Below are 57,671 nucleotides of genomic sequence, written 5' to 3'. Positions count from 1 at the left end.
ATAAATACTGGAAATGTGTATTTGACAATCAATGAAGCTACGGGAATGATTAATGGAAAAAGTGGTTGCAATAATTTTGGCGCAAAATTCACTAAACTTTCTTCAAAAAATCAAATAAAAATTGGTTCTCCTTATGGAACTTTAATGGCTTGTGATGAAAAAAATATGAAATTAGAGCAGGATTTTACTAATGCAATAAAAGACAAAAAGTTTAAAATTGTAAAGAAAAATAATAAGGTGCAGTTTAAGAATTCGAAAAATAAAATCATCATGGAATTTTCTATTCCTACCCAGAATGATGTTTGGAGTTTTATTGCTAAAAACAATTGGAAACTAATCATGCTAGAAAACGTAGGACAAGATTATGGACGTGCTTCTATTAAATTTGATCCAACTGAAAAGAAAGTGAGTGGAAATACTGGATGCAATAACTTTTTTGGAACATACACTCTTAAAGGGAATGATCATATTGTATTTAGTGGTTTAGGATCAACTAGAATGGCATGTATTGATGAAGAAGTTGCTAAAACAGAACGAAAAATGCTTTCTCTTTTAAGTGATAAAGAACTACGTTTTGATGTAGCAGAACAAACATTGAATTTCTATCTTGGTGATAGATTGATAATGATGTTCGGAACTGTAAAGTAAGTTTTTAGTTTAGATAACAACAAAGCCTGAACATTGTCAGGCTTTGTTGTTTCTAATAGATATTGAGAAGACTTTTAATAGTGTTCGGTATTAATGTAAAGATTTTCGAATAGTAGATATATAAATTTTGCTAGATTGTTTTTGAACATGTTTTATTACTAATGCTGTTTTTTTTGTGTTTTAACGTAATTGGGTAGTTTACTTACTTTTAAGAATTTTAAGAGTGTTTGAGGTGTTTTTGTAGTTGTCTGATAGTATATTTTCATTATTTAATTTTTTTTAATTTAGAATAATCAATATTCACATTGAAGCGGTAGTTCTGCGATGCATTACTCATAGGACCTCCATCATCATATGATGGTAATGCATGATAAGCTGTTAAAGTTAAAGGCGTTTTATTTGTAATACTCACTTCTAAATATCCCTCTGTACTATTTTCATAAGGTCTAAAATAGATATCGACATTATAGCTTCCTAACATATTGCTCTATTGGATCCAATCCTGCTTTAAAAAATTTGCTTATACCAAAACCTGCACCAAATCCTTCAACTTTAGAGTATTTTCTACTCCGAATGCATTCCTGAATGATTCTGCAATTTCATTGTTTGTAAATGAATTGATTATCGTTGTGGGTGCGAAGTCAGGAGACGTTCGCACAGAGAGAGCTTCGTTAGAACTCTTCGCAGAGTGGCTACTAGATTACAAATCAACACTATCGTTGTGCATATCCGTGCGGTCGGGTTTCGCTATGTTTCTTGTATATCCGAGCTATCCTGGGTTAGTTCAATTTTTATTAATCTCCAATTTAAGTAAATTGAAGCCAAGATAAGCACCTAAACTAAACCAAAAAAAATATTCAATTATTTTTGATGGAATATAATCATTAAATAAAAATGTATTTATGATATCAGAAATAAGCCCAAAAATAAAGACAGTTGTTATAATAGTATTATAAAATTCAATTTTTTTATGGTTCATTTTTTTAAGTTTTTTTTGATAAAAAATTTAAGGATTTCTGATAGTACATATAAAAACACAGCTAAGCAACCTATTATAAAGAAAGGTGTGAAATTTTTAATGTAAATATCGAAAAACCTAGTTACAATTAATATAATAATTGATACAAAAGCAGATATATTAGAGACCCAGACCCAAAAAGATAATTTTTTCATTTATTTACGTTCTTTAAATTGAGGTTTTACTTTTTTTTAGACTTCTCTAAATTGTCACCACTTGTTTCTTCCCATTTTTTATGAAGTTGATAAGCAATTCCTCCAGCACCAATAGCTTTTACTAGCTTGACCTTATCATTCCAATTTGTTTTTTTTGGATCCCATTTTTCAGGACTATTATTTATATGATTTTGATATGTATATGTCCAAGGACCGGGAAAACTAGTATTTTGGCTATTATACCAAAGAGATACAATACTCCCAACAGCAATAGATGAAACGGCAACAATAGCAACGGCTGGTTCAAGCACAATACCTTGTGGATCAATATCAGTAATTGATATTGCGGTAGCACCTGTTAATCCTGCAGCAACAATTGCAGCTCCTAGGTCAATTTCTTTAGTTGAGGCTGAATTTTCACTTAGTTCTTCCAGTGCATCTGCACTAACAGTATATTTTTTACTTTCACGTGTATATTCTGTTGTTTCCATAGGCATCTCAGGATTACTAAACATACTAGCTTCTTTGTAATTTTCATTTGCAAAAGTGCCTTGGTTTCTATCCGACCATGTTTGATGCCTGTCGTTTATATTCTGGCTATTATGAATATACGAATTTTTAACTTCCATTCCATCAGGAGCTATCGGGTTAACTATTTTGATCTATAATATCTTCATTCTTATCTGTCGCATATGATTCTTGAATAAATAAATAAATATAATTTACATTTTCATTAACATCAGAAAACTTTGTATGATTCTTAGAGCATATTATACTTTCATTGTGATTTTTATTTTTGTAATAATCTATAATGTTAAATTTAGAATTATTTACATTATATATAGTATAATCTTTTTCATATCTAACAAAAATATAATCTGACATTTTATCTACAAAATATATTGTTGCATCATTTAGATTAGTTGTTAGTATATAATTATCTCGTGGTTTTATAATTCCATAATATTTGCCAGGAATAATGTAGCGAGTATTATTATTATTATTATTATTATTATTATTATTCCGAACAGTAATACATTTATCTCCATTTAAATAATAGAAATTTCGTTTTGGCCATACCAGAAAAATACTAGATGAGAATTAAGTACCAGCGTTTTTTATCTTCATTTTTTTATTTCATCTCGAGGCACGAAGTTAGAGAAACTTGTGCAGTCTTCTAGTAGATTTTTCGATGAGAAGCATGAAATATAAAAAACAACAACTCAGTTACGAGTTGCTTTAATCTTATCCTTACTGCATATTTGTTGTGGGCACGGAAAGAATTTCCGCACTATCGTTGTGCATATTCGAGCGGTCGGGAATGAATATACTAACATTCCGCACCTCATTTATAATTGATGAATAAAATCTGTTACATTTTCAAAATTATGAGGATAACCTTCTGTTTCACCCAAATTTCCGATTTTATAAAAAATTGATTCAAAATTGCCTCCTTCTATAGCTTCTTCAACAAATTTTTTAATAGTTTCTTTTCTCAAATCTTTAACTATTACCATATTATCTGCCCAAAAAAACACACTATTATCTTGCTCTAAGAGCATTTTTATATTGTCAATAGTGAAGATAGTTGAGAAGAAAATCATTTTATTTTCTAAGATTACATTGATATCTAAATTATCATTATAATAATTTTTAATCTGATATTTTATTGGTGTAATAATTTTAAACTTCATGTTTAGTGTATTTTTATTATTCTGTCAATTACTGCCTGTTGGTTAGATTTACTTGATTAACCTAAAATTTCTACCTTTTATCCAATTTTTCTAAAATAAACTCTAGCTCCTCCTGAAGATCTTGCCTCAAGTACTCTTTTCTTTTTTGGCGGATCTCCATCTTCCACTTCTTCTTCTATTTCATCAGCAGTAGCAATTGATTTCTGGCTAGTTTTAGGTTCAGGAAGCTCAGGATTTCCAAACATACTAGCTTCTTTGTAATTTTCATTTGCAAAAGAGCCTTGGTGTCTATCCGACCATGTTTGATGCTTGCCGTTTATATTCTGGCTATTATGAATATACGAATTTTTAACTTCCATTCCATCGGGATTTTATTTTATGTTATTATCTCACAGGTGTAAATTTTCTTATTATTAATATCTAAAACACAAATATCTATGGCATAAACATTTCCATCACTTTCTTTGAAATAATATGATACATAATTACTATTTGAATTTAGTACATTTTTTAGCTTTATTAATTCTTCTTTAATCGACTTATCATTAATGTTATAATTAAATAAAAGTTCTAGCACGTTTTTATTTACTAAAGGCGTTTTTTGCCATTTAGAGATTTTCCAATCAGTACGTAAATCATAGGATATAGGATAGCTATCTTTGTTTATAAATAAACTATCATTATCTTTTTTATCATAATTTATTACTTCCATACTAAAACCTTCTCCCTGAGGATTAATTGAATCCTCAGAATTAAATATTTTCTTTTTTATTTCAACATTTAATCCCATAGTTTTATTGAAGTAATCTTGGTTTGTTGTATTCGAACATCCAACTAAAACAAAACAAACTAAACAAAACAAAATATTATTTTTTTGTTTTTTCAACTTTTCCTTTTCCATAATTATATATTTTATATACAGTTCCATCTCCCGCAAGTATTGCACCTGCTTTTGTTCCGATGTTTCTTAATTCTCTTTTTAAAGTTCCGTCTGATTTTTTCTGCTCAAAATCATATGTATCTAAATAACCTCCTTTTCCTCCGACTGTAACAGTTCCATTGTTATCTTCTAAAGTAAGCTTAATAGTTCCATAAACAACTCCTGTTTCCTGATTTGTAGTTAAAAAGAAATTCTTATATTGAGAAGAACCAACAGATTCAAAATTTCCAGTTTCTACAGGTGCTAAGTTAATCTTGGAGGCATCTACAAAAGAGGTTCACCCCCACCTTTACGAAACCATTCATTCGCTTCTTTTAATGTCAATTTCCCATCGTAATCTGGTCTGTCTTTTAATTTAGAAAAGTGATTAAAAGCTTTATTAGTTGCTTTATCATCTTCAAATCCTTCTTGTCCCAAATTTTTACTTTCGGCATCTTCTTTTGACATTCCTTGTTTGAAGTCTTTCTTTTTCATAACTACAGCTTCTCCTTTTAGTCCATCTTCATCAGTTCCTAAAAAATTACCGCTAGGGTCATATATAGGAGATATTGCTTCCATTCCATCAGGGTCAATAAAGTAGACAGGATTGTCAAGAGCATAAGTATAAGGGTTAAATCTACGAGATTTCTCTGCCAAGGGGTCAATATTCATCCAACGCCCAAGTGCAGGGTCATAGTTACGAGCTCCATAGTCATATAGATTTAATTGATTCCCTCCAATAGTCTCGTCTTGAAGCTCCTTTCCATTGTATTTATACTTATTATCTATTCCAACTATTACTCCATTATATCCTTTGTGAGAAAGACTAAAAGGGTAGTAATTTTCTTCTTGAATAATTTCAGAGCTATTTACAGTGGCATTATTGTCTTTGTCTTGATAGCTTAAACGAATGTTACCTAAATGATCTTTGTATTGGTAAATGTAGTTAAAAACATATACACACAAATTAAAGATAATGGACTGTGTTTTATGGAGCATAATAATTATATCTATTATAATTTTACCTTGTGAGATTTATCTTTGTTTCCAAGGGGTATTTGATAATTATTGTTTTCTATAAATAAGAAAAACAAATTTTTATTTAAAAAAGAATAGAAGATATTTGCGCTCTTTAGATTCAAAATCTAATATCCCAAATCTCAAAACAAATTTAAATTAACCTACAATGATTACAAACATCAAGAGGTGGCTCTATGCCAGCTTACTACTTACTGGTTTTCTTATATCTACAAGTTGTGATAAGGATGACCAATCTACGGCTTATGAAGCCAACTATTTGCCAAGCATTGATGCAACAAATTTACAACCAGGTAATCGTGCTATGACTATGTTTGAAGATGATGAAAGTTCATCGAAAATGTATGATAAACAAGATCGTTGGTTTCGTGTAAATCAGCCATTACAAGTGATTCAAAAAGGGAAAGATTCGGTACAAATTTCTCTTTATTCTCCTGTTGGACTTACAGATGTGAGAATCTACGCTAAATTGGCTAATTATGATAAAAGATTTTTAATTTACAATTTTACAAAAATCCCAGCTTTTCATCGTTCCTTTCACCAAATTCCATTGGTAGCAGGAAAAAATGATTATTTATTAGAAACAGGAAATGCAGTTACGATTGATAAAATCGACGGTTTCTCTTCTGGTGCAATTGAATTTTCGGTTGAATCAAGTGACCCTTTATTTGCAAAATTTAAAAAAATAAAGTCTTCGCATTTGGTTCAATTCCATGATGGATACCATAATAGCGAATTGGGTAAATATTTGCCAATGAATCCTGTTTTGGCTAAAGAGGCTATAACAATGATTATTAATTATTCGTATGCCTTAAGTCATCCAATGTATTATGACACTTTTATTAATTTTGACAGATATAAAAAAGAACAAGCAGCTCAAGCTGGTACTGCTGTAAACGGCGCAACGTATTGGCATGGGAATACAGCTGATGCTAATGGTGTCTATGATTATCTTACTAAAGTTGCTGTTGAAAAAATATATTTGGATTACCTTGATAGTAGATCCCTTTATATGGCAATGGTAGGAGGAGATTCAGCATGGGGAGGTGGGCCTCTAGCTTCTCAGTGGGAGTCAAGTTATGTAACTGGTCATTGGGTTGGTGAAATGTCAGTTTGGTCGCATGAATATTCACATCATATAGGGTTTAGCCATAGTAGTAATCTAGCTAATAGTGGAGAAGGTGGAGGACAACAGGAAATGTTGACTCATTTTTACAAATACTTAATCCACTTGAAAGATCTTCCTTTTACTGATCCAGAGGTGTTAAAAGGGTGGACTAAAAAAGATTACTTGGCAGGGAATTATAAAAAACCTGTTTTTACGATTAATCCAAAAAATCCATTCTTAATAAAATATAAAGGAGAAGGAAAATGGAATTAAATAATAAAATTAAAATGAATAAAATAGCTTTTTTTATATTGTTACTTTGTGTCTTTACAAATTGTAGCAAGGATTCTTACGATGGAACTTCTCCAAATCATACTTATTATTATCCTACTGATGAAGCATCTATTTCAGCTACTCAGATTGGAGATGGAAAAGGTACGCTAGACCCTAAAGGTATCGCTATAGCAAATAATAAATTATACGTTTGTAATGGAGATGTACTAGAAGTTTTTAATGCTAACACCTTGGTTCACTTAAAAACAATTTCAAATTATACTAAAGGAGCTTCTACAGTAGCATTTGCTAAACTTACTTCAGTGTCTATTGATAATGGTAGAATTTACATTGGAAGTGCCGAATCAAGACTTTTTGTTATTGATGAAGTGACAAATGCAGGAATTAGCATGTTAGGAAACGGTCAATGGTGGAATACTTTTGTTCACGTTTTTGGAGTTGTAGCAAAAGACGGATTGGTATTCGTTAAAGAAAAAGAAACTAGTATTAAAGTTTTTTTAGCATCTCAAATTACAGATAAAAGTGAATGGAATTTAGCTCCTTTTGCCAAATTAAATACCTTAAAAGGATTTGATGAAGTTTATTCGATGGATGTTGCCGACGGTAATTTAGTTGTAGCAGGAAGAAATGCAAAGGGATATTTGTATTACAATATTGCAGGTATTCGTGCTAATGCCACCGCATCATTAAAGGCTCCAATTCAGCCTGTAGTAGTGGCTTTTAATGAAGCAAAACCATTATCAGTGGCAATTAATGCTGATTGGGCTGTAACGTCAGAGAACGAAGGTAATTCAAATTTTCTACGCCTTTATCCTAAAAAAGAGTTTATGGATAAAATTTATAAACCAAGAGTTAATTCTTTTGATATTATGGGACAAAATAATTTTGGAAGTATAGTAAGCGTAGCACAACTTAACGACCATCTTTTTTTATCGGATAATACGAATAAAAAAATAAGAGTCATTAAACTTAATAAATCTGAAATTACAGAACAGAGATAGTGTTGTAATTTTATTGGATAAATTTTCTTTTAAGCCCACTCTGTAGAGTGGGCTTTTTGTTTATTAAGGGATGATTTATGATTGATATAACTATTTATAGCGTAATTTTATTCTAAATAACACCTTTCACCTTTAAAGGAGGTAAGTTTTAGAGTTGTTTTGTACAGAGATAATATAATTAATTAGAATGAAGGAGTTAAAAAATATGTCAGAAGGAGGTATAAATGTGAAAAATCAATGGCTTGTACTTGCTATTATTATTACCTCACTTATTCCCGTAACAATAGATGCTACAATACTACATGTTGCTATTCCTACGCTTACATTATCATTGGGAGCATCGGGTAATGAAGTATTATGGATTATAGATATTTATCCGCTTATTATGGCAGGTCTGTTATTGCCTATGGGGATTTTAGGAGATAAAATTGGACATAAAAAAGTGCTGTTATTTGGTTTAACTATATTTGGAATAGCCTCATTTTTGGCTGGATTTTCTTCTGCGCCTATTTATTTAATACTTTCTCGAGCACTTTTGGCTTTAGGAGGTTCAATGATTATGCCAGTTACTCTTGCTATAATAAGTCAAACTTTTACCAATGAAGCGCAACGTGGTACAGCATTAGGTATCTGGGCGGCTATAGGAACAGCTGGAGCAGCAGTTGGGCCTGTAATTGGTGGAGTTATCGTAGAGCATTATTGGTGGGGAGCTGTTTTTTTAATAAATCTGCCATTAATTTTGATCGTTATTCCCTTAATATGGATTGGTGTTCCCAAAGGAATTTCGAGTCCCGAAAAACCTTGGGTGCTAAAAGACGCTGCTTTAGTGTTGGTTGGTGTGATTCTATTTATTTATGGTATTAAGACTATTTTTAAAGAAGATCATCCTTTGTGGATTAGTATTGCTGTTGGAATAATTGGATTCATTTTTTTGAGATTGTTTTTTATAAAGCAGAAGATTTCACCTTTTCCAATGATAGATATGCAATTATTGCAAAACAAAAGAATTTTGTTAGGAATGTTACTTTGCTTTGTACCTATGGCAGTTATAGTAGGTTTTGAGTTCTTATTAGCACAAGAACTACAATTTGTACATAAGCTGAGTCCAATAGATGCAGGATTATTCATGTTACCGTTTGTAACTTCTTCTGCAGTAGCAGGGCCACTAACTGGTTCAATACTGGGTAGGATTGGTTTTAAGAATCTTATAATTACAGTATTGTCATTATCGTCATTATCGTTCTTTATGTTGAGTCAATTAGATTTTAGTTCGTTTACAGCTAGTTTGTTGTTTTGGTCGATAGTTTTAGGATTTAGCTTAGGAGTTGTACTAATAGCTGGAACAACTGCTATAATGTCTGCGGCACCACTTGATAAAGCGGGAATGGCTGGTTCAATGGAATCTATTTCTTATGAATTAGGTACTGGATTAGGAATTACTTTTTTTGGAATTATACTCTCTCAGATTTTTATTAAAAAGTTTATTATTAATGAAGAATTGTTAAAAGAGCTTCCAAAGCAGGTAAATAATTCAATTGGAGACGCAATGATTGTTGCCAATGAGCTGGGAGGAGAAAAAGGTGAGATAATTAAGAAAGCGGCAATGACAGCTTTTAAAGATGCACATGATGTAGTTTTAATTCTGGCAGGAACTGTTTTGGCTATTTTAGCCTTGATTTTAGTATTTATTTTACCAAAAGAAAAGAAGGTAAAATAAAAGAAGAGTGATTTGTGTTGCATTTACTAGGTTTTATCTCTGAGATAAAAGACTGTCTTATTTAACCCTGTAAAAGTCTTTTTTGCACCCTGTTAGTTGTAAATGAGATCGTTAAATTTGTTTTGTTCTAATGAGTTTTTAATTTATAAACAGTCAAAATTATGGATAATCAAGATTTTACCACAAGTATTTTGGTAGGCCAAAGCGCTAAAGAAGCATTTGATGCTATAACAAATGTTAGGGGATGGTGGTCAGAAGAAATAGAAGGAGGTACAGCAAAACAAGGTGATGTATTTAAGTATCATTATAAAGACATCCATATCTGTAAAATGAAATTAGTAGAAGTTATTCCCAATAAAAAAGTAGTTTGGCATGTTTTAGAAAATGATTTTAATTTTACTAAAGATAAAAGCGAATGGATAGATACAAAAGTTATTTTTGAAATTAATGAAAAAGGAAATAAAACAGAAGTTCGCTTAACACATCAGGGATTAGTTCCTGATTATGAATGTTACAAAATATGTTTTAATTCATGGACTAATTATGTACAAAATAGCTTATACAATTTAATTGTTACAGGTAAAGGAGAACCAAACCTGAAAGAAGAAGTAGATCATGAATAGTTCAAAAGAATTATTCTAACCTGTATAAGTGATGTAAGAAAATATAAAAGTGGCTAATCAATATAAGACTTACATGAACTTTCATCACTTATATGGTTAATTTTTTAGTTAGCTAACCCTACAGTCGTTAGTATTTTTTTAATGTAATAATATTAGTTTATAGTTCTAGTTTGCATATATCTAAGTGTTTTTAAAATGTTTGGAATGTCTTTTGTACGTGATTCTGTCCAAAAATACTTATCCTTATAATTTGTATTTTTTACTGTAATAGTAAAAGTTTGAGTCGTATTGTAAACGTCAAACTTAAATTGAATCTCTTTAGTGTTGTAGATGTATTTGACTGTCTTTTTTGTACCAGCAGGATTAGATAAATTTGCAATTACATAACTTTCAAGCCATTCAATTAAACCAGGAATTTCATCAACGCCTATCCATGCGGTTTCTTTGGTGAATTGGTCTTGTTTATTCTGATATTGCTTTGTGATAAAAGTACTTTCAACCTCCATTCCGTTTATTTTTTTTTGATTTTGATTCAAATCAATAATCTCAGCTGGATAAAACGATACTGTTTCACCAAGTCCAGATTTAAAAATAGTCTTTTGACTTTCGACCAAATTAATTTGAACAGCACCTGCTTTTTCGATAAATTGAGAAGGTTCAGAATAGCTTATTTCTTGAGCGATTCCTAAAAAAGGGAGGATAAATAATAACAAAGTAATTTTTTTCATAATGCACTTTTTTTGATTTATGATTTATACGTTGGACTCAAATGCGGTTTAGATATAAATTTTATCAAATGAAGACTAAAGCTTCAATTTCTAGTTTCGATTTATTTATTACCTATATTTACTTTTGAGAAAAATGTAAAATCTAAAATGCCAATTTCATGCCAAAATTCAACAGAACTTTATTTCTTTTACTCTATATCTTAGGAATGATTTCTACAAATGCTCAGAGCAAGACATATGCAAATAATATCGATCAGGTAATTGCAGATACAACCTTTGTTAATTTAAAGGATTATAGTAGTGATTTTGTGTATGATATGAAATATGCTACAGAAGATAATTTTCTTAAAGCAAAAGTGTATGATTGTGCCGAATGTTTTTTGCGTTTAAAAACAGTAAAAGCATTAGTAGAGGCTAATAAAAGTTTTATGAAGAAAGGGTATAAAATCAAATTATTTGATTGTTACAGGCCTTTATTTATTCAAAAAAGAATGTGGGAAATAGTTTCTAATCCTAAATATGTTGCTGATCCAAAAAAAGGCTCCATCCATAATAGAGGAGGAGCCGTAGATATTACGCTTGTTGATAGTAATGGTAAGGAATTGGATATGGGAACTTCTTTTGATTTTTTTGGAAAAGAAGCCAGTCACAACTATTTAAATTTATCAGATACCATTAAAGCCAATCGACAATTATTGAAAAAAATAATGATAAAACATCATTTCAATTCCTTTGATTCGGAGTGGTGGCATTATAATTTAAAAGCTGGGCTAAATGATAAAGTCTCAAATACAAAATGGAATTGTAATTAAGTTTACTCTACACATTTTATATTATTAATAAAGTAACTTTCTGGATGATATACTTTATTATCTAGCTCAGATGTGAATTCTTTTTTTAGGACATAATCTTCCACATCAGTTAAGTATTTAATACGAATCATTGAGATTGGAGAATTTTTTAAATCTTCAAAATTATCTTTCATAAACATAAAAATTCCAGTGTTTACACGATTGTCAAATCCTTTTTCATCACGAATTAATGTTCCACAACTTTCTTGATCGAGATGAATCAAAGTAACAATTTTCCCATTGCTTAATTGTAAATATAATCTTGAGTTTTTGTCAAAGCAGTTAGCCTTTGTAAAGTCTTTGCTTTTTTTTATCATTTGCATATTTAGTGTTGGTAAACCATCCGTTAATGCCAAAGAGAAAAAGATATAACTTGATGTTCCTGCAAAGTTTTTTTCAGAAATCATCTTTTCTTTTGTTGATTTGTATGTTCCTAAAGAATCAGTAACGTTTACAGAGTATTCACAATCTTTTTGTGCAAATAAATTAAATGTTAGTAAGAAAAAAGTTAAAGTAATTAGTTGTTTCATTGTTATTGTGTTTTTTTACAAATTAAAACTATTTTATTGTCATTTCTATCAGTTGTAAAAAAACAATACAAATTTCCTCCATCTTTTATTTTCCATTTTTTTCGGATGGTTTCTACGCTATCAGGAAAATTACGGGTAGTGATATTAGCCTGTTGATTGGAAAGGTGGAGTTTCATTTCATTTTTGGTGTACGAAATAGCTTCTTGAATTTCAAAAGTTCTTCCAGGAAATGCAATTAACTCGTCTGAAGTGTATAAATGAGAGTGTTTATGTAGTTTGTCTATTTTATAAAATGAGCTGACTTCGTCAAATCCACCTGATTTCATGATAGCACTATTTGGTTCGTATAAGTATTTTTGAGGTAAAGCATAGCTAACAAATTCCAGATCTGTGTTTAATGTGAAATCAAAAGACTCCGTTTTGTCTTTTAAGATGTTAGCAGTACAAAGGGTTATATTTCCTAAATAGTCTTTGTGAATTTCCCAAAGTAATTCTTTAACTTCATTTTCTACAGCTATTATATGAATGTTTTTTACATTTTTTAGTTCAGAAAGTCCCGCAGTTATATCTAATAAAGGGGCCGTTTTTATTAAAATACAATTTGAGCTTTCAAAATAAAAATCTAATAAATCAGGAACATTCGGTAAGCAGTCCTTTAGCATGAATACTTTACCTTTAGCATCGTTTCGTCTAGAGGGATCAATATAAATCCAGTCCCATTTTTTATTTAGTTTTCTCAACACCTCAAAACTATCTTCAGGATAACACGTACAATTGTCAATCTTCAACTGTTTGAAATTATGTTGCACGATTGCTGATAAAGCTGGGTTTATCTCGCAATGAACTATGTTTTTTATTTTTTTGGAAAAATAATAATCATCAACACCAAAACCTCCTGTTAAGTCGATTAAACTATCACCAGATACTAAATTGGCCTTATATTGTGCTGTTTTCTCAGAAGAAGTTTGCTCTACAGAAATTTTACTTGGATAAAGTATATTTTCGGTAGCAAACCAAGTTGGTAATTTATCTTTCGCTTTAGTTTTAGCCTCAATCTGATTTAAAATAGCAAGCCATTCAATCTCTGGAAAAGGATTTTTTTGAAGTGCTAATTTAGAAATAGATTCATTTACTTTTTTATTTATAAAATCCTGAACAGAAGGATGTAAAAGTGCTAAATTCAAGGTTATATTTTTTCAGTTAGTACAATAACAATTTTATTGTTAGGAAAAAATTCTTTGGCTATCACTTTAAGACAAGTATAAAAAGGGATCGCAATAATCATTCCTACGATTCCAAAAGTTATTCCGCTAATTAAGGTGATCAAAAATATTTCCAGCGGGTGCGAATTTACGCTTTTTGATGAAATAATTGGTTGACTAATGTTATTGTCTATTGCTTGAACCAATAAGAACCCAATTACAATATATATTGTTTTTGGTAAAATCTCTGTTTGAAAATCTCCACCAATTAAACTCAACATAGTTAATATTGCTGCTAAAATAGTTCCTATTATCGGGCCCACATAAGGAATGATATTTAGCACTGCACATAAAAAAGCAATTACAAATGCATTTTCACTTCCAAAAATTACAAGTACAATAAAATATAGAATAAATACGACTGTTAATTGTAGTAACAAGCCTATGAAATAACGTGTTAGTAAATGGTTTATCTTGGTAATTGAATTAATGATTTTATCTTCATTATTATCAGGAAGTATTCTTTTTGCGTTTTCTTTAAAAATGTTTTGGTCTTTAATAAAGAAGAATGTAATAAAGAATACAGATACTAATCCCATACCAAAACCAGCAAGCATATTTAGGATAGAATTTATGAAGGACGTAAAATAACTAAAGTCTAGTTTAGAAGTTAGTTCTGGGTTTTTTAATAGAGATTGAAAATCAAGATGTTGTAAGTTGAAATAATTTTCAAAATCACGTTCAATTAATATAAGTTGTTCTTGTAGGCTTTTAGTGTCAAGAAGAGATAAATTATTAGCCTGTGATATAATTAAGGGAACAAACAATAGTATGAATCCAATCATTAATAAGATAAAGAAAACAACAGTTGTTATAGCAGCAAATGAACTACTGAATTTTAATTTCTCTTTTAAGAATTTTACAAACGGGTTTGCAATTAAACACAATATTAATGAAACACATAAGTACACAATGACAGTTTGTATTTGATATAAAAAATACAAAATAAGCGATACTCCCAAAATAGTTGCAATAGCTCTTAAAATCCCGTTTGAAATTACTTTAGATGTAATCATAGTTTATCTTTCTTTAGAGCATAAATATAGAAAAAATGAGGGAAAGATTACATTTATAAACTAAAAAAAGCGAGATAATTAAATCTCGCTTTTAATAATTATTAACATGTTAAGTTATAGGGTTTTATTTTTAGATGCCGAAAGAAGCTCTAGGTCCACCAGTTAAGAATATGGTAGCCATTTTAGTTTTTTGATCTACAGTAAACATATACATTCCAGCATCGTCAGTATAATCCATGTAGTTCATAGTCATTTCTACAGGAGTTCCTGTACATGTGCTATAGTGAGGATATGCAGGTACTCCATAATTAGCTGCGTTATGCACTGGTGTATCCATTACTCCATCAGTTCCACAATTAGCATCTCCCCAAATGTGACGTAAGCTCATCCAGTGACCCACTTCGTGAGTTCCAGTTCTTCCTAAATTATAAGGAGCGGCAGCAGATCCTGATAATCCGAAATATTTAGAATCGATTACAACTCCATCTGTAGCAGTAGATCCGCCAGGAAATTGAGCATAACCTAATATTCCACCACCAATTTTACAAGCCCATAAGTTAAGCTTTGTAGTTGGAGATGTTGGGTTAAGACCGCCGGAAGCAGATTTTTTCATGGCATCATTAGTTCCCCATGAAGTTTTTGTTGTTGATTTTCTGATGATTTGATCTAAAACAAAACTAATACCAACATTAGCTTTTACATTAGCAAATAATGCAGGAACGCTCCCATAATCAGAGTTAGCGGCATTGAAATCATTATTTAAGACATCAATTTGTGTTTGGATTTGTGCATCAGAAATATTTTCTGCAGCAGTTCTGTATAGCACATTTACTACAACAGGAATTTGAATTTTTCCATTTACCAATTTACCACTTAGCATTTTACTTTGCGTAAATGCTTCAATTTCATTCATTCGAATAGCCAAAGTAGGGTCGGCTTTTAATTGAGCTTCTAGTACATTTTGAGTTGCACAAGTACGTAAAGTAACTGCTGAAGCTTCTGGAGTTGTAGATTCAGCTTGGTCGTTGTTTTGACACGAGAATAGCAGTAGTACTGCAAATGTGGATAAAGCAATTTTTTTCATAATAGTTTGGGGTTTTGTTATAAAATTTTAGCTTAGTTAATAATTAACACAATTTTATAACAAATATTTTAACAGGCAAAATTTTATTATTATTTTGTTTGTCAGAATTTTGCAATCCCTTGTATGGCGTAGTTCTTACAAAAAAATAACATTGTAAATTATAAGGAAAATTCTTGCTTTGTTGTCTTTAGTGAGAGTTATAATGTTAATTTTTGTGTTATTTGTGAAGTTTTTTTTAGAAAATCAGTTTAGAGAATTTATAAAGCATTTTAATGTCTAATTGGAGGAAATTTTTTTTAGGTGAAAACAACCATGAAATTCCATCTCCTTCCTGTTTAACATGCCATATTATCATCCCTAATGCTTCTTCATTTAGAGTAAATCCAGACGAAAGCATAAAAGGAGGTACCCAAATGAGTTGTATTTCACCATCTCCATTCCAACCAGCATTTTTGAATAATTTTTTTGCTACTTGTATGTATGAACCTGAATCTGGCAAAAAGTCTTGAGGTTTGAATGTGAAGTTTAAATTATCAATCCATTCATGAGTATATAAATTGAAAGATCTCAATTCATCAGGTTAATATTTAATTACGTCTTCTTTTTTTATCGAAAATGCCATTGCTCTTAAGAAGTTTAACTTTACAAAGAAGTTAATTCATATAAAGCTATACTGGCAGCTTGAACAACATTCATGCTACTGTTTTTTCCAAACATATTAATATGAACAATTTGGTTTGAAATTTTTAAAAGATCAGTCGAAATTCCATCAATTTCACTTCCAATTAAAAGAGCTATTTTTTGATTTTGAGGTATTTTTACTTCGTTTAAGGGTTTGCTATTGCTTGCAATTTCTAAAGCAATAATTTCAAAATTATTTTGAAGTAAATGATCGATAAGCTCATTAGTATCTTCAATTACAATGTGAGGAACATGAAGATGAGTGCTTCTTGAAGTTTTATTGATTTTTCTTGGATTTAGAGGAATATCTTTTCCTAAAAAAATAATGTTTTCAACTCCAAAAGCTTCACTTATTCTAAAAGAGAGCCAATGTTTTGCTGAAAATAAATATGATCGCAAACTAAAGTTATTGGAAAATTTTTTCTTTCGAATTGTATTTCTTCGTGTGTTAATTGCACTTGATTTATTTTAATTGGTAAAGATATAATTGATAATGTTTGCACCCATTTTTAATGCTTTTTGGCGTACTTCGAGTGGGTCGTTATGTACTTCTGCATCTTCCCAGCCATCACCAAGATCACATTGGAAGGTATAAAGCAATACAAGTTTGTTTTCGATGAAAACACCAAATGCCTGAGGTCTTTTTCCGTCGTGCTCATGAATTTTTGGTAAGCCCGCAGGGAAAAGAAATGGCTTCTGAAACATAGCATGATTGGCTGGAAGTTCAATCAAATCATTATTTGGAAATATTTTTTTAATTTCTTTTCGAATGTACTGATCCATTCCATAGTTGTCATCAATATGAAGAAATCCTCCGCCATATAAATAATTGCGAAGATTTGTGACATCGGCATCGCTAAAAACAACATTTCCGTGACCAGTCATATGAACAAAAGGGTAGGATAGTAAATCTGGATTACTCGGCTCTACAGTTCCTGGTTTTGCTTTAATTCGGGTATTAATATTTGCATTACAAAACTTTATCAAATTAGGTAATGAAGTAGGATTTGCATACCAATCACCACCACCACTATATTTTAGTAATGCAATTTCTTGTGAAAAAGAAGAGATGGAGATAAATAAAAAAAGCAAAAAAAGTTTCTTCATAATGACAAAGTCAAAAATTAGTATTTTTTATATTTAAATGGTTTCATTAAAAAAAGCAACACTATGGCAAGCAACTAGTGCTGCAGTTTCAGTGCGTAATCTTGTATTACCTAATGAAACAGGCTGAAAGTTGTTTTCGAGTGCTAAAGCGATTTCTTTTTCTGAAAAATCTCCTTCAGGACCAATAAGTAATGTGATATTCTCATTTGGTTTTAAAATTGATTTTAGTGATTTTTTATCGGTTTCTTCACAATGTGCAATTAACTGCAGTCCTTCATTTTTACGTTTTATAAATTCTTTAAACGAAATAGCTTCATTAAGTTTAGGAAGATACAATTCATTGGATTGTTTCATTGCAGATAAAATAATTTTTTCAAAACGGTCGATATTAATTACTTTACGCTCAGATCTATCGCAAATTATTGGAGTGATTTCATGAATTCCTATTTCAGTAGCTTTTTCCAGAAACCATTCGTATCGATCATTCATTTTGGTTGGAGCAACCGCAAGATGCAGACGATATTTAGGTTCAGAAGCTTTTTCAAACGAAATTATTTTTACAGTACATTTATTATCAGAAGCCAAAGTAATTTCGGTTTCAAATAAATAGCCCAATCCATTTGTTACATGTAATATATCAGAATCTTTTTTTCGTAATACTTTTATAATGTGTTTACTTTCTTCTTTGTCAAAAGAAAATTCTTGAGTTGTTTCGTTAATATTTGGATTGTAGAATAATTGCATAGTTTAAAATTGTATTCGTGCTTTAGAAACAACAGCGGCTGTTTCAAATTGTTTTGATAAATATTTTTGATAACCTACAATTCCAATCATTGCAGCATTATCGGTAGTGTATTCAAATTTAGGGATGTAAGTTTTCCAACCGTATTTTTTTTCGCTTTCTTTCAGTCTGTTTCTTATGCCAGAATTAGCCGAGACACCACCACCAATTGCTATTTGAGTAATCCCAGTTTCTTTAACAGCCAATTTTAATTTGTCCATTAAAATTTCGATAATCGTATATTGAATAGAAGCGCAAATATCGTTTAGGTTTTCCTCTATGAAATTTGGGTTTTCTAATTTTTTCTTTTGGATAAAATATAAAATAGCTGTTTTTAAACCAGAGAAGCTAAAGTCAAGTCCAGGGACTTTTGGTTTAGTAAACGGAAATGCTTTTGGATTGCCTAATTGAGCGTATTTATCAATAAGTGGTCCTCCAGGATAGGGAAGACCTAATATTTTAGCACTTTTATCAAATGCTTCACCAACGGCATCATCAGTTGTTTCCCCGATAATTTGCATGTCAAAAAGCCATCTACTTTAATAACCTGAGTATGGCCACCACTTATTGTCAATGCTAAGAAAGGAAAAGTTGGTTTGTCGTAACCTTCTTCATCAATAAAATGAGCCAAAATATGGGCATGCATATGGTTAACAGCCACTAAGGGAATGTTTAAAGCGAGTGCTAATGATTTACTAAATGAACTTCCAACTAGGAGTGAACCCATGAGTCCAGGACCCTGTGTAAATGCTATGGCAGATAATTGATCTTTTTTTATATTTGCTTTACGAAGTGCAGCATCAATAACAGGTACAATGTTTTGTTGGTGTGCTCTGGACGCAAGTTCAGGAACTACACCTCCATATTGTGTATGAATCAGCTGGTTGGCAACAACATTTGATAGTACTTTGTCGTTAAGTAAGACAGCTGCTGCTGTATCATCGCAAGAACTTTCGATAGCAAGAATAAAAACCTCAGGATTTTGCATGTAAAGGCACGAATTTTGAATTATATTTGACGAATCAAATTTTGATTTTTTTTTATTTAAATGTAGAAGCCAAAATTAAAGAATTTTTATCAAAGGAACCTTCCTTTGTTTGCTCTAAATTAAATTTAAAGAAAAACTAAAAAATACAATCGGTATCAGAAAAATTAAAAAAATAGTATCTCGTTCCCTAATCGGACTAATTCTACTTTTGTTAGTATTGGGTATCGCATTGTCTTTGCCTGTGGTTCAGACCAAAATTGCAAATTATATTACAGACACATTAAACTCAGATTTTGGTACACATATATCTGTTGATAAAGTTTCTGTAAGTGTTTTTGGTGGAGTAAAACTCAGGAAAGTTTTAATAATGGATCACCATAAAGATACTTTAATCTATTCTGATTTAATTAAAACAAATATTTTAGGAGTTAAAAGAGTTCTTGATGGCGATTTAATTTTCGGCGAAATTCGTTTGACCGGTTTGCTATTTAATTTGAAAACCTATAAAAACGAAAAGAAAACCAACCTTGATGTCTTCATTCATTCGTTTGAAACGGGAAAACCAACACCTCCTAACGCAAAAAAATTCTTGCTTACCGCAAAAGATGCCTACATTACTAATGGGCATTTTATTTTAACAGATGAAAATCGTCTAGTTCCAAAAGATGTCGATTTTACAAAGTTAAATGCACATATAAGTGATTTTAAACTTCATGGACCTGATGTGAGTACAAGGATTCATAAACTATCATTTTTAGATCATAGAGGCTTGTATGTTGCTAATTTAACATCACGATTTAGTTATACTAAGAAACAAATGAAGCTTGAAAAGCTTTCTATTTTAACTAAATATTCTAAAATATATGGTGCAGCTACACTAAACTATCGCATAGAGGATTTTGCTAAATTTACTGATAAAGTTCAATTTGATGTTGCCTTAGATTCAGCTAATATAGGTTCAAATGACATTCGTTATTTTTATAAAGAGTTAGGTAAAGATCAGTATTTCCGTGTCAAATCAAAAATAGATGGAACTTTAAATGATTTGAATCTGAAACGACTTACATTATCGGATCTGCATAAATCTAATATTGTTGGAAACATTAATTTTAAAAACCTTTTTGGAAAAAATGACCAAGAGTTTCTAATGAACGGAAAATTCGACAGACTCTCTTCTAGTTATGATAATCTGGTTGTTTTATTACCAAATGTATTAGGGAAAAAATTACCTAAAGAGTTGCAACGAATTGGTAAATTTACAATTGATGGTAAAGCAAAAGTATCTAAAACAGCATTAGATGTTGATTTTTATATGACAACCGATTTAGGAAACGGTCTTGTTGATCTAAATATGAATGAAATCAACTTTATTGATAAAGCGTCATATGCAGGAAATATTGTTTTAGAAAATTTTAATGTAGGCGCTTTACTTGGTAGAAAAGATATAGGAAAAACAACACTTAATATTGATGTTGATGGAAAAGGATTTACCGATAAGCACTTAAATACTGTAATTAAAGGAGATGTTCAGAAGTTTAATTATAATAATTATACATATAGTAATATTGTATTAAATGGTAATTTTAAATTACCACATTATAAAGGGAAACTTTCTGTAAATGATCCAAACTTGAATATGACTTTTGATGGTTTGGTTGATTTAAGCAGAAGAGATAGTAAATATGATTTTCATATTAATGTTGAAAATGCTGATTTACATAAGCTGAAATTTGTCAAAGATTCTGTATCCGTTTTTAAAGGAGATGTTGTGGTTCAGGTTGCTGGAAATACAATCGAAAATCTTCAAGGAAACATTAGTATTAACGATGCGGTTTATCAAAATCCAAAATCGACTTATATTTTTGATCAAGTCAATATTAGTTCAAATTTTGATGCCGATAAAATACGCACGATTACTATAAATTCGACTGATGTTGTTAATGGCCAAATTGTAGGTAAATTTAAATTTAATCAATTAGAAAGTTTAGTAACAAACTCTGTGGGTAGTTTATATGCTAATTATAAACCATTGAAGGTGAGTAAAGGGCAGTTTTTACGCTTTGATTTTATTGTTTATAATAAAATAATCGAAATATTCTATCCAAATATAGAACTTGCTACTAATACGATTGTTAGAGGTAAAATTGATGCCGATAAGCAAGAGTTTAAGCTTAAGTTTAATTCACCTCAGATAAAAGCGAAACAGAATACTTTTGATAACATAAGAGTTTCAGTTGATAATAAAAATCCTTTATATAATGCCTATGTAGAACTTGATAGTATTAAAACTAAGTACTATAAAGTGCGTGATTTTAGTTTGATTAATGTCACTATGAACGATACTTTGTTTGTAAGATCAGAGTTTAAAGGAGGTTCAAAAGGAGAAGATTTTTTCAACTTTAATTTATATCATACTATTGATAAGAACAAAAATAACATTGTCGGAATAAATAAATCTGAGTTGAGATTCAAGAACTCTATGTGGTATTTGAATGAAAAAGACGAACCAGACAATCAAATAATTTTCGATAAGAAATTTAAAAACTTTGATATCGATAATATTATTTTATCTCACCAAAATCAGCAAATAGAGCTGGTTGGACAAATAAAAGATGGAGATTATAAAGACTTGAAATTAAGTTTTAAAGATGTTGATCTTAATAAAATCACGCCAACTAATGAAAAATTTGTTTTGAATGGTGATATTAATGGAGAGATTAATTTTAAGCAAAAAAAGAATGCTTATCAACCAACTGCTTCAATTCAAATAAATAAATTGAATGTGAATAAGACTGATTTAGGTGCTTTGAATTTTAATATTGCCGGAGATGAAAACCTAAGGAAGTTTACAATAAATTCATCGGTAGAAAATGATAAATCGGAGTTATTCAAGTTATTTGGAACCTTCGAGATTATTAATAAAGAAACAATACTTGATTTACAATTAAAATTTGATTCATTCAATTTAGCTGCAATTAATACTTTGGGAGGCGATGTGCTGTCTAATATTAGAGGTTATGTTTCTGGAAACGCTGCGATAATTGGTAATTTAAAAAGGCCAGATGTAAACGGACGTTTGTATTTGGATAAAGCAGGAATGACAATTCCTTATTTGAATATTGATTATCAATTAAATGATAAAACTATTGTTGATGTAACTGATGAAAAGTTTTTGTTAAGAAATAATACAATTACGGATACTAAATACGGCACTAAAGGGATTTTAAATGGAGTTGTAGAACACGATAATTTTACCGATTGGAAACTCGATTTGGATATTAGTTCGAAAAGATTACTTGCATTAGATACAAAAGATAGTGAAGATGCTGCTTATTTTGGTACGGCATTCATTAATGGTAAAGCTACGATTAAAGGGCCAACTTCGTCTTTGTTTATTAAAGTTGATGCAAAATCAGAGAAAGGAACATCAGTAAAAATTCCAATCAATGATGCGCAAACAATGAGTGATAATAATTTCATCCATTTTGTTACTGCAAAAGAAAAATACAATTTAGCAAATGGAATTGTTGAAACTACAAGAAATTATAATGGTCTTGAGTTAGAGTTTGATTTTGATATTACACCAGATGCTGAAGTTGAAGTAATCTTAGATAGAAATTCTGGACACGGAATGAAAGGTAAGGGATTTGGGTCGTTATTATTTAAAATAAATACGTTAGGTAAGTTCAATATGTGGGGGGATTTCCAGGCATATGAAGGGACGTATAATTTTAAATACGGAGGATTAATCGATAAGAAGTTTATTGTAAAAAAAGGAGGCTCGATTTCGTGGGAAGGTAATCCGATGAAGGCACAGTTAAATCTTGAAGCAGTTTATAAAACATCTGCAAACCCTGCGGTATTACTTGAGAATTCTTCTTTTAGTAAAAAAGTACCCGTAGAGGTGGTGATAGGTATTCGTGGGGATTTAACAAGTCCTGAGCCCGATTTTAATATCGATTTCCCAACAGTTAGTAATGTATTAAAATCGGAAATTCAATATAAGTTAGTAGATAAAGACGTTCGACAAACACAAGCACTTTATCTATTGTCTTCTGGAGGATTCTTGAGTCCTGAAGGAGTGAGTCAATCTGATTTTTCTAGTAGTTTGTTTGAAACTGCTAGTAATTTATTAGGAGGAATAATCCATTCTGATAGCGATAAGATTGATATCGGTTTTACATATACTTCTGCAGATAGAAGACTTGGTCAGGAAGCAGATGGTCAATTTGCGGCGACGATTTCGTCACAAATTAATGAAAGAATTACCATAAACGGAAAAGTAGGAGTACCAGTAGGTGGAATTAATGAATCTGCGATTGTAGGTGATGTTGAAGTGCAGTATAGAGTTAATGAAGACGGAAGCATGAATTTGCGTTTGTTTAATAGAGAAAACGATATTAATTATATAGGACAAGGAATTGGTTACACCCAAGGTATGGGAGTCTCATACGAAGTCGATTTTGATACTTTTAAAGAATTGGTAAACAAGATATTTAAGAATCATAAATTAGAACGTGCCATTAAAGGATCGAATTCAAATGATGATTTTCAGGATTCGTCTATAGATCCAGCTTATCTTGATTTCTCAAAGTCAAAGAAAACTAATAAAAAAGAAAAAGAAAAGGTAAAACCAAATACCCAAGGATTAATTCCTGAAGAAGATTAGTAAACTTACATGTGTTAATGTGTTTTAGTTTTGTTAATCTTTTTTTTACCCCTCTTAATTTTCTTATCTTTAAATTTGATTGTATTCAAATTTTTAACACTTCAGTCAAGTATTGTTATTTTTAAATTATTAATTAAAATAAATGACTTTTTTTATTTTATTGATTTTTTTTAGTATCCGAAAACTTATTAACGAAAACGTTTGAATTTAACATATTCTATTAACTTATTATAAATATAGCCCGAATAGTGGTGAATGTTTGTTAATTTTACACTTTAATACTTAAATAATGCCAAAAACAATAAAAAAAGTTGGTGTTCTTACATCAGGAGGAGATTCACCAGGAATGAATGCAGCTATTCGATCAGTAGTTCGAACTTGTGCATATCATAACATCGAATGTATCGGAATTTATAGAGGCTACCAAGGAATGATTGAAGGGGACTTCAAAGAGATGGGACCTCGAAGTGTAAATAATATTGTAAATAAAGGAGGAACGATTTTAAAATCGGCTCGCTCATTGGAATTTAAAACTCCAGAAGGAAGAAAAAAAGCACATGAGAATCTTGTAAAAGCAGGAATCGATGCTTTTGTTGTAATAGGGGGTGACGGAAGTTTTACCGGAGGTTTGCTATTCAACTCAGAATATAATTTCCCAATAATGGGAATCCCAGGAACTATAGATAATGATATTTTTGGTACGAGTCACACTTTAGGGTATGATACGGCTTTAAATACAGTTGTAGATTGTATAGATAAAATACGTGATACGGCAAGTTCACATAATCGTCTGTTTTTTGTAGAGGTTATGGGAAGAGATGCTGGACATATAGCTCTTAACGCTGGAATTGGAGCAGGAGCAGAAGAGATTCTTATTCCTGAAGAAGATTTAGGGTTAGATAGATTACTAGAATCACTTCAAAAAAGTAAGGCTTCAGGAAAATCATCAAGTATTGTTGTAATTGCTGAGGGAGATAAAATTGGTAAAAACGTATTTGAATTAAAAGATTACGTTGAAGCTAATTTACCAGAATATGATGTTAGGGTTTCTGTATTAGGACATATGCAAAGAGGAGGCTCACCTTCATGTTTTGACCGTGTTCTAGCAAGTAGATTAGGTGTAAAAGCTGTAGAATCTTTGCTTGAAGGAAAATCAAATTATATGGTTGGATTGCAAAATGATAAAGTATCATTAACACCTTTGGAGCAAGCTATTAAAGGTAAATCAGAAATAGATAGAGAATTGCTACGCGTTTCTGAGATCATGTCAACATAAAAATTAGAATAAAAATAAAATTGAAGTTTATTGTGAGGAAATTAGACTTTGAAAATAAGTAGAATAAACAAAAAATAAATAAAAATTTAGAAAAATGTCAAAAGTAAAATTAGGAATAAACGGATTTGGAAGAATTGGAAGAATCGTTTTCAGAGAGTCTTTCAATAGAGATAATGTAGAGGTAGTAGCAATCAATGATTTGCTTGATGTAGATCATTTAGCCTATTTATTAAAATATGATTCAGTTCACGGTCGTTTTAACGGTACTGTAGAAGTAAAAGAAGGAAAACTTTTTGTAAACGGAAATCATATTCGTGTAACTGCAGAAAGAGAACCAGCTAACCTTAAATGGAATGAAGTAAATGTAGATGTTGTTGCTGAATGTACTGGTTTTTTCACAACTATCGAAACTGCAAATGCTCACATTACAGGAGGTGCTAAAAAAGTAATCATTTCTGCTCCATCAGCAGATGCTCCAATGTTTGTAATGGGAGTAAACCATGAAACTGCAAAAGCTACAGATACAGTAGTTTCTAATGCATCATGTACTACAAACTGTTTAGCTCCTTTAGCTAAAGTTATTCATGATAACTTTGAAATCGTAGAAGCTTTAATGACAACTGTTCACGCGACAACTTCAACTCAAATGACAACTGACGGTCCTTCTAGAAAAGACTGGAGAGGTGGTCGTGCAGCAAACTTAAATATTATTCCTTCATCAACTGGTGCAGCTAAAGCTGTTGGAAAAGTTATTCCATCATTGAACGGAAAATTAACAGGTATGTCAATGCGTGTTCCTACTGCTGACGTTTCTGTTGTAGATTTAACTGTAAAAGTTGCTAAAGAAACTTCTTATGAAGAGATTATGGCAGTTTTGAAAAAAGCTTCAGAAACTACAATGAAAGGTATCTTAGGATATACTGAAGATTTAGTTGTTTCTCAAGATTTTATTTCTGATCCTAGAACTTCTATTGTAGATGCTCATGCAGGAATTGGATTAAATTCTACTTTCTTTAAACTAGTATCTTGGTATGATAATGAGTATGGATACTCTAGTAAATTAATTGATTTATCTGTGCATATCGCAGGTCTTAAATAATTTTATATACATTTCAAAATCCCGTTATTGAATAGATAGCGGGATTTTTTATTATTTTGTTTGACTCTCAATAATGTGAATAATTACACTTAATATTGTAAGATGAAAAACTAAACCGAAAACTAAATAAAATAAAATGAAATTAATAGTTGATAGTGGCTCTACTAAAGCAGATTGGATAGCAATTGATGATAATGGCAAGATATTATTCACAACACAAACCTTAGGATTAAATCCTGAAATTCTTAATGGGGATGAAATCGTAAGTCGATTAAATGACCGTTTTGATATATTACAAAATAAAAATACAGCTACACATTTATTCTTTTACGGAGCAGGTTGTGGCACAGATAGAATGAAAATTGCTCTATCACAAATTTTTCAAGAATATTTCGTTAACGCAATTGTTGATGTTCATGAAGATACTTATGCAGCAGTATATGCAACTACTCCAAAAGGAGAGAAAGCTATTGTTAGTATCTTAGGAACTGGGTCAAATTGTAGTTACTTTGATGGTAAACAATTATATCAAAAAGTACAATCATTAGGCTATATCGCAATGGATGATTGTAGTGGTAATGTTTTTGGAAAAGAATTAATCAGAAAATATTATTTTAATAAAATGCCTCAGGATTTAGCAGTTGAATTTGCAAAAGAATACAACATGGATCCAGATTTTATTAAAAACAAATTATATAAAGAACCAAATCCAAATGCATATTTGGCTACTTTTGCTAAGTTTTTAATCAAGCACAAAGATTCTGAGTTTTGCAGAAAAATCATCTTTAAAGGGATGAAATCATTTGTTAAGAATTACATCAGACAATTTGATAATTGTAAAGAAGTTCCAGTTCATTTTGTAGGTTCAATTGCTTACTATTTAAAAGATGAATTACAAGAGACTTTTGATAAATACGAATTGCAATTAGGTAATGTTTTAAGACGTCCAATCGATGGACTTATCGCATATCATATTTCTAATAAATAAAAGTAAATGAAAAGTATGGAGATTGCTATTATAGCCCACGATGGTAAAAAAGCAGACATGGTTCAGTTTTTAAATAAAAATAAAACACTCCTACTTAAGGAAAATATTAAACTTATCGCAACCGGAACTACAGGAAGTAAAGCTATAAATGCTGGTTTTAAAGTTCGAAAAATGCTTTCAGGTCCTATGGGAGGAGATGCCCAAATAGCTGCAAGAGTAGCAGAAGGGAAAACACATATGGTTTTCTTTTTAAGGATCCGTTAGCAAGTCATGCTCATGAAGTCGATATTAATATGTTAATCCGTGTTTGTGATGTACATAATGTGCCATTGGCGACTAACGAAGCTTCAGCACAATTATTACTAAATGCTATTGCGTTAGAATTGTAAAAATCCATATTAAATTTTATAACGAACCGTTTCAATTATTTGAGGCGGTTTTTTTTATTTCTAATTACACTTCAATCTGTTTTTATATATAAAGGAATCATGAATCTGATTTGTTATTCATGATAAAAATATATAAGATATCGTTCTGTTTTAGGTAAAAAAAAGAATCGGTTAAAAAATAGAATGAATATAGGGATTCAGCTTTATAAAGGGCTTAAAGTGTTTCTTTAGAGAAAAGATAGGGAAAGTAGTAGGTAAGAGATGTGCTTTTGTAGAGATGTGATAATGTGCCGTAGTTATCATTGAGGCTTCGGCACATTAATCCTGAATTTTATCGTATTGCAATTATAGAAATTTCTACATTTACGTTTTTAGGTAAGCAAGCAACTTGAACTGTTTCGCGTGCAGGAGCAGTTTTTTCGTCAAAATAAGAACCGTATACACTGTTGATAGCGGCAAAATTATTCATGTCCATTATAAAAATAGTTGCTTTTACAATGTGCTCAAAAGTCATGTCTGCAGCTTTAAGAATAGCAGCTATATTTTCCATTACTTGTTTGGTCTCATCAAGAATATTATCTGTAATTAATTCTCCTGTTTGAGGATTAATAGCAATTTGACCAGATGCATAAAGAGTGTCGTTCTTTAAGACAGCTTGGTTGTATGGGCCAATTGGAGCTGGAGCATTTTCGGTAAATATGATTTTTTTCATGATTGTATCAATTTATATTAAATGTGTTTTATTTGTAGCAGAATCAGCTTATCTGTTAATAGTGCTTCTTTTGTTCCATTTGATGTCGCTAAGAACTCCAGATTTTATTCCGATAAAGAAATTCCAGTTTGAATATGGACCTATTGGAGTCCAGTTAAAATCCATTCTCCAGCTTAATAAATCTCTTTCAAAACGAAGTTGGGTAAAAGTAACTCCCTTTTGTACAAAATCATATCCTGTAGAGATACCACCTTTCCATTTTGGGGTAATATCCATATTAGCAGAAATCATTATAGAGTTTCCAATGATTTTGTTTTCTCTCATGGCATTTCCGTATGTTAGAGAGTAAGCAAGTGTCATATCCCATGGAAGTTTTGCGTTGAAAAATTGAGTTATTTCATTATCCTCTTCTTCTGAGCCGTCAAATTGGCTTTTACGTTGATCATTTAAATCAGTGCTTCTTCCAAATAAATCATCTTCACGACCACCGTTTCTTGTGTTTTGGCTATTTGAATCGTCTTTTTTACTTTTTTCTTTATTCGAAATAGAATAGTTTAATGTCATATTTGCACTAGTCATTCTGAATAAGCTTCCTCCATTATCGATGTTGAAAACATTCATTTGTTTTCCTGCATTATCAATTGCATATGGATTTAATGTAGCTCCAAAATTAATATTCATTTTGTTTTCAAGGAGCTGTGTTCCTCCACTAACTCTTAATGGTTGCCATGCAAATGATGTAATTCCGTCAGCATTGAAATTATAACTTGTAGAGAAGTTTAAATTGTTAAGCAACATTATTTTTTTAGGTTCTGTTTTTGTACTGTCTTTATCAGTAACTTTTGCCTCAAAAGTATTACTTAAATCAAATCCTATAATATTGGAGTTGTTGTTACCTGGTGCTCCAAAAATACCTCCTTCAAAACGGCTGTATTCTTTCATCGTAGCTCCTGTTGCATCAGCAGAGTAGGTATCGTAATATTTATCGAAACTAGGAGTATATCCATAAGAAATGGATGGACGCATTACGTGGCGAATCGATTTTATTTTCTTGTCTTCACCAAAATTAAAAGTACCGTATATAGTTGTACCAAGGCTTGAACTAAACGAGTAGGTTCTATATGCGTCAAAACCATTTACAGTTTTGTCAATTACTTTGTTTTGATCTGCGTCATATAACTTTTGGATAGTTTTCGTTTGCCATACTTCTTGGTAATTTGCTGTTGTACTTGCACTAAAATATTTGAATAATTTAAAGTTAGTACTTATCGGAATACTGTGTTTAGCTCCGATTTTTGCATCATCAAACATTTGAGGTTTGAAAAATAGAGAATCGGTTGTTACGATACTGTTTTTACCACTTAGGTTGTATTGGAAGTTAATGTTTTTAATGAATCCTTTTTTAACTCCGTTTTTCCCTGCGAACGGGTATATTCTGTCAACACTCGCTTCTAATGTTGGTAAAGTCATATTAATGACTTCGGTTTGTGTGTTTTGAGAGTGTGTCGCAGTTAACGATGTACGTATTTGTGGTAGCGTATTAAAAGTTTTGCTATAAGAAACAGATGAGCTTAAAGTGTTGTTTAAGTTAGATCCAATATTAGCTTGGTTAATAGATTGTTTAAAATATTTACTACTACCCATATTTACCGAAGCAGAAAAACTCGAATTCGGACTCGACTTTGTATCCTTAGAATGTGACCACTGAATGTTGTAAATGTTTTGTCTAGAGTAGTCTGGGTATCCTCTTTCGCTAGATATTAAGTTTTCAAAACGAACATTTATATTACCTCTATATTTATATCTTTTTGCATAGGCCGATTCGAAACGCATGGCATAACTTCCGTTTGTATAATAATCACCTAAAACCGTTAAATCATAATTATCGCTTAAAGCAAAATAATAACCACCGTTTTGCAATGAGAATCCTCGGGTGTTGGAGTCATTATAACTTGGTAGAATTATACCAGAGATGCTTTTTTCAGACGACATAGGAAAATAAGCAAATGGTAATGCAATAGGGGTAGGTACATCGGCAATTACCATATTGGTTAATCCAGTGATTACTTTTTTTCCAGGAATAAATTTAACTTTATTTGTTTGAAAGTAGTATTCAGGGTTGTCAACATCTTTTGATGTTGTAAAACGGGCACCTTTTAAGAAATAAACAGAGTCATTTTCTTTTTTAGTGATACTGGCTTTGATTCTAAATTCGCCTTGTTCTGATCTTGAGTTCCAGATTAAAGCTTTTTTTGTTTTAAAATTAAATCGAATTGAATCTGGTTCAACGGCGCTTGCTCCTTGTTTAAAATTGGGATACTGAGTATAAACACCTGCCGAATCTTTGAGACGACCTGCATAAACTTCGTTTTTTTCGTAATCTAAAACAATGATGCCTGATTTTAGTTCAACATCCTGGTAATATAACTCCGCTTCATTATATAAGGTAATAAGCTTTCTTTTTTGGTCAATCTTAGCATAATCTTTGGCTTTGTATCTTACTTTGCCATCCAAAAAAGCTTTTTTTGGTTTTATGCTATCGACCTTTACGGAGTCTATAGTTGTAGTTTTTATGCTATCTGGCTGTATACTAGCGTTTATAGCTTTCTTTTTTTTGTTCGTGTCTTGTGAATATATATTACCACATCCTAATGTTAGGAAAAATGATAATAAAACGATATTAAATAAGTTTGTATGCAAAGGTTTAAATACTATTTTTGTAAAAATATGGCTTGTTTTTTGACATGTCAAACTTACATATAATTTTTTGTCAAAAATAATCAATTAAAAAAATTATAGTAGTTGTATTTTATTAAAATTAACTTTTAGATTATATGGATATATTTAACAAAAATAGGGTAATATTTAGTTTTTTTCTAACTATAATTTCATTTTGTGCCTACAGTCAATCTAATGTTTTTAAAGTAACTTTAGATGCAGGACACGGAGATCATGATTTTGGGGCGGTTTATAGTGGGCGTATTGAGAAAAATATTGCTTTGTCAATAGTTTTAAAGGTTGGGAAAATATTAGAGTCTTATCCTAATATTAATGTAATATATACTCGTAAAACAGATGTATTTATAGGTTTGATCGAAAGAGCTAACATTGCTAATAGAGCCAATTCAAGTATTTTTGTGTCTATACACTGTAATGCAAATAAAAATACCGCTGCATTTGGAACCGAAACTTATGTAATGGGTATGAATAAAGCGGCTTCTAATCTTGAGGTGGCAAAAAACGAGAACTCGGTTATTACATTAGAGAAAGATTACAAGCAAAAATACGAAGGATTTGATCCGGGTTCACCAGAATCTATGATTGGAATGACCTTGATGCAAGAAGAATATTTAGACTATAGTATTGCATTAGCTAGTAAAATCGAAGATGCATTTGGTTTAATGGGGAAAAAATTGCGTGGTGGTGGTGTAAAACAAGCTCCTTTTATGGTGCTCCACAAGGCGTATATGCCAAGAGTTTTAGTAGAAACAGGTTTTATTTCAAATCCAGCTGAGGGAGATATCTTAAACTCAGAAGACGGACAAGATGAATATGCAAAAGCAATTGCAGGGGCTATCATAAGTTATAAGAAAGAATATTTTGGTAGTGGTTCTGCTGATCCTGTTGAGGAAAGACCCGTTTCAAAAAATGTTGAAAAACCAGTAAAAGATTCAACACCTGTAAAAACGACCAATACAGCTCCTCCTCAAAAAAATACGATAAAATCTAATTCAGATGGTTCTATATATAAGGTACAACTTTTGGCTAGTATAAAAAAGACACCATTAGCACCAGCAAACTTTAAAGGCTTAACTGGAGTTTCTGTAGTATATGAGAATAATGTTTATAAATATACCTATCAACAAACAGCCGATTATAATCAAGCAAAAAAATATTTGCAAGAAGCAAAAGAGAAGGGCTATGACTCAGCTTTTTTGATTGCATTTAAATATGGAGAAAAAATTAGTATCCAAGACTCGCTTAAATAATAATTACAAGTTCAATATTTTTATATTAAATTTGTACAAACACTTACATTTTGAAACTAACAAGAGAAATTAAAACGGCTATTTTAGTCATTGCATCAATTTTATTATTTATTTGGGGGTACAGCTTTTTAAAAGGCAAGGACCTCTTTACTGATTACAAGACATTTTATGTTGAATACGATAATGTAGAAGGATTAGCTACATCTGCACCAGTTACCTTAAACGGATTAGCAATTGGTAAAATTAATGGTATTAAAATTAATGAAGCTACTGGGAAATTGTTGGTTGAATTACAATTAAAAACTGATTTTCCTATTTCTAAATCAAGTACGGCTTCTATATATGAGCCTGGATTAATAGGAGGAAAGCAAATTGCAATTTATCCAAACTTTAATGATAAAGAGCCTGCTGTAGAGGGGCAATTATTTAAAGGAACAACTAAACTTGGTTTAACAGCAGGTTTGGCTGATAAATTAGCGCCAGTTCAGGACAAAGTAGAGAAGATGCTAGTTAATATTGATAAACTTGTTTCAGGTTTAAATAATGTTCTTGATCAAAAAGGACAGGAAGACCTAAAAAAGAGTTTAGCTGAATTAAGTAAAACAATGGAGCAATTTCATAAAGCTTCTGGAAGCATCAATTCAATTTTAGATACTAATAAAGGACAAATTAATGGAGTTGTTACTAACTTTAATAAAATGTCTGGAAATTTTGCTAAAATGTCTGATTCATTAAATAAAGCAGATCTAGGTAAAACGGTTAGAAGTTTAAACCAAGCATTAGCTAAAGTTGATGGTTTAATGAATGGATTAAACTCAGGTAAAGGTACAATGGGTAAATTATTAAAAGACGAAGCGCTTTATAATAACCTGCAAGCAACTTCTAAAGAATTAGAATTATTGTTACAAGATGTACGTTTATCGCCAACACGTTATGTAAATGTTTCGCTTTTTGGAAAGAAAAACAAGCCATACGTTGCACCAGTTAACGATTCGATTTCTAAAAAATAAACTTAAAATATGAGTTATTTAGATAATATTTTATTTGCCATTCTTCTTATTATTGGTTTTGGTTTTTTTGCGTCAAGTGTGAAAAAAATTATTCGAAACATAAACTTAGGAGTAGATGTAAATCGTAAAGACAATCCAAAAGCACGTTGGAGAAACATGGCTATGATTGCTCTAGGTCAGTCTAAAATGGTAAAAAGACCAATTGCAGGAGTATTGCATATTGTTGTTTATGTTGGTTTTATTATCATAAATATCGAATTACTCGAAATTATCATCGATGGTTTATTTGGTACGCATAGAGTTTTTGCACCCTATTTAGGTCCAGTATATGATGTACTAATAGGTTCTTTTGAAATATTAGCTTTATTGGTTTTGGTAGCAGTAATAGTTTTCTGGATACGAAGAAACGTTATTCGATTGAAGCGTTTTATTAATCCAGATTTAAATGGGTTCCCAAAAAATGATGCAAATTATATCTTGTATTTTGAGGTAATATTAATGACATTATTCTTGTTGATGAATGCTTCTGATTTGCATTTGCAAAATGTTCCAGGAGGATTTTCGCACTTTCATAAAGCAGGTAGTTTTCCTGTAAGTCAGTTTATAGCGCCAATTTTTAACGGGATGTCTAATGAGTTGGTGATGCTGTTATGTGAAGCATTTTGGTGGTTGCATATTATAGGTATTCTTATTTTTATGAATTACTTATATTTCTCAAAACATTTACATATTTTATTGGCTTTCCCAAATACGTATTTTGCTAATTTGAATCCAGAAGGTCAGTTCGATAATTTAGAGTCGGTTACAAAAGAGGTTAAATTGATGATGGATCCTAATGCTGATCCATTTGCAGCTGCTCCAGTAGATGAAAATGCCACTCCTAGTAAGTTTGGTGCGAGCGATGTTCAGGACTTGAATTGGGTACAGTTATTAAATGCATATACGTGTACAGAATGTGGTCGTTGTACTTCAGCTTGTCCTGCAAACCAAACAGGAAAAAAATTGTCTCCTCGTAAAATTATGATGGATACAAGAGATCGTTTGCAAGAAGTAGGTAATAATATAGATGCTAATAAAGGAGTTTTTGTTCCAGATAACAAGTCATTATTAAATGATTATATAACTCCTGAAGAATTGTGGGCATGTACATCTTGTAATGCATGTGTTGAAGAATGTCCAGTAAATATTAGTCCATTATCAATTATTATGGATATGCGTCGTTATTTGGTTATGGAGCAAAGTGCTGCGCCAATGCCTTTAAATGCAATGATGACAAATATTGAAAATAATGGGGCGCCTTGGCAATACAATCAGCAAGATAGATTGAATTGGAAGAATGAAAATTAGGATAATTTAATTGATTGTTTTTAATCGTTTAAATAAAATAAATTTCGGTTTTAGTGAATTAGCAATTAAATTAATTTTTACAGCTATATAATCAGATTAGCGATTAACCGATTTAACAAAAAAAGAAGATGTCAGAAAGTTTAGTTGTGCCAACAATGGCAGAAATGCTAGCCCAAGGAAAACAACCAGAAGTTTTATTTTGGGTAGGTTGTGCAGGAAGTTTTGATGATAGAGCTAAGAAAATCACAAAAGCATTTGTTCGAATATTAAATCGTGCAAATGTTTCTTTTGCGGTTCTTGGTACAGAGGAAAGTTGTACTGGTGATCCTGCAAAACGTGCTGGAAATGAATTTTTGTTTCAAATGCAAGCTATGATGAATATTGAAGTTCTGAATGCTTATGAAGCAAAAAAAATAGTTACAGCTTGTCCCCATTGTTTTAATACATTAAAAAATGAATATCCTGAATTGGGTGGTCAATATGAAGTAGTGCATCATACTGAATTTCTTAAGTCTTTGCTAGATGATGGGCGATTGACAATTGAAGGTGGCCAGTTTAAAGGAAAGCGTATTACTTTTCATGATCCGTGTTATTTAGGTAGAGCTAATAAGATATATGAAGCGCCAAGAGCATTAATTGAGAAGCTTGATATTGAGTTGGTCGAAATGAAACGCTCTAAAGCAAACGGATTGTGTTGTGGAGCTGGTGGAGCTCAAATGTTTAAAGATGCTGAACCAGGTACAAAAGAGATTAATGTAGAGCGTACAGAAGATGCGCTTGAAACTAAACCAGATATTATTGCAGCAGGTTGTCCGTTTTGTAATACAATGTTAACTGATGGTATTAAGCACCAGGAAAAAGAAGATTCTGTAAAAGTTTTAGACATTGCAGAATTGATTGCAAATGCACAGGATCTTTAGTTTTTAGGAGCAAAGGTTGAAAGTAGCAAAGGTTCAAAGTAGCAAAGGTTCAAAGGAACAGAGGTTCAAAGGAACAGAGGTTCAAAGGAACAGAGGTTCAAAGGGACAGAGGTTTAGAGTGATAAAAGTTTTGTTATGAGGTTTTAAAAAAACTTGAAAAGTTTTTTTAACCTGAAACCTGAAACCTGAAACCTGAAACCTGAAACCTGAAACCTGAAACCTGAAACCTGAAACCTGAAACCTGAAACCTGAAACCTGAAACCTGAAACCTGAAACCTGAAACCTGAAACCTGAAACCTGAAACCTGAAACAAAAAAAACAATAACATAAAATAAAATAATTAAAATGTATATCCCTTTTGAAAATTTACCTGGTGAATCCAGAATTTGGATTTATCAATCAAACAGAAAATTTTCTGATGAGGAATTTTCTGAAATAGAGACTGACTTAAAATCCTTTGTTGAAGGTTGGGCAGCACACGGAACAAGTTTAGAAGCTTCATATGAAATGAAATACAATCGATTTATTATATTGGCTGTAAATCAAGATGTGCAAGCTGCGACTGGTTGTTCTATTGATAGCTCAGTTGAATTTATTCAGAGTTTAGAGAAGAAGTATAATGTTGATTTACTTGATAAAATGAACGTTACATTTAAACTTGGTGAGCACATTGCGCATAAACCTTTGATTGATTTTAAGAAAATGGTTAAAGATAAATCAGTATCTGAGAATACGATTGTTTTTAATAATCTTGTAAATAATATAGAAGAATACAACGAGTCATGGGAAGTTCCTGCAGCTGATAGCTGGCACAGTCGTTTTTTCTAAGAAGATACCCAAATAATATTGAAGGCATGAGATTATATTTCATGCCTTTTTTTGTGTCTCAGAATGAAATTAATATGTTGTATTAAGGAGTTTTATGTGATTCGTTATCTTTAAAATTTATTATGAGTTTCTTATGAAAAAACATAATTTATCACCTAGCCCCGATGGAAACGATATCCCGCGTTTTTTCTGTACGGATTTAGTGTACAGCGGGTTCGGTGGTTCTGTTGAATAAAAATGATTCTGCTTCTAAAAAAGAATAAAAAATAGTTTAGTGGTTTTGAAATGCCTTTAGATGCTTGTTTGGATCGATGGAATTACTTTTTAACTTAAATTTCACTTCTATCAAACGCTATTTTTGAGTACTTTCGTAGTACTAAAATTAATACATGAAAATAGCAATAGTTTGTTATCCTACTTTTGGAGGGAGCGGAGTCGTGGCAACTGAGCTCGGCCTTGAATTAGCAAGACGTGGTCACGAAATTCATTTTATAACTTATAGCCAGCCTGTTAGGTTAGCACTCTTGAATCCTAATGTACATTATCACGAAGTAAATGTTCCAGAATATCCTTTGTTTCATTATCAACCATATGAATTGGCTTTGTCCAGCAAATTAGTTGATATGGTGAAGTTGTATAAGATTGAATTGCTCCACGTACATTATGCTATACCGCACGCATATGCTGGTTATATGGCGAAGCAAATGCTTAAAAACGAAGGAATTCATATCCCGATGATTACAACGCTTCACGGGACTGATATTACTCTTGTAGGGAATCATCCTTTTTATAAACCTGCAGTGACTTTTAGTATCAATAAATCAGATTATGTGACTTCGGTTTCACAGAGTTTAAAAGATGATACTTTGAAATTATTTAATATTAAGAATAAAATTAAGGTGATTCCTAATTTTATTGAACTGGATAAAGTAAAGAAAGACCCAGATGCTCCTTGTCATCGTTATGTTATGGCTAAGGAAAATGAGCGTATTATTACTCATATTAGTAATTTTAGAAAAGTAAAACGTATTCCGGATATTATTAAGATTTTTTATAATATTCAGAAAGAAATACCTGCTAAACTGATGATGGTTGGTGATGGTCCTGAAAAGGAAAAAGCCGAAATTTTATGTCAGGAATTAGGAATTTACGATAAAGTAATCTTTTTTGGAAACAGTAATGAGGTAGATAAAATTTTATGTTTTACGGACTTATTTTTATTGCCTTCTGAAACAGAGAGTTTTGGTTTAGTAGCACTTGAAGCTATGTCTTGCGGAGTTCCTGTAATTTCAAGTAATTCGGGTGGATTGCCAGAAGTGAATTTTGATGGATATTCTGGGTATTTAAGCGATGTTGGTAATGTCGAAGAAATGTCTGTAAATGCCTTAAAAATTCTTAAAGATGATGCAACTTTAAATGAGTTTAAAGCAAATGCTTTAGAAGTTGCTAAGAAATTTGATATTAAAAATATCTTACCTAAGTACGAAGCTTTATATCAAAAAGCGATTAACAATTATAAGGAAATTAAGTAATTATTAATTTAAATAATTAAAAATGAAAAAGATACTAGGATTGTTTGTTTCGGTTTTTGTGATTTCTTGTGGGGCTACTAAATCTGTAGACAAAAGCACGGGTTTGTATGAAGTATTAACACAACAGAGTGATGGCGGTGGAAATATTCGTTTTTTTGAAATCTTAAGCGAACCCAATGAAATCATGATGTTGAAAAGTGATGAGTCTTTAAAAGGCAAAATAAACCAAGATGATATTAATAAATCAAATTATGTTATCTTGAATATGGGAGAGAAAAATACTGGAGGCTATTTTATTGGTGTTGAAAAAGTGGAAGAAACAGATACTAATATCGTTATTACTGTTAAAGAAACTGCTCCTGCTCCTGATAGCATGGTAATGCAGGTGATTACTTATCCTTATGCGGTTGTTAAAATAAATTCTAAAAAAGACATTATTATTAAATAAAAAAAAAGATCCTGTAGCTTAAGCTACAGGATCTTTTTATAAATACATTTTATTAAAATTGAAATTTGATTCCTAATCCGATATCAAATCCAAAATTATCATCGTCATAATATCCAGAACCAATTTCTGGTCTTGCATCTAATGAAAGTAAGATAGGTACTTCTTTAAATCCGTATTCAATACCTATATTTCCGGCAGCAAATACAAAAGTTCCATTGTCTTTATATTGGTTGTAATCGTGACTCCAGCTACCGATACCACCACCGACACCTGCGTACCAATTAAAACCTTGATCTATGTTCCAAACCCATTGGTAAAGACCTACTAATTTAAACGCATCAACGTCTCTACTGTTTCTCCAACCCAAATCTGCTTCAATTCTATTATTTTTAGATAATGCTCTTTGGTAAGAAATTTCTCCTCCAAATCCGTGATTATCTCCTAAACGCAAACCAAGTGCATTTTTAGAAATATCTTGTGCCTGGGCAGTAAATGCCAATCCTAGCAGCATAATAGCTGACAAAATTATTTTTTTCATAAGTAAGTATTTATTTTGACAAAGTTATTATATGAATTATAAGTTAAATTTACAGAAAATTTGTTAATTGTTTCATAATTCACATTTTTAGTTTTCAAAACATTTTCATTAATGAATAATGATAAATTTATTTAGGGATAAAACGTGATGTAATTAGTTGGTTACTTATGTTGTCTTCCATTTCAAAAAGATTCTCTTCTTCTTGGAAATTCATTTGGGAGTAATGAAATAGCTTCCATCTTTTTTTGTGGTATTCTAATGCGGTTAAGTTTTCAATCCAGTCACCAGAATTTAGATAAAGTGTTGATCCATTTTTGTTCTCTTTTTTTATGATTTTTGGTTCATGTATGTGTCCGCAGATTACATAATCATATTTTTTTTCTATTGCCAAGTCTGTTGCAGTAGTTTCAAAATCAGAAATATGTTTGACAGCTTTTTTTACACTGGCTTTGATTTTTTTTGAAAAAGAATAAGGTTCCTTATCTATTTTAGATAAGCACCAGTTTACAAAACGATTGGTTAAAATGAGGTAATCATAACCTATTCCACCAAGTTTTGCAATCCATTTTGAGTGCTGTACAGAAGCATCGAATACATCTCCGTGAAAAATCCAAGCTTTTTTATCATCCAATTCAAGAATTAATTTATCAACTAGAGCAAAACTACCCATAGTCATTTCGCTGAATTTTCTTAATATTTCGTCGTGATTTCCAGTTACATAATATACTTTTGTTCCCTTAGAAGCGAAACCAATAATTTTTTGAATTACTTTTAAATGAGACTTTGGGAAGTAGGATTTGCGGAATTGCCATGCATCAATTATGTCTCCATTTAGTACTAGTATTTTTGGTTTAATGCTTGATAAATAATTGCTTAGTTCTCTGGCATGGCTTCCATAGGTTCCTAAGTGTACATCTGATATTACTACAACTTCAACATTTCTTTTTTTCAATTTTTTTCAATTTGATGTTTAACAAATTTAAAGAATCTACTATTGATTTGTTTTTAATAAAAAGTTATCAATTTTCCTTCAACTTTAAGAAATCGTGATGATTATGCAAGTTAATCTTTAGATAATAATACCAATTTTAAATTTTTTAATTTAATTCATAAAACTTACATTTGCTCAAAACTAATTACAATGGCGGGAAATAGCTACGGAACACTATTTAAAATTACAACATTTGGAGAATCACATGGGGAAGCTTTAGGCGGAATTATTGATGGTTGTCCTTCTGGAATAACATTAGATCTTGAGGCAATTCAGTTTGAAATGTCTAGAAGAAAACCAGGACAATCGGCAATAGTAACTCAACGAAAAGAACCAGATGATGTGCAATTTTTATCAGGGGTTTTTGAAGGAAAAACTACTGGTACTCCAATTGGTTTTATTATTCCGAATACAAATCAGAAATCAGATGATTATTCGCATATAAAAGATAATTACAGACCTAGTCATGCAGATTACGTTTATGATAAGAAATATGGCTTTCGTGATTACCGTGGTGGAGGTCGTAGCTCTGCTCGTGAAACAGCCAGTAGAGTAGTTGCAGGAGCTATTGCGAAACAAATGTTACCAAATATTAAGATTAATGCTTATGTTTCGTCAGTAGGACCAATTCATTTAGATACGCCATATCAGGAATTGGATTTTTCTAAAATAGAAAGTAATCCCGTTCGTTGCCCTGATGAAGTAAAAGCGGCAACGATGGAAGAATATATTAGAGATATAAGAAAACAAGGAGATACCGTAGGTGGTGTTGTGTCATGTGTGATTCAAAATGTACCTGTGGGTTTAGGTGAACCTGTTTTTGATAAACTACATGCAGAATTGGGGAAAGCTATGCTTTCTATTAATGCTGTAAAAGGTTTTGAATATGGAAGTGGTTTTTCGGGGTCAGAAATGAAAGGAAGTCAACATAATGATTTATATAATACTGATGGAACTACCAAAACCAATCTATCTGGAGGTATTCAGGGAGGAATTAGTAACGGAATGGATATTTACTTTAGAGTAGCTTTTAAACCTGTTGCAACAATTATGCAAACTCAAGACTCATTGGATAATAAAGGAAATATCACACCAATGACCGGTAAGGGGCGCCACGATCCATGTGTTGTTCCTAGAGCTGTACCAATTGTTGAGGCTATGGCAGCAATAGTTCTTGCAGATTTTCATTTGATAAACAAAACATATTAGAGAAATACGTAAGACAGGAGAGCGTCTTATATTTAATTAATAAAAAAACACTTGATGAATAATAAAACAGAAACCAAAAAAACATCTTTTTTCAGAGGCCTAACTGGGCAAATTCTTATCGCAATGTTTCTTGGTGCTACATTAGGTATTATATTGCATAATACAATTTCACATGAAGCAGCAGTAGAGTTTAGTAATAAGATAAAGATGCTAGCTACTATATTCATTCGTTTGGTACAAATGATAATTTCTCCCTTGGTGTTTACAACTTTAGTTGTTGGAATTGCTAAATTAGGGGATATAAAAACAGTAGGTAGAATTGGAGGAAAAGCTTTAGCATGGTTTTTTACAGCTTCTTTTGTATCATTGTTAATAGGGTTGTTTTATATCAATATCCTTCAGCCAGGAGTTGGGTTAAAATTAGATCATGTTGATATGACTGCGGCGACTGAAGTAACAGCTAAAACAACAACTTTATCATTTGAAAATTTTGTTGAGCATATCGTTCCTAAGAGTATTTTTGAGGCAATGGCAACTAATGAAATATTGCAGATTGTTGTTTTTTCTATATTTTTTGGATTAGCAGCAGCTTCATTAGGAAGCAGTGTGAAACCTGTTATAAATGCTTTAGACAAAGTCTCACATATTGTTCTTAAAATGGTAAACTACGTAATGAACTTTGCTCCAATTGGAGTTTTTGGAGCCATTGCTGGGGTATTTGCAGTAAGAGATGCTGGAGAATTAGCGATTACATATTTTAAATTTTTCGGATCATTTTTAATCGGGATTAGTTCTTTGTGGGTTGTTTTAATTTTAGTAGGTTATATTTTTCTAAAAGGGAGAATGACTGAATTATTAAGACGTATTACTGGACCTGTTGCAATTGCTTTTGGGACTACAAGTAGTGAAGCTGTTTTTCCTAAATTAACTGAAGAGTTAGAGGAATTTGGAGTAAAAGATAAAATTGTTTCGTTTATGTTGCCGTTGGGTTATTCTTTTAATCTTGATGGTAGTATGATGTATATGACTTTTGCAAGTATTTTTATTGCTCAGTTCTATGGTATACATTTAGACATAGGAACTCAAATGGTAATGCTTTTGGTTTTAATGTTGACAAGTAAAGGTATTGCAGGAGTGCCAAGGGCTAGTTTGGTTGTTGTTGCGGCTACATGTGGAATGTTCGATATTCCTATTGAAGGAATTGCTATAATCCTGCCAATTGATCACTTTTGTGATATGTTTCGTAGTGCAACAAATGTATTAGGAAATGCTCTTGCGACATCGGTAGTAGGAAAATGGGAAGGTGATAAAGAAATTAATTTTGATGCTCCTGAGGAGATTGATAGTTAACTGAAAGAGATTTAAGGAAGGACATTTTTATCAAGAGGAGATATTCTTCTCTGTTTATAATTATATTTTAAGGAGTTGTATTTTATTTATAGAATACAACTCCTTTTTTTTATTTTTAAATGTATATTTGATAAAATTTTATCTATTTATGCCTGTAAATCGTATTCTTTTTGTTTTTTTTTGGATGATTTGTTTAGGGCAACCAGTATTAGCAAAAACAGAATTACCATCTGAGGATGAAATTTTAAAAACCACTAATGTAGCGCTTAAGTATTTAAAAGAATCCGATTTGAAAAATCATTGATTGTTTCACGTGTTGCATTGCAACAAGCATTAATGGCTAAAAATAATAACTTAATTGCTGTCTCATACAATATTATTGCTACAAATTACAATGAGTTTTCAGAATTTGACAAAGCAATATTCTACTATAAAAAAGCGCTTTCCTTTGCTAATAAAACAACTAATAATGTTTTAAAAAATAGAATTAATAATAACTTAGGTAATGTGTATTGTTTTGAAAAAAAACTATACAAAAAAGGAATAGAGTATTATATAAAATCTCTCGAGTACAGTAAAAAAGAGAAAGATACCGCACTTGTTTATTTAATTAATTTAAATATTACATGGGCGTATTTTGATATTGACGAATTTAAATTAGCCCAACCATATTTTGATTATATAAAGGAGCATCATAAGGAGCGATCCAATAAGTCAACAATTGTTGTGTTTAATATGCTTAACGGAATGTATTATTCCCATATTAAAGATAATGCTAAAGCTCACAGTTATTTTATTGAAGCAATTAGACGCGGAATTACTGGTGCTGAAAAATCGGACTTATTGTATTCGTATATTGAGTATTCTAAGTTTTTGGATAAAATTGGAGATCACAAAAGCGCGTATAAGTATATTATCAAGCACAATGAAATAAACGAAAAAATATATAATGAAGAAAAATTAAAAAAAGCAGAAAGAGCAGGCTTTAATCTAGAATTAGATGAGTATAAAAGACAGATTGGTAAAATAGAAATTGAAAAAAGACTTCAAGATCAGAGTTTAAAGAAATCTAGAATAATAGTTTTATTATTTATTTTAACGTCATGTATTTTTCTGATTTTAATAGTTACGCTGTATAAAAACGTTATTTTTAAAAAGAAGTCCAATGCAAAGTTGTTATTTGCAAATGAAGAACTTATTAAAGCCAAAGAGCAAGCAGAAGAAGCTTCAGTTCTTAAAACACAATTTATATCTACAATCAGTCATGAATTAAGAACACCTTTATATGGTGTTGTAGGAATAACTAATATGTTACTGGAAGAACATAAAGAATTGGCAAGAAGTCAGCATTTGAGTTCTTTGAAATTCTCTGCTAGGTATTTATTATCTTTAGTTAATGATATTCTTCAGATCAATAAAATTGAAGAAAATAAAATTGTACTAGAAAGCTGGACTTTTAATATGTCTGATGAGATTAATATGATTAAAAATTCGTTGTCTTTTTTATCTCAAAAAAATAACAATCAGATTACTGTAATTATTGATCCAGATATCCCAGAATATTTAATTGGCGATAAGTTGAGATTTTCTCAAGTATTGATGAATTTGGTGAGTAATGCTTTAAAATTCACTAAAAATGGGGAAGTCTATATTATCGCAAATTTGGTTGAAGTTATTGGTAAAGCAAATTTTATTGAGTTTCAGATAAAAGACACTGGGATGGGAATTGCTGTTATTGATCAGGATAAAATTTTTGAGAAGTTTGTACAAGTCGGTAGGAACGAAGAAGATTATCAAGGAACAGGTCTGGGATTAACAATTGTAAAACGATTGTTGGGGCTATTTGGAAGTACTATTTCGTTAGAAAGTAATATCGGAAAAGGCACGGTATTTACATTTACAATCGTTTTTGAGCATGATTTAGAGAAAACAAAAAGTATAATTAATGAAATTCAGGTTGATTTAACTTGCAGTCAAATGTTTAAAGTCTTAGTTGTTGAGGATAATTTAATAAATCAAATTGTTACTAAAAAAATTATTGAAAAGAATAATTATAGCTGTACAGTTGTTGATGATGGGTATGCTGCTTTAGAAATATTAGATATAGAGGATTTTGACGTTGTTTTAATGGATATTAATATGCCAATGATGAATGGGTTTGAAACAACACGCAAAATACGCTTAAAAGGCATAAAAACGCCTATTGTGGCTTTAACGGCTTTTGATAAAGATGAAATTACTGATGAAGCAATTTCTGCAGGTATAAATGACATTATAATTAAGCCTTTTGAATCTGTAAAATTATTCAAGATTATAAATTGTCTTATTGTAGAAACAAAAAACGTTGGTTAATACCAACGTTTTTTGTTTTGTTTAGATGCATTTGATTTTCTTGATTTATGTGCTCCACCGCTTCGGTTTGAGTTTTTAGGCTTGTCTGTTGCAGTTGCTTCTGGACTTCCAGCGTGCCATTGGTAAGGATGATCAGTTACGGTTTTTACATCAACTTTTATTAGTTTTTGGATGTCTTTCCAATACCCATGCTCGTCTTTGCTACAAAAAGAAATCGCAATCCCTCCGTTTCCAGCACGACCTGTTCTACCAATTCGGTGAACGTATGTCTCAGGAATATTTGGTAAGTCAAAATTGATAACATACGGCAATTGATCAATATCAATTCCACGTGCTGCAATATCTGTAGCTACAAGAACTCCAACTTCTTTATTTTTGAAAGCATCAAGTACGCGTTGTCTTGCGTTTTGAGATTTATCACCGTGAATTGCTTCGGCAGCGATATTGTTTTTTCTAAGTGCTTTTACAACATTATCGGCTCCATGTTTTGTTCTAGAAAAAACCAAAACATTAGACAATTCTTCATTCTTTATTAAATGATATAGTAAGTTTCTTTTTTCTGTTTTTTCTACAAAATAAACACGTTGTTCTACATTTTCTGCTGTAGATGATACAGGAGAAACTTCGACTTTTGCAGGATCTTTTAAGAACATTTCAGCTAGTTCACGAATTGCAATTGGCATTGTAGCCGAGAACAATAATGTTTGTCTGTTTTTTGGAGTAAGTTTTACAATCTTTTTTACATCATTTATAAAACCCATGTCTAGCATTTGATCAGCTTCATCTAACACTAAAACATGTAAATGATCTAAATCTAAGAATCCTTGTTTTTGTAAATCAAGTAATCTTCCTGGTGTTGCTACCAAAATATCTACTCCTTTTTTAAGAGCATCTACTTGTGGGTTTTGAGATACTCCGCCAAATATTGTAAGCTGAGTTAAGTTGGTGTATTTAGCATAAGTTTCAAAACTTTGTCCAATTTGTACGGCCAACTCTCTTGTAGGTGTTACTATAAGTGCGCGAATTTGTTTTGCCTTTTTTGATGAGCCTACAATTCGGTGTAATTGATGTATGATAGGAATAGCAAATGCTGCAGTTTTTCCAGTACCTGTTTGAGCACACCCTATTAAATCTCTTCCTGATAATACAATAGGAATAGATTGCTCCTGGATAGGAGTAGGGTTTGTGTAGCCTTCTTCAAATACGGCTTTTTGTATACTTTTTGAAAGTGATAAGTCTTCGAATAACATATTTTCGGTATTAAGAATTTAGTTTTAAGTACTAAATTTCTGTGCAAAGATAGGTTTATTCAGTTAATCGTTTATTTGATTATAAGTTTATTTGGTAAATGATGGTATTAATTAGATTTTTTGATAGTTAGATTTTATGAAATCTGTAACTAAATAGCCTATTAGTTTGCCTATTAAATGATTGTTTTTTTCTTCGCCTAAATCAGGTGCTCCCTCACAGATATGAATATAAGCAGCGTTTTGATGTTGTCCAAAATAAGATATAAACTGTCGTAATTCTTCAATAGAAAAACCACTTAGGGTCATGGCACTACTTGCAATATTAGGAATTGCATCCAAATCTATCTCAATCCCGTAGATATCTGTTTTCACAAAGTCTAAAGCAAATTGCATTTCGGCATTGAAGTCCTTTTCTTTTCGAATTTTTACGCTGTCATAGGTGTTATATCGAACGCGGTCTTCTATTTTTTTGATAATATCTAACACGCTTTTTGAGGTATAATTTTCGTGTAGACCAAATATGAAATATTTTTTTAGGAATCCTTCTTCGTAGGCATATGAAAATCCATTACCACTATGTCTTCCTTCTAGAATTCTAAAATCAGAATGTGCATCAAAATTAACTGCATTTATAGGTTTGCCATGAGCAAGAGCGGCACCTTTTATGTTTCCGTAGGCATTATTATGACCTCCGCCAATGATAATTGGGATTTTTCCTGCTTTGATAACGTTAAATATGACATGTGAAACTTCTTTGTCAACTCGCTCTACAAGTTGACTTAGTTTTGATCGATCATCGATGTCATTGAAATCAAGATGTTCTACTTCTTTCATTTCTTGGCGTACATCAATTTGTCCTAAAACTACAATATGATTGCCTTTGCAAAATCGATTGTGTTGAATGTTTGCAATACTCTTTATGGCGCTATCCCAAGCAGATGCAGCTCCAGGTCTTCCGTAGTTGGCGCGTATACCAATATCTTCAGGAATTCCTAAAAGAACATATTTTGCTTCGCAATTTTTAAGAAAATTAATTACGTCAGTACCTTTTGGAACTATAAGCATTTTTTCACCAAATTTTATTTCACCACTTCTGTGATTTGTAACTTTGGCTAAGTCGTTAATAGTAAAAGGGATTAGTTTTTCCATAAAAAAAATATATTTCCCAAAAATAATATATTTGTAGCAACTTACGTTATTAGCTTATATTAATTATTAAATTTGTTTATAAAAATTATTAAAAATATGGAAAATCAAAAGAACAACAACTCAAGTCTAAAGGCAGTAATAGCGGTTTTAGCAATTTTATTGGTAGGTAGCTTAGTGTATATATTTAAGATGACATCTGATTCTGATGTTGTTAAAAATGAGCTTACTACAACATTAACAGAAAAAGAATCTGTTATGAAAGATTTACAAGAGTTAAAAGCAACTTATGATGCTGCAATTGCAGAAAACACATCTATGTCTGACGAATTAATTCAAGAAAGAGACAAAGTAGTTGGTTTAATGGATGATTTGAATAAAACGAAAGGTGATGTATCTAAGTTTAGATCTCAAGTTCAAGCTATGCAAGGTAAAATGAAAGTTTTAGTAGCTGAAAACGATGAGTTGAAAAAACAAAATGGTGTCTTAACTGTTCAACGTGATAGTACAATTGTAGTTCTAGGAGAGTCTAAAAAATTCAATGAAGTATTAGTTGGTCAAAATGAAGAACTAGCTAAAACAGTTGAAAAAGGATCTAAATTATCTATTCTAAATACAAAAACGGCTGCTTATAAATTAAGAAGTTCAGGAAAACAAATTGAAACAGATAAGGCTAGTAGAGCTGATGTATTGAAAATTAGCTTTACAATTGCTGAAAATCAAATTGCTAAATCTGGAGATAAAACTTATTATGTGCAAGTTATCGATAGTAAAAACAATGTTTTAGGCGATAAAAAGACAGAATCATTTGGTGATAAATCTTTAGTATATAGCTTTCAAACAAAAGTTCAATATGAGAATAAAACAGTTGATGTGTCTGAAGATTTACCTGGTAAAAACTTTGAAAAAGGAACTTATTTTATCAATATTTTTGATAATGACGAATTAGTTTCTAAATCTAGTTTCACTTTAAGATAATAAAAAGTACTTAATATTAAAAAGGGCAGTAAAACTAATTTTACTGCCCTTTTTCTTTGAAATTTATTATCTAGATTTTCTTTTTTTATTCTGACTATCTTCTAGTTTTTTTAATGCTTTTTCTTGTTTCTTCGCCTTTAAATCTTTAGTAGATACTTTCATATTATTTACCTTAGCCATGATCTTAATTTTTTTTTAATTATTTAAATAGTTTAAAAAGAACCGTGATCCTAAAATTTATGGGAATAAATAAAACTTTATATAGCGAGTATCATTGTCCAATTAGTATTGGGAATGATTGGAATGTAAAAAAATAAAGTTTATAGGATTCAATAAGCACACTCGCGGGTGCTTAATAATTCGGGAAGATTTTTAATTTAAATGAATTAAGAAACGTAACTGTAACGTTGACATTAGGAACCATGAATATGCTAGTATTGAAACCTTTTTGTTTCAAGCTAAATTTGCATAAATCAATTATGTTACCTAATGTGTTCATAAGAAAAAAGCTATTTTTTAAAAAGTAAAGATACTGACTTATTTACTTGAAACCAAGTCTAAGTTGTTCTTTTAGAGTTTTTTAATGTAATTGAGCTTTTGCTTGGTTTTTGTATCTGTTATTTAAAAATTTCTCCTTCAATAAAAACACTTTCTATTAAATTACTAGCAAAAGCATAAGGCAGTTGATAATATGAGGTAATAGGTTTTGTGATTATTAGATTGGCTTTTTTGCCTATTGTTATGCTACCATGAGTATCTGAAACTCCCATTGCATATGCTCCATTTATTGTAGCAGCATTAATAGCTTCTTCGGGTGTCATTTTCATCTTGATGCAAGCAGTTGCAACAACAAAATTCATATTACCTGATGGAGTAGAGCCGGGGTTGTAATCTGTGGCTAATGCTAAAGGCAATCCTGCTTTTATCATTTCTCTAGCAGGCGTATATGGAATACTTAGGAAATAAGAGCATGATGGTAATGCTACCGGCATCGTTTCGGAGTCTTTTAAAGCCTTAATGTCCTTTGGAGTCATTATTTCTAGATGATCGACAGAAAGGGCTTTATATTTGACCCCTGCTTGTATACCGCCAATTGAGTTGAATTGATTCACATGGATTTTTGGTGTTAATCCATTTTGAATACCTGCTTCCATGATTTGTTCAGTTTCTTCAACAGAGAAATAACCTGTTTCGCAGAATATATCAACGTAATCAGCTAGTTTGTTTTTGGCTATTTCAGGTAACATTTTGTGGATAATCTCATCGATATATCCTTTTTTATTTTCTTTGAATTCTAAAGGGAATGCATGTGCTCCTAAAAAAGTTGCTTTTATAGTTACAGGATAATTTTCGTTAAGTTTTTTTATGACTCTCAACATTTTTAACTCTCCATCAACAGTAAGTCCGTAGCCTGATTTTATTTCGACAGCTCCAGTTCCTAATCGTATTACTTCTTCTAGTCTAGCTTTGGATTGGCTGTATATTTCGTCTTCTGAAGTTTCGTTAAGTTTTTTGGCAGAATTTAAAATTCCGCCACCACGATTAGCGATTTCTTCATAAGAAAGTCCATTTATTCTATCTACAAATTCTTGTTCTCTGTTGCCAGCATATACAATATGAGTATGACTGTCACACCAGGTAGGAAGAATCATTTTTCCTGTGGCATCAATAACAGAATCGGCTTTTATTTCTGGAATATTTTCCATTGTACCAAAGTCTGCAATTAGATTGTCTTTTAAAACTAAATAAGCATTTTTTAGGGTTGGAAGAATTGCCATTTCGGCACCAGAAACTTTAGAAATTGAAGTTTCTCGAACTTGTATTAGCTCTTTTATATTGATGATAAGGGTTGTCATGATTTATTTTGTATTATTCAGAAACAGTTATTTCAAACATTTTATCCCAGTTTTTACCTGTTACAAAAATGGTTTTTGTTTTTGGGTTGTATGCAATTCCGTTTAGAACATCATCGATTGTTATGCTTGGGGCTAATTGCTTGCGTAACGCTGACATATCTAAAATTCCTTCAACAGCACCGCTTGTCTGGTTTACAACAGCGATAGCATCTTTTTGGAATACATTTACATAGAATTTTCCGTTGATTAATTCTAATTCGTTTATGGCTTTAATTTTAGAGCTTCCTGAGTAAACATTGATGTAATCAATCATTTTTTGAGTATCTGGATCCATTTTCCAAATCTTTTCAGTTCCATCTCCTTGATAGATGTATTTACCGTCATTTGTCATTCCCCAACCTTCAATATCTTTATCGTATGGGAATGTTTTTATAAGTTTTAATGTATTGATGTCATATATAAAACCTGTTTTTTCTTGCCAAGATAATTGGTAGAGTTTATTGTTGATGATGGTGATTCCTTCTCCAAAATATTTACTATCTAGTGTTATCTCTTTATATACTTTACCTGTTTTGTAATCGTATTTTCTAAAATAAGAATCTCCTTTTTGTCCTGTACTTTCGTAAAGGGTATCTCTAAAAAACTCTAAACCTTCAGTAAATGCTTTTGCGTCGTGTGGATAGGTGTTTACAATTTTATATTTTAATAATTTTGGTTGTACGCTTGAAACTAATTCGATTCTAGAAGTTGCTTCTGAATTTTCTCCACCAAAATAAACTACTGCTTTTAGTTTTTGATATCCTAGTTTTTGATCTTTTAGTTCAAAGTTTACTTTATTTAATCCTTTTACCGATCCCACTTTTTTATCGTTTACAAAGTATGCAATGCTATCGATTTGTTTCGAATCTGGATTCAAAACTCCCAAAGAAACGGATTGATTTGTAAGAAAATGTACTGGAAAGTTAGAATCTTCAAAAGAAAATATAGAATTTTCACCTTTTTTTGTCTCTTTACATCCAATTAGTGTTGTTGCTAATAAAATGAAAGATAGGATGTTATGTTTTTTCATAGTCTAAAATTTGTAGTAGGCAATATACAATGTTATTTTTATAGGCACAAAGCTCTTGCAAAAATATAAAAAGATTGTATATTTGCACCGGCAAGTCCTACACGATCTGCTCCTGCAGACTCCCCCAGGATGGGAACATAGCAAGGGTAAGTGGTTGAGCGATGCGATGTAGGTCGCTTGCCTTTTTTTATTTAATCTGAATTTTATTCAGATTTTTTTTTGAAATTAATTTAAATGTGGTCTTCCTTCGGGGAGATTTTTTTATTTTTGGACCTTACTAAGTTATATCATTTTCTCTGAAAGGGTATTCAATTAGCTAAATACTTATTGTTATATAGCTTTTCATATTTAATCAATAACATATAATCTACAATATGAGTAAAGTAGTGCTGATTACAGGCGGATCTTCGGGAATTGGAAAATCTATTGGTGAATTTTTACATAATAAAGGATTTGTGGTGTATGGAACGAGTAGAACTCCTGAGAAGGTTTTAAATTCTGTTTTTCCTTTAGTCGCTTTGGATGTTCGTAATGTGGAGTCAATTAAGACCGCTGTTGCGAAAATTATTCAAACTACGGGGCGTTTAGATGTTGTTATTAATAATGCAGGTGTTGGGATTACTGGCCCTTTGGAAGAAATTCCAACTGAAGAAATCAAAAATAATTTTGAGACTAATTTTTTTGGTCCTATTGAGGTTATGAAAGCTGTTTTGCCACAAATGCGTGAGCAAAAATCAGGATTGATTATTAATATCACTTCTATTGCTGGATATATGGGATTGCCTTATAGAAGTGTTTATTCGGCTTCTAAAGGGGCGCTTGAACTAATTACTGAAGCTTTACGAATGGAAGTGAAGTCTTTTGGTATTAATATTACCAATGTTGCTCCAGGGGATTTTGCTACTAATATTGCTGCTGGTCGTTATCATGCTCCTGTAATAAAAGGTTCTGCTTACGAAACGGTGTACGGGCGTACGCTTGAAACGATGGATGAGCATGTTGATACGGGTGGAAATCCTAATGAAATGGCTGAAGCGATTTACAAAATTATGCAAGCCAAAAATCCAAAAGGACATTATAAAGTGGGAGCGTTTATGCAGAAATTTTCTATTGTTTTGAAGCGCATTCTTCCTGATAAAGTTTATGAAAAGATGTTAATGAATCATTATAAGTTGTAATTTTGTAATGATATTGCGTGAGGGATAGGAGTAAACTACCGAAGTAGTGCGTATAGCCCGACCAGATTTACGAAAGGCGCCTAATAAGCGGTTTGTAGATGGCGCATTTAGGAAATTGGGTCACGCCCAAATATTGGAACACAATTAAATATAATACATATGAAATTTTTTATTGACACAGCTAATTTAGCTCAAATTAAAGAAGCACAAGCATTAGGTGTTTTAGACGGAGTTACTACTAACCCATCATTGATGGCTAAAGAAGGAATTACTGGAAAAAATAATATTTTAAAACATTACGTTGACATTTGTAACCTTGTTGAAGGTGATGTTAGTGCCGAAGTTAATGCTTTGGATTATGACGGAATGATTAAAGAAGGTGAGGAATTGGCTGAATTACACGAACAAATCGTGGTTAAATTGCCAATGACGAAAGAAGGAGTTATGGCTGCGAAATATTTTTCTGACAAAGGAATTAAAACAAACGTAACTTTGGTGTTCTCGGCTGGACAGGCTTTATTGGCTGCTAAGGCTGGAGCTACTTATGTTTCTCCTTTTATTGGTCGTTTAGATGATGTTTCTACAGATGGTTTAGCGCTTATAGAGGAAATTAGATTAATTTATGATAACTATGGTTATGAAACTGAAATCTTAGCTGCTTCGGTACGTCACACTATGCATATTGTAAATTGTGCAAAAATTGGTGCTGATGTTATGACTGGACCTCTTTCTGCAATTTATGGTTTATTGAAACACCCATTAACAGATATCGGATTAGCGCAGTTTGTTGCTGATTTTGAGAAAGGAAATAAATAGTTTTCCTTTAATTTATTTTAAACCGCCTTGCTTGTAAAAACTTGGCGGTTTTTTTATGCTTTTTAGTATCTGATATAGGATGAAAATGATTGATTTGATTTTTTTGGGGTTACCAAAAAAAATGAGATCTTTTTTTAATGAAGTATAATTTTATAAAAGTATAAATTGAACTCTTATATATGTTTAAAAACTATATCTTGGTAATTTATGGCTTAAGTTAAATCTTAAGTTTTCCAAGAAAAAGAAACTTATTATGTCGATAAAGAACCATTAAAAAAACAACAAATGATAAAAAAGCAATTTACGTATGTTTATTTTTATTTATTTATAGGATTATGTATTTCTTGTAAAACATCAGTGCCATATACTCAAAATGAAAAACTAGATTTGGTTAAACGATATAAAAATGATCAAGAAATTCAGCAATATGACTTAAAAAGATTAGGTGATAAAAAGTATTTTGATTCAATAAATAAAGTTGCGGAAATAGTTTTTCAAGAGAATACTAAAATAATAAAAGAATATTTTAAGAATAAACAATTTCCTGGAATAAAAGAAAACGGTAAAGAAGTGGCTCTTAGTTTTTGGGTAATCGTTCAGCATTCGGATCATGATATTGTTTTCCAACAACAGGTTTTGAAATCAATGAGAAAAAAATTAAAAAGTAAAGATGTCAGTCGTAGGAATTATGCTTATTTATATGACAGAGTAGCAAAAAATAAAAAACAGAAACAACTTTATGGTACTCAGGTTGTTTGGGATACAGGTTTTCCTGTTCCATATTCATTAAAAGAACCTGAAAAATTAAATAGATTAAGAAAAGGTATGGATTTAGAGCCTATAGAAGAATATCTATCTTCTTTTCTGAAGTAATAATTAAACAAGTATTTATTAAAAGGAGTTGTTTTATTTTAAGCATTGACAAATTAGATAAAGGTTTAAGTAAAAAAAAAAGTCCCATTTTGCAATGGGACTTTCTCTATTTTTATTGGTGTTTATTAGTGACCACCTGATAATTTTTTGTCGAAATTTATTCCTTGTTTTTTTAGTATTCCGCTTACTTTCCAAGCGTAAAATGCAAGGTAAGCAAAACATAAAACACCAATGATGTAACTAGCTTGGATTCCGATACTTTCAGAAACGTAACCTTGTAACCAGCTGATAACTCCACCACCCATGATCATCATGATTAGGAAGCTACTTCCTTGGCTGGTGTTTTTTCCTAGTCCGCTTACAGCTAATGTAAAGATACAAGGCCATAATGTACTACAGAAAAGACCAACACTAGTAATTGCGTAAACGCTGACCATACCGTGAGTAGACATACCAATTGCAAGAGCAATTATTCCTAGTGTAGAAAATATAAGTAACATTCTAGCTGGATTTCCTTTACTTGCGATATCAGCAGCAATAAGTACTAAAATGATTAATCCGTAGATATAGAATGGTGTTAAATCGTGTTTAGCGATTGCATTTACTCCTAAGAATACACCAAATGCTAAATATGGAGCTAAGAAACGTAATATTTTTTGTAAGCTAAGGTCATTTGTGAATGCTTCAACAGCACCTGTCCAACGACCAATCATTAAACTCGCCCAGTATAATGAGATATATGGTGCTACTTCGTGCGTTAAAAAACCTAATTTGGTTTCCATATAAGCTGGTAAGTTACTCGCTGTAGATACTTCAACTCCTACATACAAAAAGATTGCAACCATCCCCATTACTAATTGTGGGTATTGTAAAGCTGATTTTTTTGCAATTGAGCCTTCGATTGCGGCATCTTCTTGTACTAAAGCAGGTCTGTCTGGAAGAGATGAGAATTTTAATAATATAGCTACCAATAAGAAAGCAAATCCTAGGATTAAATAAGGAATTTTTACACTTTCGATACTTAAAGTTGTTGTTTTATCAACACTTGATCCAAAGATGGCAAAGCTCACGATTAACGGACCAATTGTTGTTCCAAGATTGTTGATACCACCTGCTAGAGTTAAACGCTGTGAACCTGTTGAAATAGGGCCTAAAGCGATTGCTAGTGGGTTTGCAACTGTTTGTTGTAATGAGAATCCTAATGCTACAATGAATAAACCTGATAGCATTAATGGAAAAGATCCTGTATTTGCGGCTGGATAAAATAATAAAGTTCCTAAAGCTGATATTACTAAACCTAATGATAAACCGTTTTTGTAACCAATTTTGTTAACTAAATCTTCTTTAATTAAGTAAGAAATCCCCATGTATATTAAAGATCCAACAGTATAAGCTATGTAAAATGCCAATGATACTAACTGACTCTCTCCTTGTGATAAATTAAAGGCTGTTTTAAATACTGGGATTAATATATCATTACTAGCTGCAACGAATCCCCAGAAGAAGAATACGACCACTAGAGGAATAAATTGTCCCCATTTTGTTTGTACATTTTCTGAACTCATAATGTGATAAGGTTAATTTTATTTGTTTTTATTTGTTTTTATTTGTTTTTTGACGAGCGTAAATATATTTGTTAACTCGATGAAAAAAAAATAAAACGGGACAAATAATGTTAAATTTATACCAACGGCATGAATTATTCAACAAAGTGTTATTTTTTGAATACGTAAAACAGATGATTGTGAGTGGTTTATTCTAATATTTTGCTCTTTACATCTTTGCTATAATTCCTACCTATTGGCAAAGTGAAAGATTGAATTTGTATGCGATTTCCTTCAATAGATTTTACTTTATTGACAGCAATTAGATATGATTTGTGAATGCGCATGAATCTATCAGCAGGTAACTCATCCGACAATGCAGTTAATGACTTGTGTGTGATGTACGTTTTATCAAGAGTTATAACCTTAATGTATTCTTTCATTCCTTCTACAAATAAAATTTCATCAATATTTATCTTTATCATTTTTTTATCTACTTTAATAAAAAGATGTGGTTCAACACGATGATTTTCAACTTTAATGTTATTCTTTAAATTGTATTCGGTTGTGATTTTATTGATGCATTTTATAAATCGAGGTAACGGAATAGGTTTTACTAAATAATCTAGTACTTCAAGGTCATAACTTTCTGCTGCAAACTCCCTAAAAGCAGTAGTTATGATAACTTTAGTTTTATTTTCTATTAAACTAATGAGTTCAAAGCCGGTCATCATTGGCATATTAATATCCAAGAATACAGCATCGACACTATTATTGTTTATAAAATCTAGTGCTTCAAGTGCGTTAACAAATGTACCGGTAATTTCAAAATCGGTAAAGTTTGTAAAATAGTTTTGTAGAACTTTGATTGCTAATGGTTCATCGTCAATCAATACGCATTTAATCTTCATTATTAATAGGTATTTGCAAGCGAATTATGTAATAATTGAATTTAGTTTTGTATTCTAAATTGTAACAGTTTTTATAGATTAGTTTTAGTCTCTTTTGCGTGTTAGCTAAGCCAATCCCTTTTTTTGTCTTAAGATTTTGTGAATGTACAAAATTATTTATTACTTCAAAATCCAGAGTTTTGTTATCAATGATTTTGCAATTTACTTTTATTTTTAAATTAGGATTATTAAGCCCTCCATGTTTAAAAGCGTTTTCTATTAATGAGATGAATATCAATGGAGGAACCTCTACTTCGTCTATATCTGATTCTAAATTGATACTAAGTTCAACATTTTCGAATCGGAGTTTTTCTATTTCAACGTAATTATGGATGTAATCTATTTCTTGAATTAATTTAACAGATTTGGTTCCTTTTATGTCATATAAAACATATTCCATTAATTTTGAAAGTTTGATAATTACATCTGGCACTTTATCTGATGATTCTAGTGATAATGCGTATAAGTTATTTAGAGTATTAAAGAAAAAATGAGGTTGTATCTGGTTTTCTAGATATTTTAATTTTATTTTAAATTGATTTTCTCTCAATGATCGATTTCTTTCTCTTTCTCTCAACCAAGTAAGTGTTAGATAGACAGAAGATGCCATCGCAACTACGTATAATTCACCAATGCATACTGCAACGATATGATTTATTTCAAAAGGTTTGTATTCTCGATTTGCTTCTGGCCAAATATCTTGTGATATTATATAATAGGTAAGAGCAGTTTTTATTAAATAAATAGCAAACAAGCTCAGCATTAAGCTAAATGTATATTTTATATATTTTGATTTTAAGACATAACGTGGTACTAAAACAAATAGATTAAAATATACTAAAGGTATATGTAATGAAAACTCAATGAGATTTGATTTAAATGAATAAGGGTAGTCATTAAAGTAAGCTCCCCATCTTAAAAAATTTAACAAAAAGTAAACACTCCAAAACCATAGGTGATTTTGTAGTTTAATATCAAATTTCATTTTATTAATCGTATTCACTTATTTAGTAGGTTTTTGATGGCTAAGAATATTTCTGCAACTTTAAACAATTAGTTAGTAAAATCAACTATTTTTTGAGTAAAACTTTAAAAAAAATATAAAATACGTCATATTTTCG

50 protein-coding genes, 1 other RNA gene and 2 pseudogenes (1 of these 53 cut by a window edge) are annotated in these 57,671 nt (G+C 31.2%); 26 read left to right on the top strand and 27 right to left on the bottom strand.

Going from position 1 to position 57,671, the window contains the following annotated elements:
• Positions 1 to 648, top strand: the 3' portion of a protein-coding gene (locus EAG11_RS10530; protein ID WP_129539138.1) for an META domain-containing protein. It extends 381 nt beyond the left edge of the window; only the last 648 of its 1,029 coding nucleotides appear in the window; the start codon falls outside the window, past its left edge; its stop codon occupies positions 646 to 648.
• 265 nt (positions 649 to 913) lie between these two features.
• Here the strand turns inward: EAG11_RS10530 and EAG11_RS10525 are convergent, their stop codons facing one another.
• The 6 genes from EAG11_RS10525 to EAG11_RS10500 form a co-directional block, all read right to left on the bottom strand.
• Complete coding sequence (locus EAG11_RS10525) at positions 914 to 1,129, bottom strand: hypothetical protein (RefSeq protein ID WP_129539137.1); 216 nt, start codon at positions 1,127 to 1,129, stop codon at positions 914 to 916.
• Positions 1,130 to 1,847: 718 nt separating this feature from the next.
• Complete coding sequence (locus EAG11_RS10520; RefSeq protein WP_129539136.1) at positions 1,848 to 2,450, bottom strand: hypothetical protein; 603 nt, start codon at positions 2,448 to 2,450, stop codon at positions 1,848 to 1,850.
• 720 nt (positions 2,451 to 3,170) lie between these two features.
• Positions 3,171 to 3,515, bottom strand: coding sequence for a hypothetical protein (locus EAG11_RS10515; protein ID WP_129539135.1), 345 nt, complete (start codon positions 3,513 to 3,515; stop codon positions 3,171 to 3,173).
• A gap of 77 nt (positions 3,516 to 3,592) precedes the next feature.
• Positions 3,593 to 3,874, bottom strand: a complete 282-nt coding sequence (locus tag EAG11_RS10510; protein ID WP_129539134.1) for a hypothetical protein — start codon at positions 3,872 to 3,874, stop codon at positions 3,593 to 3,595.
• Between the two features lie 17 nt (positions 3,875 to 3,891).
• A complete protein-coding gene (locus EAG11_RS10505; protein WP_129539133.1) occupies positions 3,892 to 4,416 on the bottom strand; it encodes a hypothetical protein in 525 nt (174 codons plus the stop codon).
• A 303-nt stretch (positions 4,417 to 4,719) separates the two neighbouring features.
• Positions 4,720 to 5,433, bottom strand: a complete 714-nt coding sequence (locus tag EAG11_RS10500; protein WP_129539132.1) for an RHS repeat domain-containing protein — start codon at positions 5,431 to 5,433, stop codon at positions 4,720 to 4,722.
• Between the two features lie 187 nt (positions 5,434 to 5,620).
• On the opposite strand from EAG11_RS10500, the gene EAG11_RS10495 reads away from it, so the two are divergent.
• The 4 genes from EAG11_RS10495 (at position 5,621) to EAG11_RS10480 (ending at position 10,215) form a co-directional block, all read left to right on the top strand.
• On the top strand, positions 5,621 to 6,853 hold the full coding sequence (locus EAG11_RS10495) for a hypothetical protein (RefSeq protein WP_129539131.1): 1,233 nt from the start codon (positions 5,621 to 5,623) through the stop codon (positions 6,851 to 6,853).
• Positions 6,844 to 7,875, top strand: a complete 1,032-nt coding sequence (locus EAG11_RS10490; protein ID WP_129539130.1) for a hypothetical protein — start codon at positions 6,844 to 6,846, stop codon at positions 7,873 to 7,875. The genes EAG11_RS10495 and EAG11_RS10490 overlap by 10 nt, the downstream gene beginning before the upstream one ends.
• Positions 7,876 to 8,080: 205 nt before the next feature.
• Entirely contained in the window at positions 8,081 to 9,592 is a 1,512-nt protein-coding gene (locus tag EAG11_RS10485) for an MFS transporter (RefSeq protein ID WP_164998694.1), read from the top strand.
• Between the two features lie 161 nt (positions 9,593 to 9,753).
• Complete coding sequence (locus EAG11_RS10480; RefSeq protein ID WP_129539128.1) at positions 9,754 to 10,215, top strand: SRPBCC domain-containing protein; 462 nt, start codon at positions 9,754 to 9,756, stop codon at positions 10,213 to 10,215.
• A gap of 152 nt (positions 10,216 to 10,367) precedes the next feature.
• Here EAG11_RS10480 and EAG11_RS10475 read toward each other — a convergent pair whose 3' ends face one another.
• On the bottom strand, positions 10,368 to 10,943 hold the full coding sequence (locus EAG11_RS10475; protein ID WP_129539127.1) for a hypothetical protein: 576 nt from the start codon (positions 10,941 to 10,943) through the stop codon (positions 10,368 to 10,370).
• Positions 10,944 to 11,149: 206 nt separating this feature from the next.
• On the opposite strand from EAG11_RS10475, the gene EAG11_RS10470 reads away from it, so the two are divergent.
• A complete protein-coding gene (locus EAG11_RS10470; RefSeq protein ID WP_242499364.1) occupies positions 11,150 to 11,755 on the top strand; it encodes a M15 family metallopeptidase in 606 nt (201 codons plus the stop codon).
• A gap of 2 nt (positions 11,756 to 11,757) precedes the next feature.
• On the opposite strand, the gene EAG11_RS10465 is transcribed toward EAG11_RS10470, so the two are convergent.
• The 9 genes and pseudogenes from EAG11_RS10465 to tsaD all read right to left on the bottom strand — a co-directional run bounded on the left by EAG11_RS10465 (position 11,758) and on the right by tsaD (position 19,243).
• A complete protein-coding gene (locus EAG11_RS10465; protein ID WP_129539125.1) occupies positions 11,758 to 12,324 on the bottom strand; it encodes a hypothetical protein in 567 nt (188 codons plus the stop codon).
• A 2-nt stretch (positions 12,325 to 12,326) separates the two neighbouring features.
• Positions 12,327 to 13,508 (bottom strand): class I SAM-dependent methyltransferase, encoded by a 1,182-nt coding sequence (locus tag EAG11_RS10460; RefSeq protein WP_129539124.1) that lies wholly within the window; start codon positions 13,506 to 13,508, stop codon positions 12,327 to 12,329.
• Between the two features lie 2 nt (positions 13,509 to 13,510).
• Complete coding sequence (locus tag EAG11_RS10455) at positions 13,511 to 14,602, bottom strand: AI-2E family transporter (RefSeq protein ID WP_129539123.1); 1,092 nt, start codon at positions 14,600 to 14,602, stop codon at positions 13,511 to 13,513.
• Between the two features lie 130 nt (positions 14,603 to 14,732).
• The gene (locus EAG11_RS10450; protein ID WP_129539122.1) at positions 14,733 to 15,686 is read right to left on the bottom strand and encodes a zinc metalloprotease; all 954 of its coding nucleotides are present in this window, start codon (positions 15,684 to 15,686) and stop codon (positions 14,733 to 14,735) included.
• A gap of 235 nt (positions 15,687 to 15,921) precedes the next feature.
• Positions 15,922 to 16,257, bottom strand: a complete 336-nt coding sequence (locus EAG11_RS10445; RefSeq protein ID WP_242499346.1) for a hypothetical protein — start codon at positions 16,255 to 16,257, stop codon at positions 15,922 to 15,924.
• Positions 16,258 to 16,328: 71 nt separating this feature from the next.
• Entirely contained in the window at positions 16,329 to 16,766 is a 438-nt protein-coding gene (locus EAG11_RS10440; protein WP_242499345.1) for a TrmH family RNA methyltransferase, read from the bottom strand.
• A 69-nt stretch (positions 16,767 to 16,835) separates the two neighbouring features.
• Positions 16,836 to 17,474: a DUF4159 domain-containing protein gene (locus tag EAG11_RS10435; RefSeq protein ID WP_129539121.1), complete on the bottom strand. Its 639-nt coding sequence runs from the start codon at positions 17,472 to 17,474 to the stop codon at positions 16,836 to 16,838.
• A gap of 33 nt (positions 17,475 to 17,507) precedes the next feature.
• Positions 17,508 to 18,218, bottom strand: a complete 711-nt coding sequence (locus EAG11_RS10430; RefSeq protein WP_129539120.1) for a 16S rRNA (uracil(1498)-N(3))-methyltransferase — start codon at positions 18,216 to 18,218, stop codon at positions 17,508 to 17,510.
• A 3-nt stretch (positions 18,219 to 18,221) separates the two neighbouring features.
• Positions 18,222 to 19,243: pseudogene (tsaD, locus tag EAG11_RS10425) on the bottom strand (tRNA (adenosine(37)-N6)-threonylcarbamoyltransferase complex transferase subunit TsaD).
• A gap of 208 nt (positions 19,244 to 19,451) precedes the next feature.
• Here tsaD and EAG11_RS10420 point away from each other — a divergent pair.
• The 5 genes and pseudogenes from EAG11_RS10420 to EAG11_RS10400 all read left to right on the top strand — a co-directional run bounded on the left by EAG11_RS10420 (position 19,452) and on the right by EAG11_RS10400 (position 27,664).
• Positions 19,452 to 23,912, top strand: coding sequence for a translocation/assembly module TamB domain-containing protein (locus tag EAG11_RS10420; RefSeq protein WP_242499344.1), 4,461 nt, complete (start codon positions 19,452 to 19,454; stop codon positions 23,910 to 23,912).
• A gap of 289 nt (positions 23,913 to 24,201) precedes the next feature.
• A complete protein-coding gene (gene pfkA, locus EAG11_RS10415; protein WP_129539119.1) occupies positions 24,202 to 25,188 on the top strand; it encodes a 6-phosphofructokinase in 987 nt (328 codons plus the stop codon).
• 94 nt (positions 25,189 to 25,282) lie between these two features.
• On the top strand, positions 25,283 to 26,287 hold the full coding sequence (gene gap / locus EAG11_RS10410) for a type I glyceraldehyde-3-phosphate dehydrogenase (protein ID WP_129539118.1): 1,005 nt from the start codon (positions 25,283 to 25,285) through the stop codon (positions 26,285 to 26,287).
• A gap of 136 nt (positions 26,288 to 26,423) precedes the next feature.
• The gene (locus EAG11_RS10405; RefSeq protein ID WP_129539117.1) at positions 26,424 to 27,275 is read left to right on the top strand and encodes an N-acetylglucosamine kinase; all 852 of its coding nucleotides are present in this window, start codon (positions 26,424 to 26,426) and stop codon (positions 27,273 to 27,275) included.
• 15 nt (positions 27,276 to 27,290) lie between these two features.
• Positions 27,291 to 27,664, top strand: a pseudogene (locus EAG11_RS10400) (methylglyoxal synthase).
• A gap of 331 nt (positions 27,665 to 27,995) precedes the next feature.
• Here the strand turns inward: EAG11_RS10400 and EAG11_RS10395 are convergent.
• Together EAG11_RS10395 and EAG11_RS10390 are read right to left on the bottom strand one after the other, a co-directional pair.
• Positions 27,996 to 28,376 (bottom strand): RidA family protein, encoded by a 381-nt coding sequence (locus EAG11_RS10395; RefSeq protein WP_129539116.1) that lies wholly within the window; start codon positions 28,374 to 28,376, stop codon positions 27,996 to 27,998.
• Positions 28,377 to 28,424: 48 nt separating this feature from the next.
• Complete coding sequence (locus EAG11_RS10390; protein ID WP_371414638.1) at positions 28,425 to 31,160, bottom strand: putative LPS assembly protein LptD; 2,736 nt, start codon at positions 31,158 to 31,160, stop codon at positions 28,425 to 28,427.
• Between the two features lie 50 nt (positions 31,161 to 31,210).
• Between EAG11_RS10390 and EAG11_RS10385 the strand changes: the two genes are divergently transcribed.
• From EAG11_RS10385 to EAG11_RS10350, 7 genes are all read left to right on the top strand, one after another.
• A complete protein-coding gene (locus tag EAG11_RS10385) occupies positions 31,211 to 32,365 on the top strand; it encodes an N-acetylmuramoyl-L-alanine amidase (RefSeq protein WP_129539114.1) in 1,155 nt (384 codons plus the stop codon).
• Positions 32,366 to 32,415: 50 nt separating this feature from the next.
• Complete coding sequence (locus tag EAG11_RS10380; protein WP_129539113.1) at positions 32,416 to 33,375, top strand: MlaD family protein; 960 nt, start codon at positions 32,416 to 32,418, stop codon at positions 33,373 to 33,375.
• A gap of 9 nt (positions 33,376 to 33,384) precedes the next feature.
• On the top strand, positions 33,385 to 34,722 hold the full coding sequence (locus tag EAG11_RS10375; RefSeq protein ID WP_129539112.1) for a (Fe-S)-binding protein: 1,338 nt from the start codon (positions 33,385 to 33,387) through the stop codon (positions 34,720 to 34,722).
• Between the two features lie 128 nt (positions 34,723 to 34,850).
• Positions 34,851 to 35,642, top strand: a complete 792-nt coding sequence (locus EAG11_RS10370) for a (Fe-S)-binding protein (RefSeq protein WP_129539111.1) — start codon at positions 34,851 to 34,853, stop codon at positions 35,640 to 35,642.
• A gap of 345 nt (positions 35,643 to 35,987) precedes the next feature.
• Positions 35,988 to 36,470: an ABC transporter ATPase gene (locus EAG11_RS10360; protein ID WP_129539110.1), complete on the top strand. Its 483-nt coding sequence runs from the start codon at positions 35,988 to 35,990 to the stop codon at positions 36,468 to 36,470.
• A gap of 389 nt (positions 36,471 to 36,859) precedes the next feature.
• Complete coding sequence (gene bshA, locus EAG11_RS10355; RefSeq protein ID WP_129539109.1) at positions 36,860 to 38,002, top strand: N-acetyl-alpha-D-glucosaminyl L-malate synthase BshA; 1,143 nt, start codon at positions 36,860 to 36,862, stop codon at positions 38,000 to 38,002.
• A gap of 22 nt (positions 38,003 to 38,024) precedes the next feature.
• The gene (locus EAG11_RS10350; RefSeq protein WP_129539108.1) at positions 38,025 to 38,450 is read left to right on the top strand and encodes a protease complex subunit PrcB family protein; all 426 of its coding nucleotides are present in this window, start codon (positions 38,025 to 38,027) and stop codon (positions 38,448 to 38,450) included.
• Between the two features lie 52 nt (positions 38,451 to 38,502).
• On the opposite strand, the gene EAG11_RS10345 is transcribed toward EAG11_RS10350, so the two are convergent.
• Entirely contained in the window at positions 38,503 to 38,988 is a 486-nt protein-coding gene (locus EAG11_RS10345; protein WP_129539107.1) for a hypothetical protein, read from the bottom strand.
• Positions 38,989 to 39,115: 127 nt separating this feature from the next.
• Positions 39,116 to 39,940, bottom strand: coding sequence for a UDP-2,3-diacylglucosamine diphosphatase (locus tag EAG11_RS10340; protein WP_129539106.1), 825 nt, complete (start codon positions 39,938 to 39,940; stop codon positions 39,116 to 39,118).
• Between the two features lie 189 nt (positions 39,941 to 40,129).
• Between EAG11_RS10340 and aroC the strand changes: the two genes are divergently transcribed.
• The 3 genes from aroC to EAG11_RS10325 all read left to right on the top strand — a co-directional run bounded on the left by aroC (position 40,130) and on the right by EAG11_RS10325 (position 44,890).
• Positions 40,130 to 41,188, top strand: coding sequence for a chorismate synthase (aroC, locus tag EAG11_RS10335; RefSeq protein ID WP_129539105.1), 1,059 nt, complete (start codon positions 40,130 to 40,132; stop codon positions 41,186 to 41,188).
• Positions 41,189 to 41,242: 54 nt separating this feature from the next.
• Positions 41,243 to 42,538, top strand: coding sequence for a dicarboxylate/amino acid:cation symporter (locus tag EAG11_RS10330; RefSeq protein WP_129539104.1), 1,296 nt, complete (start codon positions 41,243 to 41,245; stop codon positions 42,536 to 42,538).
• A 300-nt stretch (positions 42,539 to 42,838) separates the two neighbouring features.
• On the top strand, positions 42,839 to 44,890 hold the full coding sequence (locus tag EAG11_RS10325) for a response regulator (RefSeq protein WP_242499343.1): 2,052 nt from the start codon (positions 42,839 to 42,841) through the stop codon (positions 44,888 to 44,890).
• Here EAG11_RS10325 and EAG11_RS10320 read toward each other — a convergent pair.
• On the bottom strand, positions 44,887 to 46,140 hold the full coding sequence (locus EAG11_RS10320; protein ID WP_129539103.1) for a DEAD/DEAH box helicase: 1,254 nt from the start codon (positions 46,138 to 46,140) through the stop codon (positions 44,887 to 44,889). The genes EAG11_RS10325 and EAG11_RS10320 overlap by 4 nt on opposite strands.
• A 111-nt stretch (positions 46,141 to 46,251) precedes the next feature.
• Positions 46,252 to 47,289: a formimidoylglutamase gene (locus tag EAG11_RS10315; protein ID WP_129539102.1), complete on the bottom strand. Its 1,038-nt coding sequence runs from the start codon at positions 47,287 to 47,289 to the stop codon at positions 46,252 to 46,254.
• Between the two features lie 96 nt (positions 47,290 to 47,385).
• On the opposite strand from EAG11_RS10315, the gene EAG11_RS10310 reads away from it, so the two are divergent.
• Positions 47,386 to 48,264: a hypothetical protein gene (locus EAG11_RS10310; protein ID WP_129539101.1), complete on the top strand. Its 879-nt coding sequence runs from the start codon at positions 47,386 to 47,388 to the stop codon at positions 48,262 to 48,264.
• A 617-nt stretch (positions 48,265 to 48,881) separates the two neighbouring features.
• Here EAG11_RS10310 and hutI read toward each other — a convergent pair.
• Both hutI and EAG11_RS10300 read right to left on the bottom strand, forming a co-directional pair.
• Positions 48,882 to 50,120: an imidazolonepropionase gene (gene hutI / locus EAG11_RS10305; protein WP_129539100.1), complete on the bottom strand. Its 1,239-nt coding sequence runs from the start codon at positions 50,118 to 50,120 to the stop codon at positions 48,882 to 48,884.
• 13 nt (positions 50,121 to 50,133) lie between these two features.
• The gene (locus EAG11_RS10300) at positions 50,134 to 51,189 is read right to left on the bottom strand and encodes a glutaminyl-peptide cyclotransferase (RefSeq protein WP_129539099.1); all 1,056 of its coding nucleotides are present in this window, start codon (positions 51,187 to 51,189) and stop codon (positions 50,134 to 50,136) included.
• An 88-nt stretch (positions 51,190 to 51,277) separates the two neighbouring features.
• Between EAG11_RS10300 and ffs the strand changes: the two genes are divergently transcribed.
• The 4 genes from ffs (at position 51,278) to EAG11_RS10280 (ending at position 54,056) form a co-directional block, all read left to right on the top strand.
• Positions 51,278 to 51,375: signal recognition particle sRNA small type (ffs, locus tag EAG11_RS10295), an RNA gene on the top strand.
• Between the two features lie 188 nt (positions 51,376 to 51,563).
• On the top strand, positions 51,564 to 52,367 hold the full coding sequence (locus EAG11_RS10290; RefSeq protein ID WP_129539098.1) for an SDR family oxidoreductase: 804 nt from the start codon (positions 51,564 to 51,566) through the stop codon (positions 52,365 to 52,367).
• A gap of 159 nt (positions 52,368 to 52,526) precedes the next feature.
• Positions 52,527 to 53,183 (top strand): fructose-6-phosphate aldolase, encoded by a 657-nt coding sequence (fsa, locus tag EAG11_RS10285; protein ID WP_035620438.1) that lies wholly within the window; start codon positions 52,527 to 52,529, stop codon positions 53,181 to 53,183.
• A 285-nt stretch (positions 53,184 to 53,468) separates the two neighbouring features.
• Positions 53,469 to 54,056 carry a DUF6624 domain-containing protein gene (locus EAG11_RS10280; RefSeq protein WP_129539097.1) on the top strand — a complete coding sequence of 196 codons (588 nt, stop codon included), beginning with the start codon at positions 53,469 to 53,471 and terminating at the stop codon, positions 54,054 to 54,056.
• A gap of 125 nt (positions 54,057 to 54,181) precedes the next feature.
• On the opposite strand, the gene EAG11_RS10275 is transcribed toward EAG11_RS10280, so the two are convergent.
• The 3 genes from EAG11_RS10275 to EAG11_RS10265 all read right to left on the bottom strand — a co-directional run bounded on the left by EAG11_RS10275 (position 54,182) and on the right by EAG11_RS10265 (position 57,535).
• The gene (locus EAG11_RS10275) at positions 54,182 to 55,621 is read right to left on the bottom strand and encodes an MFS transporter (RefSeq protein ID WP_129539096.1); all 1,440 of its coding nucleotides are present in this window, start codon (positions 55,619 to 55,621) and stop codon (positions 54,182 to 54,184) included.
• Between the two features lie 188 nt (positions 55,622 to 55,809).
• Complete coding sequence (locus tag EAG11_RS10270; RefSeq protein ID WP_129539095.1) at positions 55,810 to 56,511, bottom strand: LytTR family DNA-binding domain-containing protein; 702 nt, start codon at positions 56,509 to 56,511, stop codon at positions 55,810 to 55,812.
• The gene (locus EAG11_RS10265) at positions 56,501 to 57,535 is read right to left on the bottom strand and encodes a sensor histidine kinase (protein ID WP_242499342.1); all 1,035 of its coding nucleotides are present in this window, start codon (positions 57,533 to 57,535) and stop codon (positions 56,501 to 56,503) included. Before EAG11_RS10265 ends, EAG11_RS10270 begins: the two co-directional genes overlap by 11 nt.
• Positions 57,536 to 57,671: the final 136 nt, after the last annotated feature.

Origin of the sequence: Flavobacterium sp. 140616W15 (assembly GCF_003668995.1) — a bacterium.
Lineage (GTDB): Bacteria > Bacteroidota > Bacteroidia > Flavobacteriales > Flavobacteriaceae > Flavobacterium.
This window is presented reverse-complemented; position numbering and strand designations above follow the sequence as displayed.

Excerpts from the sequence above, each read along its gene's own strand:
- EAG11_RS10270 (WP_129539095.1), bottom strand. The coding sequence starts at position 56,511 with ATGAAGATTAAATGCGTATTGATTGACGATGAACCATTAGCAATCAAA.
- EAG11_RS10375 (WP_129539112.1), top strand. The coding sequence starts at position 33,385 with ATGAGTTATTTAGATAATATTTTATTTGCCATTCTTCTTATTATTGGT.
- EAG11_RS10310 (WP_129539101.1), top strand. The coding sequence starts at position 47,386 with ATGGAAAATCAAAAGAACAACAACTCAAGTCTAAAGGCAGTAATAGCG.
- pfkA (WP_129539119.1), top strand. The coding sequence starts at position 24,202 with ATGCCAAAAACAATAAAAAAAGTTGGTGTTCTTACATCAGGAGGAGAT.
- EAG11_RS10435 (WP_129539121.1), bottom strand. The coding sequence starts at position 17,474 with ATGAAGAAACTTTTTTTGCTTTTTTTATTTATCTCCATCTCTTCTTTT.
- EAG11_RS10330 (WP_129539104.1), top strand. The coding sequence starts at position 41,243 with ATGAATAATAAAACAGAAACCAAAAAAACATCTTTTTTCAGAGGCCTA.
- EAG11_RS10490 (WP_129539130.1), top strand. The coding sequence starts at position 6,844 with ATGGAATTAAATAATAAAATTAAAATGAATAAAATAGCTTTTTTTATA.
- EAG11_RS10360 (WP_129539110.1), top strand. The coding sequence starts at position 35,988 with ATGTATATCCCTTTTGAAAATTTACCTGGTGAATCCAGAATTTGGATT.
- EAG11_RS10395 (WP_129539116.1), bottom strand. The coding sequence starts at position 28,376 with ATGAAAAAAATCATATTTACCGAAAATGCTCCAGCTCCAATTGGCCCA.
- EAG11_RS10300 (WP_129539099.1), bottom strand. The coding sequence starts at position 51,189 with ATGAAAAAACATAACATCCTATCTTTCATTTTATTAGCAACAACACTA.
- EAG11_RS10320 (WP_129539103.1), bottom strand. The coding sequence starts at position 46,140 with ATGTTATTCGAAGACTTATCACTTTCAAAAAGTATACAAAAAGCCGTA.
- hutI (WP_129539100.1), bottom strand. The coding sequence starts at position 50,120 with ATGACAACCCTTATCATCAATATAAAAGAGCTAATACAAGTTCGAGAA.
- bshA (WP_129539109.1), top strand. The coding sequence starts at position 36,860 with ATGAAAATAGCAATAGTTTGTTATCCTACTTTTGGAGGGAGCGGAGTC.
- EAG11_RS10495 (WP_129539131.1), top strand. The coding sequence starts at position 5,621 with ATGATTACAAACATCAAGAGGTGGCTCTATGCCAGCTTACTACTTACT.
- EAG11_RS10290 (WP_129539098.1), top strand. The coding sequence starts at position 51,564 with ATGAGTAAAGTAGTGCTGATTACAGGCGGATCTTCGGGAATTGGAAAA.
- fsa (WP_035620438.1), top strand. The coding sequence starts at position 52,527 with ATGAAATTTTTTATTGACACAGCTAATTTAGCTCAAATTAAAGAAGCA.
- EAG11_RS10465 (WP_129539125.1), bottom strand. The coding sequence starts at position 12,324 with ATGAAACAACTAATTACTTTAACTTTTTTCTTACTAACATTTAATTTA.
- EAG11_RS10525 (WP_129539137.1), bottom strand. The coding sequence starts at position 1,129 with ATGTTAGGAAGCTATAATGTCGATATCTATTTTAGACCTTATGAAAAT.
- EAG11_RS10345 (WP_129539107.1), bottom strand. The coding sequence starts at position 38,988 with ATGAAAAAAATAATTTTGTCAGCTATTATGCTGCTAGGATTGGCATTT.
- EAG11_RS10520 (WP_129539136.1), bottom strand. The coding sequence starts at position 2,450 with ATGGAAGTTAAAAATTCGTATATTCATAATAGCCAGAATATAAACGAC.
- EAG11_RS10370 (WP_129539111.1), top strand. The coding sequence starts at position 34,851 with ATGTCAGAAAGTTTAGTTGTGCCAACAATGGCAGAAATGCTAGCCCAA.
- EAG11_RS10265 (WP_242499342.1), bottom strand. The coding sequence starts at position 57,535 with ATGAAATTTGATATTAAACTACAAAATCACCTATGGTTTTGGAGTGTT.
- EAG11_RS10485 (WP_164998694.1), top strand. The coding sequence starts at position 8,081 with ATGTCAGAAGGAGGTATAAATGTGAAAAATCAATGGCTTGTACTTGCT.
- EAG11_RS10350 (WP_129539108.1), top strand. The coding sequence starts at position 38,025 with ATGAAAAAGATACTAGGATTGTTTGTTTCGGTTTTTGTGATTTCTTGT.
- EAG11_RS10430 (WP_129539120.1), bottom strand. The coding sequence starts at position 18,218 with ATGCAATTATTCTACAATCCAAATATTAACGAAACAACTCAAGAATTT.
- EAG11_RS10405 (WP_129539117.1), top strand. The coding sequence starts at position 26,424 with ATGAAATTAATAGTTGATAGTGGCTCTACTAAAGCAGATTGGATAGCA.
- EAG11_RS10500 (WP_129539132.1), bottom strand. The coding sequence starts at position 5,433 with ATGCTCCATAAAACACAGTCCATTATCTTTAATTTGTGTGTATATGTT.
- EAG11_RS10385 (WP_129539114.1), top strand. The coding sequence starts at position 31,211 with ATGGATATATTTAACAAAAATAGGGTAATATTTAGTTTTTTTCTAACT.
- EAG11_RS10450 (WP_129539122.1), bottom strand. The coding sequence starts at position 15,686 with ATGAAAAAAATTGCTTTATCCACATTTGCAGTACTACTGCTATTCTCG.
- EAG11_RS10510 (WP_129539134.1), bottom strand. The coding sequence starts at position 3,874 with ATGGAAGTTAAAAATTCGTATATTCATAATAGCCAGAATATAAACGGC.
- EAG11_RS10480 (WP_129539128.1), top strand. The coding sequence starts at position 9,754 with ATGGATAATCAAGATTTTACCACAAGTATTTTGGTAGGCCAAAGCGCT.
- EAG11_RS10280 (WP_129539097.1), top strand. The coding sequence starts at position 53,469 with ATGATAAAAAAGCAATTTACGTATGTTTATTTTTATTTATTTATAGGA.
- EAG11_RS10315 (WP_129539102.1), bottom strand. The coding sequence starts at position 47,289 with ATGGAAAAACTAATCCCTTTTACTATTAACGACTTAGCCAAAGTTACA.
- EAG11_RS10515 (WP_129539135.1), bottom strand. The coding sequence starts at position 3,515 with ATGAAGTTTAAAATTATTACACCAATAAAATATCAGATTAAAAATTAT.
- EAG11_RS10455 (WP_129539123.1), bottom strand. The coding sequence starts at position 14,602 with ATGATTACATCTAAAGTAATTTCAAACGGGATTTTAAGAGCTATTGCA.
- EAG11_RS10275 (WP_129539096.1), bottom strand. The coding sequence starts at position 55,621 with ATGAGTTCAGAAAATGTACAAACAAAATGGGGACAATTTATTCCTCTA.
- EAG11_RS10470 (WP_242499364.1), top strand. The coding sequence starts at position 11,150 with ATGATTTCTACAAATGCTCAGAGCAAGACATATGCAAATAATATCGAT.
- aroC (WP_129539105.1), top strand. The coding sequence starts at position 40,130 with ATGGCGGGAAATAGCTACGGAACACTATTTAAAATTACAACATTTGGA.
- gap (WP_129539118.1), top strand. The coding sequence starts at position 25,283 with ATGTCAAAAGTAAAATTAGGAATAAACGGATTTGGAAGAATTGGAAGA.
- EAG11_RS10475 (WP_129539127.1), bottom strand. The coding sequence starts at position 10,943 with ATGAAAAAAATTACTTTGTTATTATTTATCCTCCCTTTTTTAGGAATC.
- EAG11_RS10505 (WP_129539133.1), bottom strand. The coding sequence starts at position 4,416 with ATGGAAAAGGAAAAGTTGAAAAAACAAAAAAATAATATTTTGTTTTGT.